At 72.7% G+C, this 56,878-nt stretch carries 55 protein-coding genes and 3 tRNA genes (2 of these 58 only partly in view); 36 read left to right on the top strand and 22 right to left on the bottom strand.

The window, feature by feature from the left end:
• From IF22_RS0123130 to IF22_RS0123115, 4 genes are all read left to right on the top strand, one after another.
• On the top strand, positions 1–74 hold the 3' end of the coding sequence (locus IF22_RS0123130) for a hypothetical protein (RefSeq protein ID WP_030335350.1). Its footprint begins 223 nt before the window's first position; only the last 74 of its 297 coding nucleotides appear in the window; the start codon falls outside the window, past its left edge; its stop codon occupies positions 72–74.
• A 34-nt stretch (positions 75–108) separates the two neighbouring features.
• The gene (gene arfB, locus IF22_RS0123125) at positions 109–534 is read left to right on the top strand and encodes an alternative ribosome rescue aminoacyl-tRNA hydrolase ArfB (protein WP_030335348.1); all 426 of its coding nucleotides are present in this window, start codon (positions 109–111) and stop codon (positions 532–534) included.
• Positions 535–653: 119 nt separating this feature from the next.
• Positions 654–1,652, top strand: a complete 999-nt coding sequence (locus tag IF22_RS0123120; RefSeq protein WP_030335346.1) for an aldo/keto reductase — start codon at positions 654–656, stop codon at positions 1,650–1,652.
• A gap of 73 nt (positions 1,653–1,725) precedes the next feature.
• Entirely contained in the window at positions 1,726–2,322 is a 597-nt protein-coding gene (locus tag IF22_RS0123115; RefSeq protein ID WP_030335344.1) for a TetR/AcrR family transcriptional regulator, read from the top strand.
• 16 nt (positions 2,323–2,338) lie between these two features.
• Here the strand turns inward: IF22_RS0123115 and IF22_RS0123110 are convergent, their stop codons facing one another.
• The gene (locus IF22_RS0123110) at positions 2,339–3,205 is read right to left on the bottom strand and encodes a hypothetical protein (protein ID WP_030335342.1); all 867 of its coding nucleotides are present in this window, start codon (positions 3,203–3,205) and stop codon (positions 2,339–2,341) included.
• Between the two features lie 34 nt (positions 3,206–3,239).
• Positions 3,240–4,724 (bottom strand): hypothetical protein, encoded by a 1,485-nt coding sequence (locus tag IF22_RS0123105; RefSeq protein WP_156057816.1) that lies wholly within the window; start codon positions 4,722–4,724, stop codon positions 3,240–3,242.
• 174 nt (positions 4,725–4,898) lie between these two features.
• Here IF22_RS0123105 and IF22_RS0123100 point away from each other — a divergent pair, with 174 nt between their 5' ends.
• The 4 genes from IF22_RS0123100 to IF22_RS0123085 all read left to right on the top strand — a co-directional run bounded on the left by IF22_RS0123100 (position 4,899) and on the right by IF22_RS0123085 (position 6,324).
• The gene (locus tag IF22_RS0123100; protein WP_081883971.1) at positions 4,899–5,702 is read left to right on the top strand and encodes a fumarylacetoacetate hydrolase family protein; all 804 of its coding nucleotides are present in this window, start codon (positions 4,899–4,901) and stop codon (positions 5,700–5,702) included.
• A gap of 108 nt (positions 5,703–5,810) precedes the next feature.
• Positions 5,811–5,882: transfer RNA gene (locus IF22_RS0123095), tRNA-Gln, on the top strand.
• A gap of 134 nt (positions 5,883–6,016) precedes the next feature.
• Positions 6,017–6,089, top strand: a tRNA-Glu gene (locus IF22_RS0123090).
• A 162-nt stretch (positions 6,090–6,251) separates the two neighbouring features.
• Positions 6,252–6,324: transfer RNA gene (locus IF22_RS0123085), tRNA-Glu, on the top strand.
• 226 nt (positions 6,325–6,550) lie between these two features.
• Here the strand turns inward: IF22_RS0123085 and IF22_RS0123080 are convergent.
• The gene (locus IF22_RS0123080; protein WP_007456408.1) at positions 6,551–7,237 is read right to left on the bottom strand and encodes an IclR family transcriptional regulator; all 687 of its coding nucleotides are present in this window, start codon (positions 7,235–7,237) and stop codon (positions 6,551–6,553) included.
• Positions 7,238–7,286: 49 nt separating this feature from the next.
• On the opposite strand from IF22_RS0123080, the gene leuC reads away from it, so the two are divergent.
• The 4 genes from leuC (at position 7,287) to IF22_RS0123060 (ending at position 12,300) form a co-directional block, all read left to right on the top strand.
• Entirely contained in the window at positions 7,287–8,732 is a 1,446-nt protein-coding gene (gene leuC / locus IF22_RS0123075; RefSeq protein ID WP_030335336.1) for a 3-isopropylmalate dehydratase large subunit, read from the top strand.
• Between the two features lie 14 nt (positions 8,733–8,746).
• Positions 8,747–9,334 (top strand): 3-isopropylmalate dehydratase small subunit, encoded by a 588-nt coding sequence (leuD, locus tag IF22_RS0123070; RefSeq protein WP_030335334.1) that lies wholly within the window; start codon positions 8,747–8,749, stop codon positions 9,332–9,334.
• Between the two features lie 172 nt (positions 9,335–9,506).
• Positions 9,507–10,175, top strand: a complete 669-nt coding sequence (locus IF22_RS0123065; RefSeq protein WP_030335333.1) for an HU family DNA-binding protein — start codon at positions 9,507–9,509, stop codon at positions 10,173–10,175.
• A gap of 181 nt (positions 10,176–10,356) precedes the next feature.
• A complete protein-coding gene (locus IF22_RS0123060; protein ID WP_030335331.1) occupies positions 10,357–12,300 on the top strand; it encodes an endonuclease/exonuclease/phosphatase family protein in 1,944 nt (647 codons plus the stop codon).
• A 29-nt stretch (positions 12,301–12,329) separates the two neighbouring features.
• Here the strand turns inward: IF22_RS0123060 and IF22_RS0123055 are convergent, their stop codons facing one another.
• The 5 genes from IF22_RS0123055 to cofC are packed head-to-tail and all read right to left on the bottom strand — an operon-like array spanning position 12,330 to position 18,036.
• Complete coding sequence (locus IF22_RS0123055) at positions 12,330–13,208, bottom strand: NUDIX hydrolase (RefSeq protein WP_030335329.1); 879 nt, start codon at positions 13,206–13,208, stop codon at positions 12,330–12,332.
• Positions 13,196–14,716 (bottom strand): CYTH and CHAD domain-containing protein, encoded by a 1,521-nt coding sequence (locus tag IF22_RS0123050; RefSeq protein WP_030335327.1) that lies wholly within the window; start codon positions 14,714–14,716, stop codon positions 13,196–13,198. Before IF22_RS0123050 ends, IF22_RS0123055 begins: the two co-directional genes overlap by 13 nt.
• 24 nt (positions 14,717–14,740) lie before the next feature.
• The gene (locus tag IF22_RS0123045; RefSeq protein WP_030335325.1) at positions 14,741–17,089 is read right to left on the bottom strand and encodes an RNA degradosome polyphosphate kinase; all 2,349 of its coding nucleotides are present in this window, start codon (positions 17,087–17,089) and stop codon (positions 14,741–14,743) included.
• A gap of 54 nt (positions 17,090–17,143) precedes the next feature.
• Positions 17,144–17,341, bottom strand: coding sequence for a cold-shock protein (locus IF22_RS0123040; protein WP_030335323.1), 198 nt, complete (start codon positions 17,339–17,341; stop codon positions 17,144–17,146).
• Between the two features lie 50 nt (positions 17,342–17,391).
• Positions 17,392–18,036: a 2-phospho-L-lactate guanylyltransferase gene (cofC, locus tag IF22_RS0123035; protein WP_030335322.1), complete on the bottom strand. Its 645-nt coding sequence runs from the start codon at positions 18,034–18,036 to the stop codon at positions 17,392–17,394.
• A 128-nt stretch (positions 18,037–18,164) separates the two neighbouring features.
• Between cofC and IF22_RS0123030 the strand changes: the two genes are divergently transcribed.
• The 5 genes from IF22_RS0123030 to IF22_RS0123010 all read left to right on the top strand — a co-directional run bounded on the left by IF22_RS0123030 (position 18,165) and on the right by IF22_RS0123010 (position 23,187).
• Positions 18,165–18,902 (top strand): lysophospholipid acyltransferase family protein, encoded by a 738-nt coding sequence (locus tag IF22_RS0123030; RefSeq protein ID WP_030335321.1) that lies wholly within the window; start codon positions 18,165–18,167, stop codon positions 18,900–18,902.
• Complete coding sequence (locus tag IF22_RS0123025) at positions 18,899–19,906, top strand: NAD(P)H-dependent glycerol-3-phosphate dehydrogenase (protein WP_030335320.1); 1,008 nt, start codon at positions 18,899–18,901, stop codon at positions 19,904–19,906. Before IF22_RS0123030 ends, IF22_RS0123025 begins: the two co-directional genes overlap by 4 nt.
• Positions 19,907–19,914: 8 nt before the next feature.
• Complete coding sequence (locus IF22_RS0123020) at positions 19,915–21,033, top strand: cystathionine gamma-lyase (protein ID WP_030335318.1); 1,119 nt, start codon at positions 19,915–19,917, stop codon at positions 21,031–21,033.
• Positions 21,034–21,177: 144 nt separating this feature from the next.
• Positions 21,178–21,963, top strand: coding sequence for a putative protein N(5)-glutamine methyltransferase (locus tag IF22_RS0123015; RefSeq protein WP_030335316.1), 786 nt, complete (start codon positions 21,178–21,180; stop codon positions 21,961–21,963).
• A 174-nt stretch (positions 21,964–22,137) separates the two neighbouring features.
• Positions 22,138–23,187, top strand: coding sequence for an ROK family protein (locus IF22_RS0123010; RefSeq protein WP_030335314.1), 1,050 nt, complete (start codon positions 22,138–22,140; stop codon positions 23,185–23,187).
• A 44-nt stretch (positions 23,188–23,231) separates the two neighbouring features.
• Here IF22_RS0123010 and IF22_RS0123005 read toward each other — a convergent pair whose 3' ends face one another.
• On the bottom strand, positions 23,232–23,432 hold the full coding sequence (locus IF22_RS0123005) for a DUF397 domain-containing protein (RefSeq protein ID WP_030335312.1): 201 nt from the start codon (positions 23,430–23,432) through the stop codon (positions 23,232–23,234).
• A 5-nt stretch (positions 23,433–23,437) separates the two neighbouring features.
• Positions 23,438–24,283: a helix-turn-helix domain-containing protein gene (locus tag IF22_RS0123000; RefSeq protein WP_030335311.1), complete on the bottom strand. Its 846-nt coding sequence runs from the start codon at positions 24,281–24,283 to the stop codon at positions 23,438–23,440.
• 278 nt (positions 24,284–24,561) lie between these two features.
• Between IF22_RS0123000 and IF22_RS0122995 the strand changes: the two genes are divergently transcribed.
• Positions 24,562–24,780 carry a hypothetical protein gene (locus tag IF22_RS0122995; RefSeq protein ID WP_030335309.1) on the top strand — a complete coding sequence of 73 codons (219 nt, stop codon included), beginning with the start codon at positions 24,562–24,564 and terminating at the stop codon, positions 24,778–24,780.
• Positions 24,781–24,977: 197 nt separating this feature from the next.
• Positions 24,978–26,078, top strand: a complete 1,101-nt coding sequence (locus IF22_RS0122990; RefSeq protein ID WP_030335307.1) for a D-alanine--D-alanine ligase family protein — start codon at positions 24,978–24,980, stop codon at positions 26,076–26,078.
• A 54-nt stretch (positions 26,079–26,132) separates the two neighbouring features.
• Here IF22_RS0122990 and IF22_RS0122985 read toward each other — a convergent pair whose 3' ends face one another.
• Complete coding sequence (locus IF22_RS0122985) at positions 26,133–26,795, bottom strand: DUF3515 family protein (protein ID WP_051708725.1); 663 nt, start codon at positions 26,793–26,795, stop codon at positions 26,133–26,135.
• A 30-nt stretch (positions 26,796–26,825) separates the two neighbouring features.
• On the bottom strand, positions 26,826–27,059 hold the full coding sequence (locus tag IF22_RS0122980) for an Lrp/AsnC ligand binding domain-containing protein (protein ID WP_030335303.1): 234 nt from the start codon (positions 27,057–27,059) through the stop codon (positions 26,826–26,828).
• Positions 27,060–27,155: 96 nt separating this feature from the next.
• Between IF22_RS0122980 and IF22_RS0122975 the strand changes: the two genes are divergently transcribed.
• Both IF22_RS0122975 and IF22_RS0122970 read left to right on the top strand, forming a co-directional pair.
• Positions 27,156–28,145, top strand: coding sequence for a thiamine-phosphate kinase (locus IF22_RS0122975; protein ID WP_051708724.1), 990 nt, complete (start codon positions 27,156–27,158; stop codon positions 28,143–28,145).
• 29 nt (positions 28,146–28,174) lie between these two features.
• Positions 28,175–28,636: a GNAT family N-acetyltransferase gene (locus tag IF22_RS0122970; RefSeq protein WP_030335299.1), complete on the top strand. Its 462-nt coding sequence runs from the start codon at positions 28,175–28,177 to the stop codon at positions 28,634–28,636.
• 129 nt (positions 28,637–28,765) lie between these two features.
• On the opposite strand, the gene rpmB is transcribed toward IF22_RS0122970, so the two are convergent.
• Positions 28,766–28,957 (bottom strand): 50S ribosomal protein L28, encoded by a 192-nt coding sequence (rpmB, locus tag IF22_RS0122965; RefSeq protein ID WP_007456456.1) that lies wholly within the window; start codon positions 28,955–28,957, stop codon positions 28,766–28,768.
• Between the two features lie 287 nt (positions 28,958–29,244).
• On the opposite strand from rpmB, the gene IF22_RS0122960 reads away from it, so the two are divergent.
• The gene (locus IF22_RS0122960; protein WP_030335297.1) at positions 29,245–30,858 is read left to right on the top strand and encodes a DAK2 domain-containing protein; all 1,614 of its coding nucleotides are present in this window, start codon (positions 29,245–29,247) and stop codon (positions 30,856–30,858) included.
• A complete protein-coding gene (gene recG, locus IF22_RS0122955; protein ID WP_030335295.1) occupies positions 30,855–33,053 on the top strand; it encodes an ATP-dependent DNA helicase RecG in 2,199 nt (732 codons plus the stop codon). The genes IF22_RS0122960 and recG overlap by 4 nt, the downstream gene beginning before the upstream one ends.
• 163 nt (positions 33,054–33,216) lie before the next feature.
• Here the strand turns inward: recG and IF22_RS0122950 are convergent, their stop codons facing one another.
• Positions 33,217–34,182, bottom strand: coding sequence for an LPXTG cell wall anchor domain-containing protein (locus IF22_RS0122950; protein ID WP_030335292.1), 966 nt, complete (start codon positions 34,180–34,182; stop codon positions 33,217–33,219).
• Positions 34,183–34,577: 395 nt separating this feature from the next.
• On the opposite strand from IF22_RS0122950, the gene rsmD reads away from it, so the two are divergent.
• The 9 genes from rsmD (at position 34,578) to IF22_RS0122905 (ending at position 42,550) form a co-directional block, all read left to right on the top strand.
• Entirely contained in the window at positions 34,578–35,141 is a 564-nt protein-coding gene (gene rsmD, locus IF22_RS0122945) for a 16S rRNA (guanine(966)-N(2))-methyltransferase RsmD (RefSeq protein ID WP_030335291.1), read from the top strand.
• The gene (gene coaD / locus IF22_RS0122940) at positions 35,138–35,620 is read left to right on the top strand and encodes a pantetheine-phosphate adenylyltransferase (protein WP_030335289.1); all 483 of its coding nucleotides are present in this window, start codon (positions 35,138–35,140) and stop codon (positions 35,618–35,620) included. Before rsmD ends, coaD begins: the two co-directional genes overlap by 4 nt.
• A 275-nt stretch (positions 35,621–35,895) precedes the next feature.
• Entirely contained in the window at positions 35,896–36,393 is a 498-nt protein-coding gene (locus IF22_RS0122935; protein WP_030335287.1) for an SPFH domain-containing protein, read from the top strand.
• Positions 36,394–36,502: 109 nt separating this feature from the next.
• A complete protein-coding gene (locus tag IF22_RS0122930) occupies positions 36,503–37,066 on the top strand; it encodes a YceD family protein (RefSeq protein WP_030335285.1) in 564 nt (187 codons plus the stop codon).
• Between the two features lie 5 nt (positions 37,067–37,071).
• Positions 37,072–37,245, top strand: a complete 174-nt coding sequence (rpmF, locus tag IF22_RS0122925; protein WP_030335284.1) for a 50S ribosomal protein L32 — start codon at positions 37,072–37,074, stop codon at positions 37,243–37,245.
• 114 nt (positions 37,246–37,359) lie between these two features.
• Positions 37,360–38,343 (top strand): fatty acid synthesis plsX protein, encoded by a 984-nt coding sequence (locus IF22_RS0122920; RefSeq protein WP_030335282.1) that lies wholly within the window; start codon positions 37,360–37,362, stop codon positions 38,341–38,343.
• Positions 38,340–39,260: a ribonuclease III gene (gene rnc / locus IF22_RS33330; protein WP_030335280.1), complete on the top strand. Its 921-nt coding sequence runs from the start codon at positions 38,340–38,342 to the stop codon at positions 39,258–39,260. Before IF22_RS0122920 ends, rnc begins: the two co-directional genes overlap by 4 nt.
• A complete protein-coding gene (gene mutM, locus IF22_RS0122910) occupies positions 39,253–40,110 on the top strand; it encodes a bifunctional DNA-formamidopyrimidine glycosylase/DNA-(apurinic or apyrimidinic site) lyase (protein ID WP_030335278.1) in 858 nt (285 codons plus the stop codon). Before rnc ends, mutM begins: the two co-directional genes overlap by 8 nt.
• Positions 40,111–40,330: 220 nt before the next feature.
• On the top strand, positions 40,331–42,550 hold the full coding sequence (locus IF22_RS0122905; RefSeq protein ID WP_030335276.1) for an MMPL family transporter: 2,220 nt from the start codon (positions 40,331–40,333) through the stop codon (positions 42,548–42,550).
• A gap of 144 nt (positions 42,551–42,694) precedes the next feature.
• Here the strand turns inward: IF22_RS0122905 and IF22_RS0122900 are convergent, their stop codons facing one another.
• Positions 42,695–43,537, bottom strand: coding sequence for an endo alpha-1,4 polygalactosaminidase (locus IF22_RS0122900; RefSeq protein ID WP_030335274.1), 843 nt, complete (start codon positions 43,535–43,537; stop codon positions 42,695–42,697).
• Positions 43,538–43,654: 117 nt separating this feature from the next.
• Complete coding sequence (locus IF22_RS0122895; RefSeq protein WP_030335272.1) at positions 43,655–44,815, bottom strand: CAP domain-containing protein; 1,161 nt, start codon at positions 44,813–44,815, stop codon at positions 43,655–43,657.
• Between the two features lie 371 nt (positions 44,816–45,186).
• Between IF22_RS0122895 and IF22_RS0122890 the strand changes: the two genes are divergently transcribed.
• The 3 genes from IF22_RS0122890 to IF22_RS0122880 all read left to right on the top strand — a co-directional run bounded on the left by IF22_RS0122890 (position 45,187) and on the right by IF22_RS0122880 (position 49,962).
• Entirely contained in the window at positions 45,187–45,381 is a 195-nt protein-coding gene (locus IF22_RS0122890; protein WP_007456482.1) for a hypothetical protein, read from the top strand.
• 346 nt (positions 45,382–45,727) lie between these two features.
• Positions 45,728–49,342, top strand: a complete 3,615-nt coding sequence (gene smc, locus IF22_RS0122885; protein WP_030335269.1) for a chromosome segregation protein SMC — start codon at positions 45,728–45,730, stop codon at positions 49,340–49,342.
• On the top strand, positions 49,342–49,962 hold the full coding sequence (locus IF22_RS0122880; RefSeq protein WP_030335267.1) for an HAD family hydrolase: 621 nt from the start codon (positions 49,342–49,344) through the stop codon (positions 49,960–49,962). The genes smc and IF22_RS0122880 overlap by 1 nt, the downstream gene beginning before the upstream one ends.
• A 72-nt stretch (positions 49,963–50,034) precedes the next feature.
• On the opposite strand, the gene IF22_RS0122875 is transcribed toward IF22_RS0122880, so the two are convergent.
• Positions 50,035–50,985: an SMP-30/gluconolactonase/LRE family protein gene (locus tag IF22_RS0122875; protein WP_030335265.1), complete on the bottom strand. Its 951-nt coding sequence runs from the start codon at positions 50,983–50,985 to the stop codon at positions 50,035–50,037.
• A 76-nt stretch (positions 50,986–51,061) separates the two neighbouring features.
• On the opposite strand from IF22_RS0122875, the gene IF22_RS0122870 reads away from it, so the two are divergent.
• On the top strand, positions 51,062–52,036 hold the full coding sequence (locus tag IF22_RS0122870; protein ID WP_030335264.1) for an ArsR/SmtB family transcription factor: 975 nt from the start codon (positions 51,062–51,064) through the stop codon (positions 52,034–52,036).
• Positions 52,037–52,047: 11 nt separating this feature from the next.
• On the opposite strand, the gene IF22_RS0122865 is transcribed toward IF22_RS0122870, so the two are convergent.
• The 5 genes from IF22_RS0122865 to IF22_RS0122845 all read right to left on the bottom strand — a co-directional run.
• Complete coding sequence (locus tag IF22_RS0122865; protein WP_030335262.1) at positions 52,048–52,569, bottom strand: DinB family protein; 522 nt, start codon at positions 52,567–52,569, stop codon at positions 52,048–52,050.
• Positions 52,570–52,612: 43 nt separating this feature from the next.
• A complete protein-coding gene (locus IF22_RS0122860) occupies positions 52,613–53,107 on the bottom strand; it encodes a universal stress protein (protein WP_030335260.1) in 495 nt (164 codons plus the stop codon).
• Between the two features lie 9 nt (positions 53,108–53,116).
• Positions 53,117–54,694: an MDR family MFS transporter gene (locus tag IF22_RS0122855; protein ID WP_483414222.1), complete on the bottom strand. Its 1,578-nt coding sequence runs from the start codon at positions 54,692–54,694 to the stop codon at positions 53,117–53,119.
• Between the two features lie 187 nt (positions 54,695–54,881).
• Entirely contained in the window at positions 54,882–55,322 is a 441-nt protein-coding gene (locus IF22_RS0122850) for a MarR family winged helix-turn-helix transcriptional regulator (protein ID WP_245233712.1), read from the bottom strand.
• A 10-nt stretch (positions 55,323–55,332) separates the two neighbouring features.
• A protein-coding gene (locus IF22_RS0122845) for an alkaline phosphatase D family protein (RefSeq protein ID WP_030335254.1) crosses the window boundary here: on the bottom strand, positions 55,333–56,878 show its 3' portion. The gene runs 182 nt beyond the window's last position; only the last 1,546 of its 1,728 coding nucleotides appear in the window; its start codon lies beyond the right edge, outside the window; it ends in the stop codon at positions 55,333–55,335.

Below are 56,878 nucleotides of genomic sequence, written 5' to 3'. Positions count from 1 at the left end.
TCGGTTCCGACGAGGAGACCGCCGGGACGGCGCCCAGCCAGTCCCCGACCCAGAGCGAGCCTCCGCACCGATAGCCCCCGGCAGGCCGTGGCGGGTTAGCCTCGGGGCGTGGACGACGGACTGCGGGTGACCGACCGGTGGGTCGTCCCCGCCGCAGAGCTGCGGGAGCGGTTCTCCCGCTCGTCTGGGCCGGGCGGGCAGGGCGTGAACACCGCTGACTCCCGCGTCGAGCTCAGCTACGACCTGGCCAACTCGCCCACCGTGCCCGACTGGCTGCGGTCGCGGGCGCTGGCCCGGCTGGCCAACCGCCTCGTCGACGGGGTGCTGACGATCGCCGCCAGCGAGCACCGGGCCCAGCTGGCCAACCGGGAGGCGGCCCGGGCACGGATGACCGCCCTGCTGCGGGAGGCCGCCGCACCCCCACCACCGGCGCGTCGAGCGACCCGCCCGTCCCGTGGGGCGAAGGAGCGCCGGCTGGCCGAGAAGAAGCGCCAGTCCCAGCGCAAGCGTGACCGCCGAACAGACGGCGAGTAGCAAACCATCAGAAAAGTCCTCCGTCGTCGGGGTTCCTGCGAATCTCGGGTGACAGAATCTGAAATCTGTCATCCGAAAGGTGTACGCTCAACGCCTCACCCAGGTGAGAGGAACACCCCATGAACACCCGCACCCTCGGCACCACCGGCCCCACCGTCTCCGCGCTCGGGCTCGGACTGATGGGCATGTCGGACCTCTACGGCGCCACCGACGAGGCCGAGAGCATCGCCACCATCCACGCCGCACTGGACGCCGGCATCACCCTGCTGGACACCGGCGACTTCTACGGCATGGGGCACAACGAGCTGCTGCTGCGCGACGCGTTGCGCGGCCGCAACCGCGACAACGCCCTGATCAGCGTGAAGTTCGGCGCTCTGCGCGACATCGAGGGCGGTTGGAACGGCGTCGACGTCCGCCCCGCCGCGATCAAGAACTTCCTGGCGTACACCCTGCGCCGTCTCGGCACCGACCACGTGGACATCTACCGCCCAGCCCGGCTTTCCCCGGACGTCCCGGTGGAGGACGTGGTCGGCACCCTCGCCGAGCTGGTCAAGGCCGGCCACATCCGCCACATCGGTCTGTCCGAGGTGAGCGCGGAAACCCTGCGCCGGGCGCACGCCGTGCACCCGATCACCGACCTGCAGATCGAATACTCGCTGATCTCTCGCAACCCGGAGACCGACATCCTGCCGACGGCCCGCGAGCTCGGCGTCGGGATCACCGCCTACGGGGTGCTGTCCCGCGGGCTCATCAGCGGCCACTGGACGGCCCAGCGGGAGACCGCCGGCACCGACTTCCGCAGCCACCTGCCCCGGTTCTCCGGCGACAACCTCGGCCGCAACCTGGCCCTGGTGGAGGCGCTGCGCGCCATCGCCGAGACCCGGGGCGTCACCGTGGCGCAGATCGCCATCGCCTGGGTGCTCGCCCGGGGCGAGAACATCGTGCCCCTGATCGGCGCCCGCCGCCGCGACCGCCTCACCGAGGCACTGGGAGCCGCGGCGATCACGCTCACCGGGGCGGACCTGGCCGCCATCGAGGCCGCCGTCCCGGCCGACGCGGTCGCCGGCGCCCGCTACGACGAGGCGCAGATGGCCCACCTGGACAGCGAGCGGGCGTGACCACCCGGCCGTGGCGCGTCCGCCGACCGGGGGTCGCGCCACGGCCGGTCGCGCCGTCAGGAAGGCTTGAGCGATGAGCGACGCCACCGCCCTGACGGCCGACCGCATCCTCGACACCGCCGAGGAGGTGCTGCGCCGCTACGGGCCGGCCAAGGCCACTGTGCTGGACGTCGCCCGCGCGCTGGGCGTGAGCCACGGCAGCGTCTACCGGCACTTCGCCAGCAAGGCGGCGCTGCGCGACGCGGTCGCCGAACGGTGGCTGGCCCGGGTGTCCACCCCGCTGATCGAGGTGGCCACCGGGCCCGGCCCGGCCCCACGACGGCTGCGCCGCTGGCTGGCGGAGCTGAGCGGCACCAAACGCCGGATGGCGCGGGAGGACCCCGAGCTGTTCGACAACTTCCACCAGCTCGCCACCCTCTCCGAGGGCGCGGTCGCCACCCACCTGGAGGTCCTCGCCGGTCAACTCAGCCTGATCGTCGCGGACGGGGTCACCGCCGGTGAATTCGCCGTGCCCGACCCGGCGGTGGCCGGCCGGGCCCTGTTGCAGGCCACCGCCCGGTTCCACCACCCAGCCCACCGGGCCGACTGGAACGATCCCGGCCTCGACGACGACATGGAAGCCGTCGTGGCGCTGCTCATCGACGGCCTGCGTACCCGCCCGGCAACCTGAGCGGGCCGACGCCGGGTCAGGCCGGGACGGCGGTGAGCAGCCGGTCGCGTAGCACCGCGGCCCGCTCGGCGAACGCGCGCTGCGCCGCCGCGTACTCCGCCCGACCGTCCGCGGTCTCCACCCGCACCGGCGGGTAGCCGAGCGCCGCCAGGTCGTACGGGCTGGCCCGCATGTCCAGCGTGCGGATGTCCCGAGCCAGGTCGAACGCGTCGGCCACCAACTCCGAGGGCACCAACGGCGACAACTTGTACGCCCACTTGTACAGATCCATGTTGGCGTGCAGGCAGCCCGGCTGCTCGTGCGCGTGCTGCGTCTCCCGGGTCGGGGAGAGCACATTCAACGGGCGGGCCGGCGGTGTGAAGAACCGGAACGCGTCGAAGTGGCTGCACCGCACCCCGCGCTCCTCGACGACCGCGGCGGTGCGCTCCGCGCTCAACCGCAGCGGCCAGGCGTTGTGCCGCAACTCCTCCCGGGTCTGCCGGTAGACCATCGCCCACTCGTGCATCCCGAAGCAGCCGAAGTGCGGCGCCCGCCCACGCGTCGCCGTCAACAGGGAACGGATCCAGGTGATCGACTCGCCGCGCCGCGCGCGTACCCCGTCGGTGTCGAGGGTGACCCCGGCGGTGCTGGCGCGGTAGTCGCGGCCGAACTCCGCCGGGTCGGCGTCGCGCAACTCGACCCCGGGCCCCGGATGCCAGCGCCGCAGCTGGGCCGGGCGGTGCGAGTAGTAGGTGAACAGGAAGTCGGCCACCGGATGCCGCTCACCGCGTCGTCGCCGGGCCAGGTGCGGGGTCAGCCAGACGTCCACCCGCTGCTCGTAGGCCCGCCGGCGGGCCTGCCACTGCGCCGCGTCGAGCACGGTGCGGGCGAGGGCGGCGGTCACGCACCCAGGGTACGACCGCCGCCCGGAACACCGGTCAGGGCATGTGCACCCGGACCCCGGCGGAGAACACCCCGCTGCGCAGCTCCAGCTGCTCCGGCGGGTCCCGCCCGTCGACGGTGAAGACCAGCGGCAGCACCATCCGGGTACCCGCCGCCATCGGGTTGGCGAAGACGTCCCGACCCAGGTTCGCCATCCGGGTGGCCGACTCGTCGGTGCTCACCCAACGCCCGCCCGGCAGGTACGCCCGTTGCAGCTCGCTGTGCCACAGCTGGTGGTCGGCGGTGACGTTGCGCACACCCACTGTCGCCTCGCAGCGTCGGCCGTTCACCAGCGCGGGAGGGCCACCGTCGGCCTTCCCGGCGGTGCCGGGAGCGCCGCAGGTCATCCGGTACACGGTGAACTCGAACGCCGACTCGCGCAGCGGCACACCCAGCGACCCGGTGACCCCGGTGCCCATCCACGCGCCGCTGGTCGGCTGCTTCTGGGTGTCGATCGCCGCGACCTGCCGGGTCGCCGTCCAACCCGCGGTGCCGACGACGCCGGCCAGCACCACGACCGCTGCGCCCACCAACATCCAGACCGGCGGGGTACGCCGACGCCGCACCGGACTCGGGGCTGCCGGTCGCGGGTAGATCGTCCCGCGACCATCCCCAGCTCCACCGCCGGTGGCGAGCGCGGCAGCCGTCACCCGCCGCCCGCGCCGCCGCCGTCGCCACACCCAGAACACCGCGGCGCTGACCAGCAGCAGAACCGCCAGGCCGGCGAGGAGTACCGGGTAGCGGCGCCAGGCCGGTGCCTCGGTCACCTCGGCCGCCGGTGCCGCCGCGGCCTGCCAGGTGGCAGTGGCGCAGTCGTACGGTCGGCTGCCGTCACTGGTGAACGCGCAGGTCGGCGCGGTCAGCGGCTGACCCGGTGCGGTCGCCGCGAGCGCGGTGCCCAACGTGGTGGTGCTGTGCGCGGGCAGCCGCAGCCGCCACGTCACCTCGGTGGCCGACCCGTTGGCCGGGGTGGACCGGCCGCCGCCGCTGATCGCAGTCGTCGTCGAGCCGGGCGGCAACTCCTGACGCACAGTGGTGTCCAGCGTCGAGCCGCTCACGTTGCGCACCTGGATCCGGTACCTCGGCGCCGGGCTGCTCTCCGTCGCGACCGCCACCGTGACCGGTTGCGGGGGCGCGGACGCCGGCGCCCGGGTGGGTGGTGCCATCGCCGGTGGCGCCGAGGGCGGCGTGGGTTCGGTCACCCGGGCGGCCATCGCCACCGGCGGCCGAGTGACCGCTGGGCCGACCGTCGCCGGTGGTGGTGGCGGGACGTCCGTGGGACGTGGCGCGCCAGCCGGTGGTCCTGGCGTGGCCGCCGGCGGTCGTGGCGCGCTGGCCGTCGGTTGTGGCGTGGCCGCCGGTGGTCGTGGCGCGGCCGCCGCCTCCGGAGCCGCCGCCGGCAGGGCCGGCACGGCGGCGAGGATGCCGAGGCAGTGCACGAACACTGCGAGGGCTCTGTGGTGTCGTGTCGATGCAGGCATACGAACGAACCTCCGGAGCCGACGGTAGGGGCGCGTCGCTTCCGTGCGGGTACGAATTCGGGAAGCCCGCCCCGGTCACCTCCTGCTCCGATAGGCTGCCGCGCGCTGACGGGTTGCGCACACCCGAGCGCCGGTCGTGGCCGGTTGGGGTGCCGACGGGGCTAGATTGGCGGGGTGCGTATCGCTCGTTTCGCCCATGCCAAGGGAATGTCGTTCGGTGCCGTCGAAGGCGAACCGGGGGCCGGGCCGCAGGGCCTGACCATCGCCGAGATCGAGGGCCACCCGTTCGGCAAACTCTCCTTCAGTGGGGCCCGGTGGGCCCTTTCCGACGTTCGGCTGCTGTCGCCGATCCTGCCCAGCAAGGTCGTGTGCGTCGGTCGTAACTACGCCGACCACGCCGCCGAGCTCGGCAACGACGTGCCCAAGGAGCCACTGCTCTTCCTCAAGCCGTCCACCTCGGTGATCGGCCCCCGGGACGCCATCCGACTGCCGATCTTCTCCAAGCAGGTCGAGCACGAGGCGGAGCTCGCGGTCGTGATCGGGGCCCCCGGGGCGCGCCGCGCCGACCGGGCCGCCGCCGAACGCGCCATCTTCGGCTACACCTGTGCCAACGACGTCACCGCCCGGGACCTTCAGCGCTCCGACGGGCAGTGGACCCGGGCCAAGGGCTTCGACTCGTTCTGCCCGATCGGCCCGTGGATCACCACCGGGCTGGACGTCTCCGATCTGGAGATCCGGTGTGAGGTGGGTCGCAACCCGGAGGAGATGGAGGTACGCCAGCTCGGCCGGACGAAGGACATGGTCTTCGACGTTCCCGGCCTGGTGTCGTACATCTCGCACGTGATGACTCTGCTGCCCGGCGACGTGGTTCTCACCGGCACTCCGGCCGGGGTTAGCCCGCTTGTCGAGGGGGATACGGTCACCGTGCGGATCGAGGGCATCGGCGAGCTCACCAACCCGGTGGTTCCCGTCGCCTGATCCGTCTGATGCCCCTGTTTCCGCAGCTCACGGGTGGTTCGGGGGGATCGGATTTGGCCTGTCGGCACCGGGAGGGTAAAGTTCACTCCCGGCGCCGCAAGGGGCCAATGGGGTATGGGGTAATTGGCAGCCCGACTGATTCTGGTTCAGTTAGTCTAGGTTCGAGTCCTGGTACCCCAGCGCTGCTGGAATTCGCGAGAATTTCCAGACGCTGGATTCTGACGGAGTTCGACTCCGCCCCTTCGGGGGCGGAGGGTGGCCTTCGGTAGAGTGCAGCTCCTCCACCGCCGAGGTGGGGGAGCGAAAGTTGTTCTGGCCCCGTCGTCTAGCGGCCCAGGACGCCGCCCTCTCAAGGCGGTAGCGCCGGTTCGAATCCGGTCGGGGCTACATCGTGCACAGCCCGTCTCACCTGGTGAGGCGGGCTGTTTCGTTGTCCGGGGCGGCTGTTTCGCCGACCCGGGCAGGCCCGGACCCCGCGCTCGAACCCTCGGACGGTGCCGCTAGACTACAGTCGCACCGCCCGCGAGGGTGGTGAACGGAAGAAGTTCTGGCCCCGTCGTCTAGTGGCCCAGGACGCCGCCCTCTCAAGGCGGTAGCGCCGGTTCGAATCCGGTCGGGGCTACAACCAAAGGCTCATCTCGCTGTGCGAGATGAGCCTTTCCCGTACCCCTCCGGCCCCTTCCAGCCCCGCCCTCGGTGATCAAGAGGTTTGCGTCAGCGCTCTTGGCGTGTCGTGACGCAAACCTCTTGATCACCGGAGGAGGCGGGGGCCTCCGGTGGAGGCAGCAACATTGGGGATGTTGCGCGGGGTGCGGGTGCGGGTGTGGGTGTGAGGGCTCGGGGTGGGGTTAGAGGCCGGATAGGCGTTGGCCGGCTCTCACCACGGCCATGGCGTGGCGTTCGCCGGGGCGGCGGCCGAGGCGTTCGATCGGGCCGGAGATGCTCACCGAGGCGATCACTCTCCCGGTGCGGTCGCGGATCGGGGCCGAGACGCTCGCCACACCCGCCTCCCGCTCGGCGACGCTCTGCGCCCAGCCGCGACGGCGTACCTCGGCGAGGGTGCGGCCGGTGAACTTGCTGCGCGGCAGCAGCGGCATCACCGCCTCCGGCGGCTCCCAGGCGAGCAGGATCTGGGCCGCTGAGCCGGCCGTCATCGGCAGCACCGAGCCGACCGGGACAGTGTCCCGTAGGCCGCTGGCGCGCTCGGCCGCCGCCACGCAGATCCGCTCGTCGGCGCGGCGCAGGTAGAGCTGCGCGCTCTCACCGGTGGCGTCGCGCAGCGCGGCCAGCAACGGCTCGGCGGCGGTCAGCAGAACGTCCGGTGCGGCGTTGGCCAGCTCGCCCAGCCGGGGGCCGGGCCGCCATCTGCCCTGGGTGTCGCGCACCAGCATCCGGTGGATCTCCAAGGCCTGGGCCAGCCGATGTGCGGTGGCTCGGGGCAGCTTGGTGCGTTCAACGAGTTCGGCCAGGCTGGCGCCGTCCACGCAGGCGGCCAGGATGACCACCGCCTTGTCGAGAACGCCGACACCGCTCATACTGTGTCCCACAAGCCGAAACTTACCTCCCAGAATTTAGGATGTCCAGATGGTGGGAGTCACTCCTGAGCCGAGGACCCTGGCCGAGAAGGTCTGGGACGCGCACGTCGTACGGTCCGCCGCCGGTGAGCCGGACCTGCTCTTCATCGACCTGCACCTGCTGCACGAGGTGACCAGCCCGCAGGCGTTCGACGGGCTGCGGCTCGCCGGGCGCCGGGTGCGTCGTACCGACCTGACCCTCGCGACCGAGGACCACAACACCCCGACCGGGTACGCCGACCCGGCGTTCCGCCTCCGCCGTGGTGACCTGCTCACCATCGCGGACCCGACGTCGCGTACGCAGATCGAGACGTTGCGCCGCAACTGCGCCGAGTTCGGGGTGCGGCTGCACCCGCTCGGCGACGACAACCAGGGCATCGTGCACGTGATCGGCCCGCAGCTCGGTCTCACCCAGCCGGGTCTGACGATCGTCTGTGGCGACTCGCACACCGCCACCCACGGCGCCTTCGGCGCGCTCGCCTTCGGCATCGGCACCAGCGAGGTGGAGCACGTCCTGGCCACCCAGACGCTGCCGCAGAGCCGGCCGAAGACGATGGCCGTGAACGTCACCGGTCGCCTCGCGCCCGGCGTGACCGCCAAGGACCTGGTGCTCGCGCTGATCACGCAGGTGGGCACGGGTGGGGGTCGCGGGCACATCGTCGAGTACCGCGGCGAGGCGATCCGCGCCCTCTCCATGGAGGGGCGGATGACCATCGCCAACATGTCCATCGAGTGGGGCGCCAAGGCCGGCATGATCGCGCCCGACGAGACCACCTTCGCGTACCTCAAGGGTCGCCCGAACGCGCCGCAGGGCGCGGACTGGGACGCGGCGGTGGCGTGGTGGCGGACGCTGCCCACCGACGAGGGGGCGCGCTTCGACGCCGAGGTGACCCTGGACGCCAGCCAGATCACCCCGTTCGTCACCTGGGGCACCAACCCCGGGCAGGGCGCGCCGCTGAGCGCCCCGGTGCCGGACCCGGAGGAGTTCACCACCGACTCGGAGCGCGCCGCCGCCCGCCGCGCTCTGGAGTACATGGACCTGCGCCCCGGCACCCCGCTGCGGGAACTGCCCATCGACGTGGTCTTCGTGGGGTCCTGCACCAACGGTCGCCTGGAGGACCTGCGGGCCGCCGCCGACGTGCTGCGGGGTCACCGGGTCGCCGACGGCGTCCGGATGCTCGTGGTGCCGGGCTCCGCCGCCGTGCGCGAGGCAGCCGAGGCCGAGGGGCTGGACAAGGTCTTCGCCGACGCCGGAGCCGAGTGGCGGTTCGCCGGCTGCTCCATGTGTCTCGGCATGAACCCCGACACGCTGAAGCCGGGCGAGCGTTCCGCCTCCACCTCGAACCGCAACTTCGAGGGCCGTCAGGGCCGGGGTGGGCGTACCCACCTGGTCTCCCCGCCGGTGGCCGCCGCCACCGCCGTGGTCGGCCGGCTGGCCGCCCCCGCCGACCTGTAGAAGGGACCGACGAGATGGACAAGTTCACCACCCACACCGGCACCGCCGTGCCGCTGCGCCGGTCCAACGTGGACACCGATCAGATCATCCCCGCCGTGTACCTCAAGCGGGTGACCCGGACCGGATTCGCCGACGGGCTGTTCAGTGCCTGGCGGGAAGATCCGACATTCGTGCTCAACGATGAAAACTATTCCGGGGCGTCGATCCTCATCGCCGGCCCGGAGTTCGGCACCGGGTCCTCCCGGGAGCACGCCGTCTGGGCGCTACGGGACTGGGGCTTCCGCGCCGTGGTGGCCCCGCGCTTCGGTGACATCTTCCGCGGCAACGCCCTCAAGGAAGGTCTGTTGCCGGTCGAGTTGGAATTGAAAGCCGTCGAAGAGTTGTGGGACCTGGTCGAGGAGGATCCGAGCACCCCGGTGACCGTCGACCTGACCGCCCGCCAGCTCCGGGCGGGGGATGCGAGCTGGTCGTTCCCGCTGGACGACTTCAGCCGTTGGCGCCTGCTGGAAGGCCTCGACGACATTGGACTCACCCTCCGGCACGCCGCCGACATCGACTCCTACGAGGCGCGCCGACTGCCGTTCCTGCCCTCCGTGGCATAGCCGTTAGGTCGCTCGCACAGCGGATTTCACCCCCATCGGTCCAACCGGTGGGGGTGAATCCGTTACGACACAAGGGCTTTTTTCTACCGAATGTTTGTGTCCCGGCAGCACAGGGCATACCGTGCGCGCAGAATGGCTCGCGACGAGTCAGTTGCACAATCGGGAGGAAGTCGTGAACAAGGCCGAGCTCATCGAGGCGCTCGCCGTTCGCCTGGGGGACCGGAAGATGGCGACGGCCGCGCTCGACGCGGTCCTCACCGAGGTCCAGGCGGCGGTCACCAAGGGCGAGAAGGTGGCGATCACCGGATTCGGAGCATTTGAAAAGCGTGTGCGTGGCGCACGAACAGCGCGCAACCCGCGTACCGGCGAGGCGGTGAAGGTCAAGAAGACATCAGTCCCGACCTTCCGCCCCGGCGCCGGGTTCAAGGAGATGGTGGCCAGCGGCAAGGTGCCGAAGGCCACGGTGGCGACGAAGAAGGCCGCCACCAGCACCACCACGGCCAAGGCGGCCGGCGCGAAGGCGACCGGCGCGAAGGCCACGGGCACCAAGGCCACCACGGCCAAGGCGGCCAGCAAGAAGACCGCCCCGGCCAAGGCCAGCAAGACCGCCACGGCGACCAAGACGGCCGCCAGCAAGAAGACCGCCCCGGCCAAGGCGAGCAAGAGCACCACGGCGACCAAGACGGCCGCCAGCAAGAAGACGACCGCGGCGAAGAAGACCGCCGCGGCGACCCGGTCGACCGCGGCGAAGAAGACCACCGCGTCGGCGAGCAAGAGCACGGCGGCCAAGAAGGCGCCGGCGAAGAAGGCTCCGGCCAAGAAGGCGGCCAGCAAGCGCTGACCGACCCGCTCCGCAAGGGCGTCCACCAGTGGGTGGGCGCCCTTTCGGCGTGCCAGGGGCCAACTTCGCGCGTACGGGACCGGCTTCGCGCGTACGGGGACCGTTGACCCGGTTGCCTCGCTCGCGCAGAATCGCCGTGCCGGCCCCCTCCGCCGGCCCGTCGACGGGAAGTGGGGCGCCGGTGCGCTACCGCCAGCTCACCACCGGAACGCTCGCGCTGGGCGTGCTCCTCCTCATCGACGTGCTGCGGGTCTGGCTGCCCGGCATCATCACCATCTTCGGTCAGGCGGCGTCCACCCCCGCCGAGCTGATGGGGGCGTTCGCCCTCGGCTGGTTCGTGCTCGCGCTGGGCGCACCCGCGATGGTCCGCCGAGTCGGCGCCCGCCCGGTCACTGTCGTCGCCGCCGTCGCGCTCGCCGTCGCCCGGCTCACCCTCACCGCCGCCCCCGGTGGGCGTACCCAGCTCTGGGTGGCCACCGCCGGGTTGCTCGCCGGCCTGGTCTGGCTGGTCGCCGTCGCCGCCGACACCGTTCGACCGGTCCCGGGCCTGGCGTTGGGGTTCGCTGTCAACGCGGCGGTGCACGCGGTGCTCGACACCGTCGACCTGGTCTGGCGGGGCGACTGGGTGGCCTGGCTGCTCAGCGTCGTCGCGGTGACGGTGTTCCTGGTCGGCACGGCGCAACCGGGCCAGCGCGGCGGCGCCGATGCCGCCCGTACCGGCACCGTTGACGGCCCTGACGGTCCCGCTGACGCCCGTGGGGGCCCCGGTGGTGGCCGGGCCTGGCTGGTGGCCGGGCCCGCGCTGCTACTGGCCGCGATGGTGGCGCTCTCCCCGGCGCTGGCCCGGACCGGGATGTCGTACCTGGTCGGGGACGGGGTGGCCCGTTCGCCGTTGTTCGGCCTGGCACCGGTGCCGGTGGCGGTCGCCGGGTTCCTGGGCGCCGCGTTGACCCGCCCGCCACGAGGGTGGGGCCGGGCGTACGGTCCGGCGACGCTGCTCACCGGCGCGGTGCTGTTCGCCCTCGACCGGGGTGACCTGCTCCTGCCGGCCATCCTCCTCGCCGCGGTCGGTCTCGGTGCGTGCCTCGCCCTGACCGACGACAGCACCGACGACACCACCGACGCCGCGGACGCCAGCGCCTCCCGCCGGGGGTACGCGGTAGCCGCCGGCATGCTCGTCTTCGCGCTCGGGGCGGTCGGCTACTACTCGGCCTACGACCTGGGCTACCCCAACGCGGCGGTGCCAGTGGTGGTGGCCGTGCTGATCGCCGCCGTGGCGTTCACCGCCCGTCCCGTCGCCCACCGGCTTCCCGGCCCGTTCCCGCCGTTACGGGCCACCGCCGCTGTCACCTCGCTGGCACTGCTGGCACCCGTGCTCGCCGACGAGGTGCCGGTGGCCAGCAACCGGGACGGCCCGCCGCAACGGTTGACGGTGGTGGCGTACAACATCCGGATGGGTTTCGGGCTCGACGGCCGGTTCGACCTGACCGGCCTCGCCGAGGTCGTCGACCGGCAACGGCCCGATGTGGTGCTGCTCAGCGAGGTGGACCGGGCGTGGCTGCTCAACGGCGGGCACGACACCCTGGACCTGCTGGCCGACCGGCTCGGGATGCCGTACGTCTTCGGGCCGGCCGCCGACCCGGTCTGGGGTGACGCGGTGCTCAGCCGTTGGCCGGTGCGCGATCCGCGCAGCCTGCCGCTGGCCGCCGTCGGCGCGCCCACCGGAGCGCAGGCCCTCGCGGTCACGTTGGACCTCGGCGACAGTGTCCGTACCGCGGTGGTCAGCACCCACCTGCAACCGCCGCCGGACACCGGACCGGTGGTCCAGGCCCGCGCGGTCGCCGACTTCGCCATCCGGTACGCGGCCGGTCGGCCCTTGGTGGTGGGAGGCGACCTGAACACCGAGCCGGGCGACGAGGCGTTCACGGAGTTCACCAGGGCGGGCCTGGTCGACGCGTTGGCCACCGCCCGACCGTTGGCGACCAGCCCGGCGGACGACCCGCGCCAGCAGATCGACCACATCTTCGTCTCGCCCCAGCTGACCCCCGCTGATCCGGTCGCGCCGCGCAGCACGGCCAGCGACCACCTGCCGGTCGCGGTGACGGTGACCCTGCCGCCCCGCTGACCGGGGCCAAGCCCGGGCGAACGCAGGCCCTACAGGCGGTCGGTGGCCAGCAGCCGGTCGCCGGCGAAGGCGAGCAGCCAGCCGCCGCCCTTCGGCGTGGCGAAGTCCTCATCGGTACGGCCGGTCAGCCGCTCCAGGGCACCGGGCAGGACCTTGCCCTGACTGCACACCACCGCCTGCCCACCGGTGCCCGCCAACTCCAGCAGCCGGGCGGCGGTGGCCAGGATCCGCTCGTCGCTCTGCTGGCCGGGTTGCGGCTCGTCCAGGTCGCCGCAGACCTCGATCGGCAGGTCGAGCAACGCGGCGGCCGGGTCGAGGGTCTGCACGCACCGTCGCGGCGACGCCGACACCAGCCGGGCCGGTCGGATCAGGGCGATCAGCTCGGCCAGTGCGGCCGCCTGGGCCCACCCCTCGGCGTCCAGGGGGCGTCCGACGTCCGGGCCGGACCAGGTGGCCCGCTTACCGGCGTGCGCGTGCCGGACCACAGCGATCGTCGCCGTCACCGACGGCAGCGCGGCGAACGCCGCCAACACCTCGGCGTCGTGCGGGTAGCTGACCAACCGGATCGCGTCGTCGACAGCGAGCCAGCGGATGTCGTCCACCTCGGTGTCCGGTTGGAAACCGCCGCTGGCCACCGCGAGCATCGACCAGTAGTCGACCAGCTTGGGCTGCCCCTCGCTGCGGTAGCGCACCGAGGGCAGCCGCACCTGCGGCACACCCCGCACGTCGGACTCCTCGGCCACCTCACGGACCGCCGCGGCCAGCGCGTGCTCGCCGGGTTCGAGTTTGCCCTTCGGCAGTGTCCAGTCGCCGTAGCGGGGGCGGTGCACCACGCAGACGCGTACGCCGTCGTCGGTCGGCCGCCAGGCCACCCCGCCGGCGGCCCGGATGCCGGTCACGGCAGCCAACTGGTCCGCCGTCGCCGGGTGGCCCGGTGCCAGGCAGCCGGCAGGCGATCCCGCGCCCGGCGCACCGAGGCGCGTTCCCGTTCGGCCAGCCGCCCAGCGGTGACCGTCAGCTCGTGGTCGTCCGGCCGCGCGGCGGCGATCTCCAGCCAGGTGTCCGCCGCCACCGCCGCGTCCTGGTGCTCGCCGAGCACGTCCTGAACCCGGGCGAGGGCGCGGGACAACCGGCGCGCGCCCTTGCCGACCGTCGGGGCCACCGCGTTGACCGCGTACCGGGCCTGCTTGCCCTCCTTGCGGACGGCGTGCCAGCGGTCGTCCGGCGACTGCGCGTCCAGCCCGTCGACGCCGTCCGGCCCGGTCAACCGCCGCCACTGGCGCGCCACCAGCGCGGGCAGCGCCTCGGTGGCGGGCGCGGCCGCCCGGCGGGTGAGTCGGGGCGCGCGGGCGGCCAGCACCAGGGAGTCCACCAGGGCCAGGTAACGCGCGGAGCGCAGCATCTCGTCGATGGCGGTGAACGCCCGCCGCTGCCGTTCGGCGAGCACCTCGTCGAGCCGGTCCACAGCACCCGGGTCGAGCGGGCTCAGCGGATCGGCGTCGGCGGTACGACGCAGCCGCGCGCGAAGCACCTCGGCGTCGCGGGCCGCCCCGAGCACCCCGGCCAACCAGCGCAGCTCGGCGCGCAGCGGGCGCGACCAGGTCTTGCGCAGCAACGGTTTGAAGGTGCGCAGATCACTGCGCAGGCGTCGACAGGCCACCCGCATCTGATGCACGGCGGTGTCGTCACCGGCGGCCGAGGCGCGCAGCCGGACCAGCGGGTCGTGCGCCAACAGCCGGCGGACCTCCTTGCGGACCGACTCGGTCACCACCTCACCGGCGCTCGGCTCGGCGGTCAGCCCGGCCGCCGCGACCAGGTCCGGCTCGGCCCGCGCTGCCGCGCCCAGCGCCCGTACGTGCTTCGGTGTGAACGACCCGCCCCGGGCGCCAGCCTGGCGCAGCACCTCACCGACCCGGTCGAGCAGCTCCCGGTCGCCGGCCTTGCGCTCCACCTCCACCTCGCGGAACGTGTCGGTGGTGGTGGAGGCGTCGTCGAGCACCGTCACCCGGTCGTCCACCACCTCGGCGAGCACCGTGCCGGCCCGGTCACACACCTCGTACGCGTGCCGCACCGTGCGGACCACCGCCACCGGGGCCAGTGGCGCCCCCCGGTGCAGGACGGTGACCAACTCCACCAGCTCCGGTGGCGGCTGCCGCTTCGGCCCGGGCCGGGAGATCTCGTGCCGGACGCCCGGCGTCCCGGTTGGTAGCTTCACCGTCCAGGGCAGCTCGTCGCCCCGCCGGTGGCGCAGCGACGCACCGGCCCGGGCCAGCCGCAGGTCGACGGTGTCGAGGTAGCGGGCGACAAGCGTCACCGGTGGCAGTGCCCGGACCCGACCTCCGGCCGGGGCGGCACCGGCCAGGTCCGGCAGCACGTAGGTGTCGTCCACCTCGTACTTCTGCTCCTCCTCGACCATCAGCTCAGCCTATGCGCTGCGCGGTCAGCTGGCCGTGCCACCGACGCGGCGCAGCAACAGTTCCTGCAGATGCTCCCGGGCGGTGTCGTCACCGCCGGTACGCCGGGTCCAGGTGCCGTCCCCGGCCAGCTCGAACGCGTCCACTTCGGGGCTCATCGCGGCGGTGAGCACCTGGTCCAGTTCGGCGCGGGCGATCGGGTCGCTCACCTGCACCAGCGCCTCCACCCGACGGTCCAGGTTGCGGTGCATGAGGTCGGCCGAGCCCATCCAGAACTCGGCCTCACCGTTGTTGCCGAACCGGAAGACCCGGGAGTGTTCCAGGAACCGGCCGAGGATCGAGCGGACCCGGATGTTCTCCGACAACCCCGGCACCCCGGGGCGCAGCGTGCACATGCCCCGGATGAGCAGGTCGACGTGGACGCCGGCCTGGGAGGCGCGGTACAGCGCGTCGGTCACCCCCTCGTCGACCAGCGAGTTGACCTTGAACTGGACCAGGCCGGGCATGCCCAGGCGGACGTGCGAGATCTCCCGTTCGATCCGCTCGATCAGCCCGCTGCGGATGCCCTGCGGCGCGACCAGCAGCCGCCGGTACGCGGTCTGCCGGCTGTACCCGGTCAGCACGTTGAACAGGTCGGTGAGGTCGGCGCCGATCTCCGGGTCGGCGGTGAGCATGCCGAAGTCCTCGTACAGTCGGGCCGTCTTCGGGTGGTAGTTGCCGGTGCCGATGTGGCAGTAGCGGCGGATCTGGTTGCCCTCCTGCCGGACCACCAACGCGGTCTTGCAGTGCGTCTTCAGGCCGACCAGGCCGTACACCACGTGGCAGCCGGCGCGTTCCAGCGTGCGGGCCCAGCCGATGTTGGCCACCTCGTCGAAGCGGGCCTTCACCTCCACCAGCACCACCACCTGCTTGCCGGCGGCGGCCGCGTCGACGAGCGCGTCGACGATCGGGGAGTCGCCGCTGGTGCGGTAGAGGGTCTGCTTGATGGCCAGCACGTTCGGGTCGGCGGCGGCCTGCTCGATGAAGCGCTGCACGCTGGTGGCGAACGAGTGGTACGGGTGGTGCACCAGGATGTCGCCGTCGCGCAGGGTGGAGAAGACGCTGCGCGGCACCTCGCCCTCGGCGAGGCGGGGATGGGTGGCCGGCACGAACGGCGGGTCCTTCAGGTCCGGCCGGTCCGCCTCGCCGTAGACCTGCCACAGCGCGGAGAGGTCCAGCAGGCCGGGCACCCGCAGCACGTCCTGGTCGTCCATGTCCAGCTCGCGGACGAGCAGCTCCAACATGTGGTCGGAGATGGACGCGGCGACCTCCAGCCGGACCGGTGGACCGAACCGCCGCCGGGCCAGCTCCCGCTCCAGGGCCTGGAGCAGATCCTCGTCGCGGTCCTCGTCGACCTCCACCTCGGCGTTGCGGGTGACCCGGAACAGGTGGCACTCGACCACCTGCATGCCGCTGAACAGCTGCCCCAGGTGCACCGAGATCAGGTCCTCCACGGGCAGCATCCGGACGCCCGGCTGGTCCCGGTCCACCCGGACGAAACGGGGCACGTTGTTGGGCACCTTGACCCGGGCGAACAACTCCGAACCGCCGTCCGGGTCACGAACCGCCACCGCCAGGTTCAGCGACCGCCCCGAGATGTACGGGAACGGGTGCGCCGGGTCCACCGCGAGCGGGGTCAGCACCGGGAAGATGTGCTCCCGGAAGTAGGTGCGCAGCCGTTCCCGCTCGGCGTCGCCCAACTCGCCCCAGCGCAGTATCCGGATGCTCTCGTCGGCAAGTTTGGGCAGCACGTCGTCGACGAAACAGGCGGCGTGCCGGGCGACCAGGGCGGCGGTCCGCTCGGCGATCAGCTCCAACTGCGTACGCAGCGGCAGCCGGTCCCCGCCGCGTACCGGCAGGCCGGCGGAGAGCCGCCGCTTCAGCCCGGCGATGCGCACCATGTAGAACTCGTCGAGGTTGCTGGCGAAGATGGCCAGGAACTTGGCCCGCTCCAGCAGCGGGGTGCGCTGGTCCTCGGCCAGGGTGAGCACCCGGGCGTTGAAGTCGAGCCAGGACAGCTCCCGGTTGAGGAACCGGTCCTCCGGCAGCGGCGGGGCCGGGGGCTCGTCGTCGTTCGCCAGCCGGGCGGCTGTCGATCCGACCGGTTGGACCGCACCGGCGGCCGGACCGTCCGCCTCGGTCTGCGGCACCGGGTCGATGACCTCGTCCAGGCCGGAGGAGGCGGCGCCGGGGTCGTCGGCGAGGGTGTCGGCGCGGGCGGCGCCGGCGCGTTCGGCGCGGGACGGACGGAAACGCCCATCGGCGCCGCGCGCGGTGGAGCCGTTGCGGAGGTTGGTGGCGGGCGGGCGGGCCGGTTGCTCGCGAGGGGTGCTCACCCGCTCATAATCACCCGATTACGGTAAACGCAAAATGAACTTGGGCCCGCCGGGTCAGATCATCGTCGGCAATGTCACCCGGACAACCTCGCCGTCGGGATCGGTGTCGATGCGAACCCGCTGCCCGAGGCGGAGAAGCCGCAGCCCGGAGGCGTCGAAGGCCCGCGCGGGGAAGCGCATCTCGGTGCCGTCGTCGAGCAGCAGCACACCGCTGCGCGTCGCCGCGTCGTAGCTGGCCACAGTGCCCTGCATGCTGGCACCGTACACCGGGGGGTCCGGCCGGTGGCGCGGCCCGGGCAGGGTCAGCCGGCGGAGCGGGCCGGGCGGCCGGCGGCCACCAGCGCGGCCGTGCGCGGCCCCAGCCCGAGCCGGTCGGCTTCGGCCAGGTCCGCGGCGGTGTCCACGTCCCGGCGCAGGCTGGGCCAGTCGCCGTCGAGCGGCAACGCCCCGCTCGCCGCGTGCGCGAGCGCCGAACCCACCCCGAAACGAGGGTCCAGCGGTTTCCCCGGCGGAGCGGTGAGCAGCACCGTTCCCTCGCCGGGTGTGTCCGGCAGGAACCGGCGGACCGTGGGTCGGCTGTTCCGCGCCGCGAGCAGCGCGCCGGTCAGTTCGGTCGGGCGCAGCGCCGGCACGTCCGCGGTGATCCCGGCCACCCAGCCGCGGGCCCCGGCCGCCCCGTGCCGCAACGCGGCGTTCAGGCCGGCGTTCGGCTCGTCCGGCAGCACCCGCGCGCCGGCCGCCCGTGCCGCCGCCGCCACCCGGGCGTCGTCGGTCACCACCAGGACCTCGGTGACCGCCGGGCAGGCCAGCACCGCGCGGAGCGTGTCGGCCGCGAGGGCCAGCGCCAACTCCTCGTGCGGTACGCCGGGCAGCGCGCCGCGCAGCCGACTCTTGGCCGCGGCCAGCGGCTTCACCGGCACCACCACTGCCCACCTCGGCTGACTCACGTCCGCAATCCTGCCAGCCGGACGACGGGACCCTCCCTGGCCGTACCGGGGGCGAGCAGGCATGATTTCCGCTGCGGGTGTCGCGGGCGAGATTTCGCGGCGGGGTTGCGGCGCGACGAGGAGGCACAGTGGCACGGCGGAGGCTGGGGTTCTGGCAACGGTTCGCCGTGGGGCTGGTGAAGCCGGTGATGATCGTCTGGACCCGGCGTACCTGGCGTGGTCAGGAGCATCTCCGCCGCGACGGCGGCATGATCATCGTGGCGAACCACATCTCCCACGCCGACCCGCTGGTCTCCGCGCACTTCATCTACGACTCCGGGCGCTGGCCGCAGTACCTGGGCAAGGCCAGCGTGTTCCGGGTGCCGGTGGTCGGCTGGATCCTGCACCGGTGCCGGCAGATCCCGGTCGAGCGGGGCACCGTGGACGCCGTCCGCTCGCTGGACGCCCTGGTCGCCGCGCTCAACGAGGGCGGCGCGGTGGTGATCTACCCTGAGGGCACCACCACACGACAGCCGGAGCTCTGGCCGATGAAGGCCAAGACCGGTGCGGCCCGGCTGGCCCTGGCCACCGGCGCCCCGGTCGTACCGGTGGTGATGTGGGGGCCGGAACGGATCTTCGACCCGCGGACGACCCGCGTCAGCCTGCGCCCCCGGATCCCGGTGACCGTTGCCGCCGGGGAACCGATCGACCTGAGCCGGTGGGCGGACGCCCAGCCGACCCGGGCCACCCTCGAGGAGATGACGGACACCATCATGTTGCGGCTGCGGGACATGCTCGCCGAGATCCGTGGCGGTACCCCGCCGCCACTGTGGGAGCGACCGGCCCGATCCTCCGTCGGCCGTGAGCAGCGGGACGACGCGGCATGAGCGGTCACGTCGCGGTGCTCGGTGCCGGTTCCTGGGGCACCGCCTTCGCCAAGATCCTCGCTGACGCGGGGCGGGACGTGACGGTGTGGGCCCGCCGCGCGCCGGTCGCCGAGAGCATCCGGGCCGAGCGCCGCAATCCGGAGTACCTGCCTGGCCTGCTGCTGCCCGCCCGCGTCACCGCCACCACCGACGCCGCCGAGGCGATCACCGGAGCCGAGGTGGTGGTGCTGGCGGTGCCGTCGCAGACGCTGCGCGGCAACCTCGCCGAATGGGCCGCGCACCTGCACCCGGACTCCACCCTGGTGTCGCTGATGAAGGGCATCGAGCTGGGCACCACCAAGCGGATGAGCGAGGTTATCGTGGAGACCGCCGGGGTCGCCGCGGACCGGGTGGTCGTCGTGTCCGGCCCGAACCTGGCCCCGGAGATCGCCGTCGAGCAGCCCGCCGCGACAGTGGTCGCCGGGACGAACAGCGCCCGTGCCACGCTCGTCCAGTCGTCGATCCGGACGCCGTACCTGCGCCCCTACACCAACGACGACGTGATCGGCTGTGAGCTGGGCGGGGCGGTCAAGAACGTGATCGCCCTGTCGTACGGCATCGCCACCGCGATGGGCTTCGGCGACAACACCCGGGCCATGCTGATGACCCGTGGGCTGGCCGAGACGGCCCGGCTGGGCGTGGCGCTCGGTGCGGACCCGATCACCTTCGCCGGTCTCGCGGGCATGGGCGACCTGGTCGCCTCCTGCTCGTCCCCGCTGGCCCGCAACCGCACCTTCGGCGAGCACCTGGGCCGGGGGGAGACGCTGGAACAGGCCCAGGCCGCCACCCGGCAGACCGCCGAGGGTGTGAAGAGCTGCCTGGCGATCCGCGACCTGGCCCGGGCGCACGGCGTGGAGATGCCGATCACCGAGCACGTCGAGCGGATCTGCCACGAGGGGATGGACCCGCGCCTCGCCGTGGAGACCCTGATGAGCCGCACCGCCAAACCCGAGTCGTACGAGTGAGGAACCCGATGAGCGAGTGGGGAGACGGCACCCGGTGCGTCCGCGCGGGACTGCCCGAGCCGGCACCGGGGGATTCGTTCCTGCCCGGACCGGTCTTCGCCGCGCCGTACCACCTCGACCCGTTCCAGGGTCAGGGCACGTCGCCGAACGGCTACGGCCGCCCGGACAACCCGACCCGGCGGCTGCTGGAGGCGGCGGTGGGCGAGTTGGAGGGTGGTGACTGCCGGGTCTTCGCGACCGGTCAGGCGGCCATCACCGGCCTGCTGCTCACCCTGCTGCGGCCGGGGGACACCGTGGTGCTGCCCAGCGACGGATATTTCCCGGTCCGGGCGTTCGCCACCGATGTGCTGGAGGCCATCGGCGTCCGGGTGCTGTTCGTGCCGACCGTCGGGCCGTACCCGTCGTTCGAGGGCGTCCGGCTGGTGCTGGTGGAGACGCCGGCCAACCCGGGCCTGGACGTGGTGGACGTGGCCGCCCTCGCCGAGCGGGCGCACGCCGCCGGCGCGCTGCTCGCGGTGGACAACACCACGGCCACCCCGCTCGGTCAGCGCCCGCTGGACCTCGGCGCCGACCTGGTGGTCGCCTCCGGTACGAAGGCGCTCACCGGCCACTCCGACCTGCTGCTGGGCTATCTGGCCAGCCGATCCGCCGAGCTGATCGACGCGGTGACGACCTGGCGGACCACCACCGGGGCGGTACCGGGCGCGTTCGACGCCTGGCTGGCCCACCGGTCACTGGCCACTCTCGACCTGCGGCTGGCGCGGCAGAGCGCGAACGCCGCAGCGGTCGCCGACCTGCTCGCCGGCCGCTCGGACGTGACTGGCCTGCGGTGGCCGGGGCGGCCGGACGACCCCGCGTACCCGGTGGCCTCGGCGCAGATGCACCGGATACCGGGGGTGCTCTCGTTCGACCTGGGCGACGCCGACCGGGTGGGCCGATTCATCGAGGCCGCCCGGCTGGTGGCGGCGGCGACCTCCTTCGGTGGCCTGCACACCACGGCGGACCGGCGGGCGCAGTGGGGCGACGACACCGCTCCCGGCTTCGTCCGGCTCTCCTGTGGCGCGGAGGACACCGCGGACCTGGTGGCCGACATCGCCGCCGCGTTGGACGCGGCCGGGCCGGTCTGAGCTAGGGTGTCGACGGCCGCACCGGCGGCCCCGACCGGAGGAGGTGAGTCCGATCCGCGCACAGACAGGACCGGCCCTTCCTTCCGTGTTCCTGCCGCGATAGCGGCCACGGGAGCGCCGGCGAGCGTTTCCCGGAGGAGTCCCATGGCACCACCGTTCCCCACCGACCGTCCTGCCCTCGTGCGCCGGCTGCGCACCGCCGGCTGCGTGTACGCCGAGGACGAGGCAGACCTGCTGCTGGCCGCGGCGGACACCCCGGCGGCGCTGGCCGACCTGACCGCCCGCCGGGTGGCCGGCGAACCGTTGGAGTATCTGCTCGGCTGGGCGGAGTTCTGCGGCCTGCGGATCGCCGTCGACGAGGGCGTCTTCGTCCCGCGTGCCCGCACCGCCCTGCTGGTCGAGGCGGCGGCCGAGGTGACCGGTCCGGCGCCGGCCGTGGTCGACCTCTGCTGCGGCTCCGGGGCCACCACTGTCGCGCTGGCGCACCGGCTCGCGCCGCGCTGGCTGGCCGCCGCCGACATCGACCCGACGGCCGTGGCCTGTGCCCGCCGCAACGTCGTCGGGCTGAACGCCGAGGTGTACGAGGGCGACCTGTTCGATCCGCTGCCCCGGCGGTGGCGGGGCCGGCTCGACCTGGTGGTCGCCAACGCCCCGTACGTGCCGACGGACGCGGTGGCGCTGATGCCGCCGGAGGCACGACTGCACGAGGCCCCGGTGGCGCTCGACGGCGGCCCGGACGGGCTCTCCGTGCTGCGTCGGGTGGGCAGCGACGCGGCCGACTGGCTGGCCCCCGGCGGCCACCTGGTGGTCGAGGTCGGTACGACCCAGGTGGACGCCCTCTGCGAGTCATTCCAGAAAGCCGGCCTGATCCCCACCGTCCACCAGGACGAGACCCGGGACGCCACCGCCCTAACGGCCCGCCGCCCCTGAGTCCCCACCCCCATACCCCGGCGATCTTGCAGTTTCGGTTGACGTTACGAGCCGAATGGACCTTATGTCGGGACAGTAAGTGCAAGATCGCGGGGAGGGCGGGGCGGGGCGTGGCGGGGGAGAGGGGTTGGCACTAGCCTCGGCTCACACTCATGACGGCGGGAGGCGGTTTCGGTGGGCAGCGCAGGGGTGCCGGTGGTCGTCGGGTTGGACAACGGCGGCACCAGCAACAACGCCACCGTGCTGACGGTGGACGGTCGCTTCCTGGTGGACGGGCTGTTGGAGATCCCCAGCGAGGTGGGGGCCGGGCCGGAGGCGGCGATCGAGGCGTTGGCCCGGGCGCTGGACGGCGCCCTGGCGCAGACCGGCGTGCCGCGTGACCTGGTCCGGGCGGTCGGGCTGGACACTCCGGGTCCGGCCAGCGCCGAGGGTGTCATCTCCTCGCGGGGCTCCACCAACTTCTCCCAACCGGCCTGGCGCGGCTTCGACGTGCGGGGTGCGTTGGAGCGACGGCTCGGCCTGCCGGTGATCTACCACAACGACGGCAACGCGGCAGCGCTCTACGCCCACCACGTCTACTTCGGTGCCGAGGCGATGAGCCGTTCGTCGGTGTCCGCGATCGTCGGCACCGGCCTGGGTGGCGGGGTGGTCGAGAGCGGTCGGGTGATCGCCGGTGCGGCAGGCATGGCGGGGGAACTGGGCCACGTGCACATCCCGCTGAGCGGGCTGCTCGGCCCGGGCCAGCCGGACCCCACCTGCGCCTGCGGCTTCACCGGTGATGTGGAGAGCGTCGCCTCGTTGACCGGCATCGAACGCAACCTGCTGCCGTACTGGCTGACCCGGTACCCCGACCATCCGCTCGTCGCCGAGCCGGTGGCCCGGGCGGCCAAGCTGGTGCGCGGTTACGGCGAACGGGGAGACGCCCTCGCGCGGGACCTGTTCACCCAGCAGGCGATGGCGTTGGGACGGCTGTTCACGGTGGCGGCGAACTTCACCGACCCGCACGCGTACTTCGTCGGCGGTGGCGTGGTCGAGGCGGCGCCGGAGTTCCGGGACTGGTTCCTGGCGACGGTCCGCGAGCACACGGTGCTCCGTGAGGAGCAGGCGGCGGTGGCCACTTTCGCGTTGGTGCCGGACCGGGACATGGCCGGCGCCCGGGGCGTCGCGATCGCCGCGCTGGAGGCGCTGCGCGCCGCTCCGGAGCCCCGCCCGCTGGTTGCCTGAAGCCGGCGCGGGCCCTCGACCCACGCCGGCTCAGGCACGTCTGGTCAGCGCTGGGGTGGCGCCTGGGCGAAGGCGGCCCAGGCCGCCGTGGGGAACAGCAGCGCCGGGCCGGCCGGGTCCTTGGAGTCGCGGACGGCCACCAGCCTCGGTATCGCGGCAACCTCCACGCAGGCGCCCTCGTCGCCGCTGCGGCTGCTCTTGCGCCAGGCCGCCGCGGCCAACGCCGCTGTGATCATCGGTGTCATCGGTCCTACCGTCCCTTCAGGACTGACAGGAGCATCTCGCGGCTGTCCGCCGGGCTGAGCGCCACGCTACGGAGATGCTCCATGATCTTGGTGCAGGTACGCGTCTCACCGGCGCGGTCGAGGATCATCTGACCTGCGACGGTTTCCACCGACGCGATGATCGGGTCCTCCGGGTCGGCGAACTCCAGGATGTGCAGGGAACCCCGGGTGCCCCGGTGGTAGCCGGCGGAGAGCGGGATCACCTGGACGGTGATGTTCGGCAACTCGGCCATCTTGACCAGGTGCCGTAGTTGCCCGTTCATCACCGACTGCTCACCGACCGGGCGCAGCAGCGCGCCCTCGTCGATGATCGCGTCGAGGATGGGCGGCTGGTCGGCGGTGAGCCGCTGTTGCCGGTCGAGCCGGATCTTGACCCGTTGCTCGACCAGGTCGTCGCCGAGGGTGTGCGGCCCGCCGCGCATCACGCCACGGATGTAGTCAGCGGTCTGCAACAGGCCGGGCACCACCGAGGGCTCGAAGTTGGCGATGGCTGTCGCCTCGGCCTCCAGCGCGATGAAGTCGATGGTGCGGGGGTCCAGCAGGTACGAGTACGACACCCACCAGCCCGGCTTGCGGGCGTCCTTGGCCAGCTGCACCGCCGCGGCCACCTCCTCGGCGCTCACCCCGTACGACGTGAGCAGGGCGCGCACGGTGGCCGGGCTGATCAGGGTCTGGGCGTTCTCGTACCGGGAGAGGGTGCTGCGGGTGCTGTTGATCTCATCCGCCGCGGTCTCCAGCGTCAGCCCGGCGGCTTCCCGGTGGTGGCGCAGGGCGATGCCGAGCCGGCGGGCGCGGGCGGTCTTCGGGGCCATGCATCGATGGTCGCACACATTTGCGGGAACGTCTGCATGAGACAACGTCGATGAGAGTTGCATTCACGGCTGTACACGTGTCAATCTGTTATGGCGTCCTCACCGCCGGTTGTCGTGGCGACGGTGGTGGTGAGCGACCGGAGGGGATGGGGCGCGCGGCGATCGGGTTTCTCCCCCGTACCCGATCGTCGCGTGCCGCCCCGCCATCCCGGCCTGCCGGAAGGAGACGACGTGCGAACCCGCCCGGAGCCCCCCGCCGTACCCTCGGTCGGCGCGCGATGACCCGTTTCCTCGTGGTGCTCACCGACGTGCGCCCGGTCGAGGGCGTCAACCGCAACGAGCGGGTCGCGCCGGAGCGGCGCCGGCAGGTCGTCGGGGCCAGCAGCCGGGAGGCCGCCGACCGCATCGCCGGCGCGTTCATGGCGCTGGGCATGGTGCGGGCCGGCCGGCAGCGGGTGAAGGTGATAGCGGTCGGTCGCCGGCACTCCCGGGACTGAGCGCAGACCCAGGTCAGCGGCCTGCGACAGCGCTACCTCCCGGTTACGCACCGTATATCCTCTGATGACCAGTTGCCGTGTCGTGCCGTGGCTCGCCGGGTATCGCCTCGCCCTTCCGCCACGCACAGTAAGGTCAACCGGGTGAGCGCCACCGGCGAGCACGACCAGCCGCAGTCGCGTACGAAGAGGTGACCGGAGTGACCACCCCAGGCAAGACCCGCGTGGCGATCGTCTTCGGCGGCCGCAGCCCGGAGCACGGCATCTCCTGTGTCAGCGCCGGCAGCGTGTTCGGCGCACTCGACCCGGACGAGTTCGAGGTGGTGCCGGTGGGCATCACCCGGGCCGGCCAGTGGGTGCTGACCAACGGCGATCCCGCCCAGCTCGCGATCAACGCCCGTCAGCTCCCCGAGATCACCGCCGACTCCGGCGACGACATCGTGCTGCGCGCCGACCCCACCGGCAACGGCCTGATGGTGCTCGACCCGACCGAGGGCCCCCGGGCGCTCGCCGACGTGGACGTGGTCTTCCCGGTGCTGCACGGCACGTACGGCGAGGACGGCACCATCCAGGGAATGCTGGAGATGGCCGGCATCCCCTACGTCGGGGCGAACGTGTTCGCCTCCGCCGCCGCTATGGACAAGGAGTTCACCAAGAAGCTCTGCGCCGTCGAGGGCATCCCGGTCGGCTCGTACGCCGTGCTGCGCAACGGGATGACCCTCAGCGAGCAGGACAAGGAGCGGCTCGGCCTGCCGGTCTTCGTCAAGCCGTCCCGGGCCGGGTCGTCGTTCGGCGTCAACAAGGTCACCGACTGGGCGCAGCTGGACGCGGCGGTCGCCGCCGCCCGGCAGTTCGACCCGAAGGTCATCATCGAAGCCGCGATCGTCGGCCGCGAGATCGAGTGCGGGGTGCTGGAGGGCGAGGCCGGTGGCGCGCCCGAGGCGTCAGTGCTGGCCGAGGTGCGGGTCGTCGCCGACCACGACTTCTACGACTTCGAGGCGAAGTACCTCGACGACTCCTGCGAGTACGACATTCCGGCCAATCTGCCGGACAAGGTGACCCGTCAGGTGCAGGAGTACGCGGTCCGCGCGTTCACCGCACTGGACTGCGCCGGTCTGGCCCGCGCCGACTTCTTCGTCACTCCCGAGCTGGACGTCTACCTCAACGAGATCAACACGATGCCCGGTTTCACCCCGACGTCGATGTTCCCGCGGATGTGGGCGGCCTCCGGCCTGGAGTACCCGAAGCTGGTCAACCGCCTGATCCGTACCGCCCAGCGGCGCGGCGTCGGCCTGCACTGAACCGTCCGACCCCGCCCGCGCGGCTCAGCCGGTGCGGGCGGGGTCGGTTCGTGCTCAGCGCTGGCAGCCGGACGGGATGGCCCCGCCGGAGGGCACACTCGCCACGATCGTGCTGGAGATCGCCGGCAACCACTGCAACGGCTGCTCGTACGCCCCCGGGACGCGCACCGTGATCAGCGTCTCCCGGTCGACAGTGGAGAGCACCGCGTCGTCGGCCTGTTCGGCAAGGTGCCAGCAGACCCCGTTGACCGTCCAGACCTCGTCGGTGCTGGCGAAGGTCGGCTCGGTGCCGCCGCAGGCCACGGTGAGCGCGGGGTCGCCGTACGCGGCGTTCTGCTCCGGGCCGGCGGTGACCGGCCGCTGGGCCAGGTCGCGGATGCTCGCCGGGAGCTGGGACAGCAGCGCCCGGCAGACCGTGGCCGGGCGGGCGGCCAGCGCCGGGGCGGCCATCTCCACCGGGGCGGTGGACTGCACCCGGGCGGTGGTCGCCGAGGGGCTCGGCGCGGCGGCCGGAGTGTCCGGGCTGAGCTTGTTGAAGGCCAACACGGCCACCAGCAGCGTGATCGGCAGGGCTATCACCGTGGCCAGCAGGGCAGCGCCCCGCATGGTCCGATCGCGGCCGGCCGGCGCGGCGGCGGCGGGATCGGTCGGCTCACCGTTACCGTCAGCCGGCCCGGACGTGCCGTCGGTCGCGTCGCGCGCACCGTCGTCGTCCACCGCGGAGGAGGATGATGTCAACTCGTCCACTTACAGCCGCACCACCGAACACGTGAGGGTGCGGGTGATGCCGGGCACCATCTGCACCTTGCTGACGATGAGTTTGCCGAGCTCGTCGACGGTGTTCGCCTCGGTGAGGACGACCACGTCGTACGGCCCGGTGACGGCGTCGACGCGAACCACGCCGGAGATGTCCGCGATGAGACCCGCCACGTCACGTGCGCGGCCGACCTCGGTCTGGATGAGGATGTACGCCTGTACCACGACTCGACCTCCGTCCGTCGCCGCCCGGGAGCGGCCCGAAGGGTGAAACTACCTTACGGACCAGGTCTGATCCCTATCGGTGGTCAAGGAGCAGCGGTGAGCGAGCACGGCGGAGCCGGGCAGCACGGGCGCGACGCCCGCGGTGGCGTCGGCGTGTCCGGGATCGGGGAGTTCGGGCTGATCGGGAAGATCACCGCCCGGCTGTCGTACGGGCCGACGACCCTGCTCGGCCCGGGCGACGACGCGGCGGTGGTGGCCGCGCCGGACGGCCGGGTGGCGGCGTCCACGGACGTGCTGGTCGACGGGCGGCACTTCCGGCGGGACTGGTCCTCGGCCCGCGACGTCGGGCACCGGGCGGCGGCGGCCAACCTGGCCGACATCGCGGCGATGGGTGCCACGCCGACCGCCCTGCTGGTCGCGCTCTGCATGCCGGCGGACCTGGACACCGGCTGGGCGGAGGAGCTGGCCGACGGGCTGGCGGCGGAGGCGGCGACGGTCGGCGCGAGCGTGGTCGGCGGCGACATGTCGGCCAGCCCCACCCTGACCGTCGCGGTCACCGCGCTGGGCGACCTGGCGGGCCACCCACCCGTGCTGCGCTCCGGCGCCCGACCCGGGGACGTGCTCGCCCTGGCCGGGCGCACCGGGTACGCGGCAGCCGGGTTGACAGTGCTGACCCGGGGGTTCCGCACCCCGAGGCTGCTGGTCGAGGCGTACCGGCGGCCACAGGTGCCCTACCAGGCCGGCCCGCAGGCCGCCCGGTCCGGCGCCACCTCCATGATCGACATCTCGGACGGGCTCCTCGCCGACCTCGGGCACATCGCGGCGGCCAGCGGGGTGGCCATCGACGTACGCCGGGACGGGTTCGAGGTGCCCCGGCAGATGGCCGACGCGGCGCAGGCACTCGGCGTCGACCCGTACACCTGGATCCTCGCCGGTGGCGACGACCACGCGCTGGCCGCTACCTTCCCCCCGGCGGTGCCGCTGCCGCCGGGCTGGCGGCCGATCGGCCTGGTCACGGACGGTGCCGGCGTGACCGTCGACGGGGTCGGCTACGACGGCCCGGCCGGCTGGGACCACTTCCGCTGAAACCCGGGCGCCGCCGTACGCTGGACACCGTGAGTGAGATCGAGATCCGGGTGGTGCGGTTCGACGCACCGGTGGCACAGCACCTGATCCAGGCCGCCCTGGCCGACCTCGGTGCCCGCTACGGCGGCACCGGCGACGACACCCCGGTGGACGCGGCCGAGTTCGAGCCGCCCGATGGCGCGTTCCTCGTCGCCTACCTCGCCGGTGAGCCGGTCGGCTGCGGTGGCTGGCGTAGCCACGGCGAGGACACCGCGGAGCTGAAGCGGATGTACACGGTGCCGGCGACGCGGGGGCGGGGGGTGGCCCGCGCGGTGTTGGCGGCCGTCGAGCGCTCCGCCCGCGAGCACTACCGCAAGCGGGTGGTCCTGGAGTGCGGCGACAAGCAGCCCGAGGCGATCGCCATGTACGGCTCCGCCGGGTACGAGCGGATCCCGAACTTCGGCTTCTACAAGGACGCGGAGGGCTGCATCTCCTTCGGCCGCACCCTCTGACCCGCGGGCCGGGCCTCGGCGTGCCTGGCCGGGCCGGCGCGGTGCGCGGTGGCTGCCGCGCACACGACTCAGCCGGCGGACCCTCGGGGTCCGCCGGCTGAGCCGAACGAGAAGGTGGGTGCTACCGCGTCAGGCGCGGGTGACCTTGCCGGCCTTGATGCACGAGGTGCAGACCTGCAACTTCTTGGTGTTGCCGCCACCGGCCGGGGTACGCACCGACTGGATGTTCGGGTTCCAGCGGCGGTTGGTCCGCCGGTGCGAGTGGGACACGTTGTGGCCGAAGCCCGGTCCCTTGCCACAGACGTCGCACACGCTAGCCACGGGATACTCCTGGGATTGATACGTTCATGAGGTCGCCGGCAGGTGCTGCCCGGGCAACCTGGTCAGGTTACCCGATGACTCGCCGACCCGGCCAACCGGCCCGGTCCGGCGCTCGCCCGTGCCCCGGCTCACGCCTGGTCGTGGGCCCGTCCGCCCGACGGTGGGCCGGCCCGGCGGCAAGGCTACCGGAGCGGTCCGTCCCCGCCGTGGCCAGTGCCGACCCGGGGCACGGCGGACACGCCGGACGAGTCCGACGGGTGTCGGTGTGCGCCAGTAGGCTTCTGCCCGTGCTGGACACCCTCGACGCCGCCGCGGTCCGCCGCTGGTGTGCGGGCGGGTTGGCCGCACTGAAGCGTCACCAGGGCGAGATCGACCAGCTCAACGTCTATCCGGTGCCCGACGGCGACACCGGCACCAACCTGGTGCTCACCCTCACCTCGGCACAGCAGGCCCTCGCCATGGATCTGGACACCCTGCCCGACAGCGGGCCGACCGCGCACGGGCACGCGCTGCGGCTGATGGCCCAGGGCGCGCTGCTGGGCGCGCGGGGCAACTCCGGGGTCATCCTCTCGCAGATCCTGCGGGGTTTCGCCGACCAGGTCGCCGGGATGCCGGCGGTGCGCGGCCGGGAGTTGGCCGCCGCGTTGCGCTCCGGCACCGCCGCCGCGTACACGGCGGTCTCCCGGCCGGTCGAGGGCACACTGCTCACCGTTGTCGCGGCCGCCGCCGCGGCGGCCGAGGGCGCGGACAGCGACGACCTGCCGGCGGTGGCCGGCGTCGCGGCCCGGGCGGCGGCCGAGGCGCTCGCCCGGACCCCGGAGCAGCTGCCGGCGCTGGCCCGCGCGGGCGTTGTCGACGCCGGGGGCCGAGGGCTCTGCGTGCTGCTCGACGCCCTGGTCGAGGTGCTGACCGGGGAGAGCACGGCCCGGCCCGCGCCACCGCCGCGCGCCGCCCGCCCGGCGGCCACCGTCGCCCGCGAGACCGGTTCCGACGAGTACGCGTACGAGGTGCAGTTCCTGCTCGATGCCCGAGCCGAGGCGGTCGCCGGGTTGCGCCGGGCCCTGGACGCGTTGGGGGATTCGCTCGTCGTCGTCGGCGACGGGCGTGAGCCGGAGGGCACCTGGAACGTCCACGTGCACGTCAACGACGTGGGCGCGGCGGTCGAGGCCGGGGTCGCTGCCGGCCGCCCGTACCGGATCTCGGTGACCCGTTTCGCCGACCAGCCGGAGCCGCCCGCCGGCCCGGCGGTGACCGGCCGGGCCGCGGTGGTGGTGGCCACCGGTGGCGGCATCGCCGAGCTGTTCGCCGCTGAGGGGGCCACAGTGGTGCCGGGCAACCCGTCCACCGGTGAGTTGCTCGACGCCGTGCGCAGCACCGGCGCGGCCCGGGTGGTGGTGCTGCCCAACGACGCCAACACCGAGGCGGTGGCGAGCGCGGCGGCCCGCGAGGCCCACCGCTTCGGCATCAAGGTGAGCGTGGTGCCGACCCGCTCGCCCGTGCAGGCGTTGGCCGCCCTCGCGGTCCGCGACGGCGACCGCCGCTTCGAGGACGACGTGATCGCGATGGCCGAGGCGGCGGGCGCCTGCCGCTACGCCGAGGTCTGCCACGCCAGCCGGGAGGCGCTGACAGTGGCCGGCCCGTGCCGTCCCGGTGACGTGCTGGCGCTGGTGGAGGGGGAGGTGCACCTGATCGGCACCGACCTCACCGACACCTGCGCGGCGGTGGTCGACCGGATGCTCGGCGGTGGTGGCGAGATGGTCACCCTGCTGGCCGGGGCGGACGCGCCGGCCGGGCTCACCGATGCCGTCCGCGCGCACGTCGCGCGACGCTGGCCGTTCGTCGAGGTGCACGCGTACCCGGGCGGCCAGCCGTTTTATCCGCTCCTGGTAGGGATCGAATGAGCGAACCAGCCACTGTGGACACTCCGCTGAAGAAGCTGGTCGGGGAGAAGACAGCCAAGGCGCTGGCCGCACACCTCGACCTGCACACCGCGGGTGACCTGGTCTACCACTTCCCGCGTCGCTACGACGAGCGTGGTGAGCACACCGACATCCGCTCGCTGGACGTCGGTGAGCAGGTCACCGTGCTGGCTCAGGTGCAGCGCACCGCGGTGCGCCCGATGCGTCAGCGGCGGGGCAACCTGCTGGAGGTGACCGTCGGCGACGGCTCCGGCGGGGTGCTGACGTTGACCTTCTTCGGCAACCAGGCGTGGCGCGAGCGGGAGCTGCGCCCCGGCCGGTGGGGGCTGTTCGCCGGCAAGGTCACCGAGTTCCGGGGCAAACGGCAGCTCAACGGCCCGGAGTACGTCCTGCTCGGCGAGGGTGGCGACGGCGAGGCGGCGGCCAACGACGACATCGAGGAGTTCGCCGGGGCGCTCATCCCCGTCTACCCGGCCGCCGCTGCCGTGCCGACCTGGGTGATCGCGCGCTGCGTGCGCGTCGTGCTGGACACGTTCACCCCGCCGGACGACCCACTGCCGAGCGCTGTGCGGGCCGGTCGCAAGCTGGTCGGGTTGGGCGCCGCGTTGAGCGAGATCCACCGGCCGTCCAGCAAGGAGGCGCTGCACCAGGCGCGGCGGCGACTCAAGTGGGACGAGGCCTTCGCCGTCCAGGTGACCCTGGTGCAGCGCAAGCACCGGGCGGCCGACTGGCCGGCCCGGCCCCGCCCGGCACGCCCGGGCGGGCTGCTGGAAGCCTTCGACGCCCGACTCCCGTACGAGCTGACGGCGGGCCAGCGCGAGGTGGGCGTGGAGATCGCGGCGGACCTGGCCGCCGGGCACCCCATGCACCGCCTGTTGCAGGGCGAGGTGGGCTCGGGCAAGACGGTGGTGGCGCTGCGGGCGATGCTCCAGGTGGTCGACGCGGGCGGACAGGCCGCGCTTCTGGCGCCCACCGAGGTGCTGGCCGCCCAGCACCACCGCGGCATGCTCGACCTGCTCGGGCCGCTCGGTCGGGCCGGCGAGTTGGGCGCCGCCGAGCACGCCACCCGGGTCGAGCTGGTCACCGGCTCGCTGGGCGCGGCGGCCCGCCGCCGGGCGCTCGGCGAGGTGGCCAGCGGCGCGACCGGCATCGTGCTCGGCACCCACGCCCTGCTCTACGAGGGGGTCGACTTCGCCGACCTGGGCCTGGTGGTCGTCGACGAGCAGCACCGCTTCGGCGTGGAGCAGCGCGACGCGCTGCGGGCCAAGGCCGACCAGCCGCCGCACGTGCTGGTGATGACGGCGACCCCGATCCCGCGCACCGTGGCGATGACGGTCTACGGCGACCTGGAGGTCTCCACGCTTTCCCAGCTGCCCCGGGGGCGGTCGCCGATCGCCTCGCACGTGGTGCCGGCCGCCGAGAAACCGGCCTATCTGGACCGGGCCTGGCGGCGGCTGCGCGAGGAGGTGACCGCCGGGCACCAGGCGTACGTGGTGTGTCCGCGCATCGGGGACGGCCCTGGCGCCGAGGAGGAACCGCCACCCGAGGACGACAACGGCCGGCGGGCGCCGCTGGCGGTGACCGAGGTGGCCCCGCTGCTGGCCGAGGGTCCACTGCACGGCCTGCGGATCGGGGTGCTGCACGGTCGGCTGCCGGCCGACGAGAAGGACGCGGTGATGCGGTCCTTCGCGGCCGGCGACCTGGACGTGCTGGTGGCGACCACAGTGATCGAGGTCGGCGTGGACGTGCCGAACGCGACGGTGATGATCGTGCTGGACGCCGACCGGTTCGGTGTCTCCCAGTTGCACCAGTTGCGGGGCCGGGTCGGCCGGGGTGCCGCCGCCGGGCTCTGCCTGCTGGTCAGCGAGGCGCCGGAGGGCTCGTCGGCGCGGGAGCGGCTGGACGCGGTGGCGTCCACGAGCGACGGTTTCAAGCTCGCCGAGCTTGATCTGGAGCAGCGCCGCGAGGGCGACGTGTTGGGTGCCACCCAGTCCGGGCACCGCTCGCACCTGCGGTTGCTGTCGCTGCGACGCGACGCCGACCTGATCCGCGAGGCCCGCGCCGAGGCGATCACCCTGATCGAGGACGACCCGGAGCTGACCCGCAATCCGGCGCTGGCCGCCTCGGTGGCCGCACTTGTCGACGAGGACCGCGCGGAGTACCTGGAAAAGGGCTGATCACGCGCCGCCGTGATCCACTCCAGTTTCATGAAGCCGGGGTATCCCGTCGACAGGGATACCCCGGTTTCCATGATGTCGAGTCGATCAGGCAGGCCACTACATGGCTGAGGGCGCGCCGACCGGGTGGTCGACGCGCCCTCAGGTGTCAGAGCGGGTTGTCTCAGGCGGTGAAGCGAACCCGACGACGGCGGGCCACCACGAACAGGGCGGCACCGGCGGCGAGCAGCACCACGGCGCCGGCGATGATGCCGCCGGTCGCGGCACCGGTCAGCGGCAGAGCCGGCTCGTCCTTGTCGCCGCCACCCTGACCCGGGGTGCAGTCGGCCGGCTTCTCCCACGCGATCGGCGCGGTGTCGTCCAGGCCCTCGGCGGCCGGCGTCACGACGAGACCCTCGGTCGCGTCGAAGGAGACGGAACCGGTCTCGCCCGGCTTCACGACGAGCGTCTTCACCTCGCCCTTGTTCGGGGTCAGGGTGAGCGTGACGGTCTCACCGTCGGCGGGGTTCTCGATCGTGAAGGTGAGCTTGTCGCAGGTCGACTCGACCGAGCCGACCGGCTCCGCCGGAGCCGGGGTGGCCGGCGGGGTCGGGGTCGGGCTCTGGGCCGGCGGCTGGCTCGGCGACGGAGAGGCGGTGGTGGGGGTCGGCGTGGGGGTCGCCGGTGCGCTGGGGGTCGGGGTGCTCGCCGGCGGCGTGGTCTCTGCCGCGCAGGTGCCCTTCGGCTCGGCGGCGACGGTCCGCGACTCGGTCACGATCCGGTCGGTACGCACCCATCGCGCCTCGACGGTCAGCTCGACCGTCGGCCGCTTCGTGTCGAAGGTGTGCGCCTGGGTGCCGGTGAGGAAACCTTGGCCCTTCGCCGGCAGGGTGGCGTCCTTCGCCAGGTCGCCGGTGAAGTCACCCGGGACGGTCGACTCGAGCTTGGTGATGGTCGCGTCGATGTTCTCGCTGTTGCCGACCGTCCAGGTCACCTTGACCTGACCGTCGGAGGTCAGGCAGTAGGTGCCGGAGGGCTCGGGGTGGTGGGCGCTCGCGGGGCTCGCGAGGGTGCCGACGCCGGCGAGGCCGATCAGCGCACCCGCGGCGATGGCCGCGACGCGCCGGAACGGAGACTTGGGAGGGTTCACGCCTGCTCCTGGTGAGGGGGGTACGGATCGCGTGGCGGGAGGCCGGGAGACGTGGTGACCGGGGAGTCACCTGCTCACCGGGGCGTCGCGACGCGGTGGTGTTCCCGCGGCGAAAGCGGGGACAGGGGGAGACTGTACTGATGGGTGGTTAATGAGGGGAGTTCAGATCATTGCCATCCGGCAATGTAGTCGATTCGTGATCTTTGATGAACCGAAGGTGTCCGTCCGATCACTGGGGACCGTCCTCGCGCCGCTGCTGCACTGTGGATTCCGGGCTTGCGTGGCTGCTCAGTCGCGCCGCGTCGTCGCCGGCTGGCCGGCTCCCCGGATCCGCGCCGTGCTGACCGGGCCCGCGTCGCATCGCGTAGCGTCGCGGGCATGAGCAGGAGGAAACGGTGACCCGGATCGTGGCCGGGACGCTCGGTGGCCGGCGGATTGCCGCGCCCCCCGGCGCCGGCACCCGACCCACCTCGGACCGGGTCCGGGAGGCGCTGTTCAGCGCCGTCCAGGCCGACGTCGATCTCGACGGCGCCCGCTTCGCCGACCTGTACGCCGGCTCCGGCGCGGTCGGGCTGGAGGCGCTCTCCCGGGGCGCCCGGCACGTGCTGCTCGTCGAGTCCGACCCGCGGGCGGCCCGGGTGATCCGGGAGAACGTCGCGGCCCTGCGCGCCGGCCCGGCGGCCCGTCTGGTCACCGGCAAGGTGGCGACGGTGCTGGCCGCCGGGCCGGACGGGGAGCCGTACGACGTGGTCTTCGCCGACCCGCCGTACGCGGTGCCGGACGAGGAGATCACCGCGATGTTGGCCGCGCTCGTCGACGGCGGCTGGCTGGCGCCCGACGCGTTGGTGGTGGTCGAGCGGTCCCGCCGCACCAGGGAGTTCGACTGGGTGGAGGGGATCACCGCCGAGCGCAGCCGCCGTTACGGCGAGACCACCCTTTGGTACGGTCGCCGATCATGAGACGTGCGGTGTGTCCCGGTTCGTTCGACCCGGTCACCAACGGACACCTCGACATCATCGGGCGGGCCAGTCGGCTCTTCGATGAGGTCATCGTCGGTGTGCTGGTGAATCAGTCGAAGAGTGGCCTGTTCACCGTCGAGGAGCGCATCGAGATGCTCCGCGAGGTGACCTCGTCGTACGGCAACGTGCGGGTCGAGTCGTTCCGCGGGCTGCTGGTGGACTTCTGCCGGGCCCAGCAGGCGAGCGTGCTGATCAAGGGTCTGCGGGCGGTCAGCGACTTCGACTACGAGTTGCAGATGGCCCAGATGAACATCGGTCTGGCTGGCGTGGAGACGCTCTTCATGCCGACCAATCCGCTCTACTCGTTCCTGTCGTCGAGCCTGGTCAAGGACGTGGCCAAGTGGGGTGGCGACATCTCCGCCCACGTCCCCGACCCGGTCCGCGAAGCGCTCCAGGCCCGTCTGGGCCCCCGCCGCTGAGCCGATCCCGCACCACGCGGCCCTGTCCGACCCCCTCACTTCCCGCGATCTTGCACTTATGGTTCCCGGATCGCTCCTTCTGAGGCGATTTGACGCAACAGGAAGTGCAAGATCGACGCCGAGGGTGGGGACGCGGCGGGTGACTATGTCGCGACTCGCCGGGATGGGGTGAGTGGGGCGGCGGTGGGGCGGGCACGACATGATTGGTGGCGCGGGGAACGGCCGTAGCCCGCATCATGGAGGTCGGCCGACGAACGACAGGAGTGAGGTAGCCGGTGGACCCGCTCGATCGCATCGACGAACTGATCGCCATCCTGGAGCAGGCCCGCTCCGTCCCGATGTCGCGCAACAACTGCATGGTCGACCGGGGTGAGATGATCGCTGCCCTCGACGAGATGCGCGCCGATCTCCCCGCCGACCTGCGTCGTGCCGCCGCCCTCCTGGAGGAGCGCGACAAGATCATGGAAGCCGGCAAGCGCGAGGCGGACCGGATCATCAGCGAGGGTGAGGCAGAACACGCCCGCCTGGTCTCGGTGAACGAGATCACTGTGTCCGCCGAGCACGAGGGTGCCCGGATCATCGGTGAGGCCCGCGCCGAGGCGCAGCGCCTGCGGGAGGAGGTCGACGACTACGTCGACACCGCGTTGGCCAACTTCGAGCAGTTCCTCACCCGGGCGCTGGCCTCGATAGAGCGCGGCCGGGACAAGATGCACGCGCTGCGGGAGATCGGCACCTTCGCTGGGGATGAGGCGGAACGCCCGCTACCCTTCTGAGCGGCACCTCACCAGCCGACTTCTCAGGCGGGCGTCGCCCCCGGTTCGACGGTCCGGCGGTCGTCCAGGTAACCTTTTTTGTCGGCCTCTCACCGGCCGGAGTCTAACTATGCCCAAGCACTCGCCATCGACACTCAACCCCAGGTCGCCGCTGGTCCTCGACACGAGGGACCTGCCGCGTCGCCCTGGCGCGTTGCGTGAGGTCCAGCGGGTCGTGCCGGCACCGGCGGACCTCGGTGTGGAGTTGATCGGCGTGCCGGAGGGCGCGGACCTCGACCTCGATCTGAGGTTGCAGTCGGTGTCCGAGGGCGTGCTCGTCTCCGGGACCATCACCGGTCCCGTCCGGGGCGAGTGCGGCCGTTGTCTGCGCGAGATCAACGACTCGATGGCCGTGACGATCCAGGAGCTGTACGCGTACGAGGACAGCACCACGGACGCCACGACCGACGAGGACGAGGTGGGCCGGATGCAGGGCGATCTGATCGACCTGGAGCCGGCGCTGCGGGACGCGTTGGTGCTCACGCTGCCGACCAACCCGCTCTGCCGGGAGGACTGCCCAGGACTGTGCCCCGAATGTGGGGCGCACTGGGACGATCTGCCGGCCGACCACAGTCACCAGCAGATCGACCCGCGTTGGGCGGGCCTGTCGCAACTGACCGTTACAGAGGAGTAAGAACCGTGGCCGTCCCGAAGCGCAAGATGTCGCGCAGCAACACCCGGTCCCGCCGGGCGAACTGGAAGGCGACCGTGGTCGCGACCGTTGCGTGCCCGCAGTGCAAGTCCCCGAAGCTGCCGCACGCCGCCTGCTCCGTCTGCGGCACCTACAACGGCCGCCAGGTTCTCGAGGTCTGACCTGGACGCCGAGTGACGCCCCCGACCCCAGGTCGGGCGGCGCGCGCATCCTGGCATTCGCCCGGTGCTCCGGCTCCCTCCGACGCCGGCCGGCCTAACCCGGCCGGCGTTCCGGTGGAGCCGGGCGCCGCGCGGATCGCCGTTGACCTCCTCGGCGGGGACGACGCTCCCGCCGTCGTGGTTGACGGCGCTCTGCGGGCCATGCGCGCCGACCCTGACCTGCATCTGCTTCTCGTCGGTCCGACCGAGGTCGCCGACGAGCTGATTGCCGCCCTCGATCCGGCGCAACGCGCCCGGATCACCGTGCGGCCCGTCCGCGATGTCGTCGGCATGGCCGACCATCCCAGCGCCGCCCGCGCCGAGAGCACCGTCCGGGCCGCGGTCACCGCCGTCCGGGACGGGACCGCCGACGCCCTGGTCTCCGCCGGCGCCACCGGTGCCACAGTCACCGCAGCCGTGCTCGGCCTCGGCCGGTCACCGGAGATCCGCCAACCTGCGCTTGCGGCCACCCTGCCCGCCGTGGCGGGGCCGGTCGTGTTGCTCGATGTCGGCGGCTCCCTGGAACCCCGCCCGGCCACCCTCGCCCGGCACGCCGTGCTCGGCGCCGCCTACGCGGCGGTGGCCCACTCGATCGCCGCGCCCCGGGTCGGGCTGCTCTCGGTCGGCACCGAGGCCGGCAAGGGCGACCGGGTTCGCCGCGCCACCGACCCGCTGCTCGCCGTCGAACCGCTGCCCGGTGGGGCGCGCTACGTCGGTCTGGTCGAGGGGTTCGACGTGGCCCTCGGCGCGCGCGCCGATGTCGTCGTCACCGACGGGTTCACCGGTAACGTGCTGCTCAAGGCCATTGAGGGCGCGTACGCGATGGCCGGCGGCCCACCCGCGCAGGGCGGCGCCCCCCGCGCGGCGGCCCTGTTGGGTGTCGTCGGGACGGTGGTCGTCTGCCACGGGTCCGCCCGCGCCGACGACGTCGCCTCCGGCATAGCTCTCGCCGCCCACCTGTGGCGGCGGCGCGCCACCGATCTGGTCTCCGCGTTGCTCGACGGCAACGCCGCGACGAATCGCACCGATCGCTCCACCGACACCGAGGTACGCACATGAGCAACGACAAGCGGCGGCGGGCGTCCGTCGGTCACCTGGAAGCCGCCTTCGGCGTGAGCCTGGAACCCGAGCTGCTCCAGCGCGCGTTGACCCACCGGTCGTACGCGTACGAGAACGGCGGGCTGCCCACCAACGAGCGGCTGGAGTTCCTCGGCGACTCGGTGCTCGGCGTGGTGATCACCACGGCGCTCTTCCACAACCACCCGGATCTGCCCGAGGGGCAACTCGCCAAGCTGCGGGCCAGCGTGGTCAACATGCGGGCGCTCGCCGACGTGGCCCGCGGTCTGGGCCCGGAAGGGCTCGGCGCGTACCTGCTGCTCGGCAAGGGTGAGGAGACGACCGGTGGCCGGGACAAGGCGAGCATCCTCGCCGACACGCTGGAGGCGCTGCTCGGCGCGATCTACCTGCAGTACGGCCTGGACACCACGGGGATCGTCATCCACCGGCTCTTCGACCCGCTGATGGCCGAGTCGGCCGGTCGCGGCGCCGCCCTGGACTGGAAGACCAGTCTCCAGGAGTTGACGGCGGCGCTCGGGCTGGGCGTGCCGGAGTACCGCATCGAGGGCACCGGCCCGGATCACCTCAAGACGTTCACCGCCTGGGTGGTGGTGGCCGGCAACCGGTACGGCGGCGCGGAGGGGCGCAGCAAGAAGGAGGCCGAGCAGCGGGCCGCCGAGGCCGCCTGGCGCACGCTCGCCGAGCAGAACGACCAGAACGGCGACGACGGCCAGGATGGTCGGGCCGGCGACCGCCAGAACCAGCCGACCGACCGGGACGACGCGGCCGACCGGGGTGAGCCGTTCGGGCCGCTGGAGCGTGCCGAGCGGGCCGCTTCGGCCGAGCAGGCCGACCACCTGGCGCAGGCGCTGCCGGCCGGGGGCGCCGACGGCCACGAGACGGGGCCGGCGCGTGCCTGAGCTGCCCGAGGTGGAGACCGTCCGGCAGGGGGTGGCCCAGTGGGTCGTCGGCCGGCGGATCGCCTCGGTCGAGGTCCGTCATCCGCGTGCGGTCCGCCGGCACGCTCCCGGCGACGTGCACTTCGCCGACGTGCTCGCCGGCCGGACGGTGCTGGACGCCCGCCGTCGCGGTAAGTACCTGTGGCTGCCACTGGACAGCGGTGACGCGATCGTCGGGCACCTCGGCATGTCGGGTCAGCTGCTGCTCCAGCCACCCGGCACAGTGGACGAGACCCACCTGCGGGTCCGGTTCCGGTTCAGCGACGACGGCCCGGAGCTGCGCTTCGTCGACCAGCGCACGTTCGGTGGGCTCTCGGTGAGCGAGGGCGGCGCCGAGTTGCCCGACGAGATCGCACACATCGCCCGCGACCCGATGGACCCGGAGTTCTCCGACGCGGCGTTCGTCGCGGCGCTGCGCCGCCGGCACACCGAGGTGAAGCGGGCCCTGCTCGACCAGACCCTGATCTCCGGGGTGGGCAACATCTACGCCGACGAGGCGCTCTGGCGCGCCCGGCTGCACGGCACCCGACCCACCGACGCGCTGACCGCTCCGGCCGCGCAGCGCCTGCTCGGTCACGTCCGCGACGTGCTGGCCGAGGCGATCAAGGAGGGCGGCACCAGCTTCGATGCCCTCTACGTCAACGTCAACGGCGAGAGTGGCTACTTCGACAGGGCGCTCAACGCCTACGGCCGCGAGGGCGAGCCGTGCCGCCGGTGCGGCGCGCCGATCCGCCGGGAAGCGTTCATGAACCGGTCGTCGTACAGCTGCCCGCGCTGTCAGCCACGGCCCCGGGGGTCCCTTCGGGGATGACCCGGAGCCCGCTCGGGGCGCCGCCGGCGGGTCGCGGCGGGTCGCTCCGGGCTGGACCCCGGGGTACGCCCGGATCGCGGGCTGACGCCCGCGGAACGCACCCCCGCTCCCGGTCCGATGGTTCCAGGGTGGGCCGGGGTCGATCCCCGATGTGACCGCCTCGTCGCGCACCTAGCGTCAGCACAGTTGACCGGGGGCTGACGTGACAGGGGGATCCGAGATGGGCAGAAGACCGGTGACGGTGCGGCTGGCGCGGTGGAGCGCCGAGCACCCGTGGCGGGCGATCGCACTGTGGGCCGTGTTCGTGGCGGTGTGCTTCGTCGGCGGCAACGCCGCCGGACTCAACGAGGCCACCAACAGCGACCAGGCGATCGGCGAGGCGGGACGGGCCAGCCTGATCGTGGACGCCGGTGACTTCGCCGACCCGGCCGTGGACAACGTCCTGATCACCTCCACCGGTGGTGCACTGGACCAGGCGGCGGCGAAGGCGGCGGCCGACGACGCGGCGGCCCGGCTGCGTACCGTCGCCGGGGTTGCCGGGGTGGGCCAGCCGGTCACCGCGCGGGACGGCTCGGCGCTGTTGCTGCCGATCACCATGTCGGGCGACCCGGAGACCGCCTCGGAGCGGGTGCAGCCGCTGCGGGACGCCACCGCAGCCGTGCAGGCGGCGCACCCCGAACTGCGCGTCGAGCAGGTCGGCGGGCCGTCGATCGGTCAGGCCCTCGACGACACCCTGGGCAAGGACTTCAAGCGCGCCGAGCTGCTCAGTCTGCCGGTCACCCTGGCGATCCTGATCATCGCGTTCGGCGCGCTGATCGCGGCGAGCGTGCCGGTGCTGCTGGCGCTCTCCTCGGTGGCCGCCGCGATGGGTCTGTCCACCCTCGCCTCGCACCTGGTGCCGGCCACCGACACCACGGCACCGGTGATCCTGCTGATCGGCATGGCGGTCGGTGTCGACTACTCGCTGTTCTACATCCGTCGGGAGCGGGAGGAACGCGCCAAGGGCCGGTCCGGGCTGGACGCGGTGGAGATCGCCGCGGAGACCTCCGGGCACGCCGTGGTGGTCTCCGGCTTCGCGGTGATCATCTCGATGGCCGGGCTGCTGCTCGCCGGCGACGTGGTCTTCTCGTCCCTCGCCATCGGCTCGATCCTCGTGGTGGCCGTCGCGGTGACCGGTTCGCTGACCGTCCTGCCCGCGCTGCTGGCCCGACTCGGCCGCTGGGTGGACCGGCCCCGGGTGCCGCTGCTCTGGCGACTCACCGCGCCGCGCACCGGCCGGCACGGTGAACCCCGCGCGCCCCGGCTGTGGCCCGCGGTGCTCCGGCCCGCGCTGCGCGCGCCGGTCGCGACGCTTGTCATCTCGGTCGGGCTGCTGCTCGCGCTGGCCGCGCCGGCGCTCGGAATGAAACTGAAGTTCCCCGGCATGGAGGACCTGCCCCGCACGACCCCGGCCATGCAGGCGTACGACCGGCTCACCGCGGCCTTCCCGAGCGCCGGGACCAATCACGTGGTGGCTGTCCGGGCGCCCGCCGACCAGGCCGACCGGGTACACGCCGCCCTCACCGACCTGTCCGCCCGGGCGGCCGGCGATCCGCTGTTCGCCCCGGCCGAGGCGGACGGCCCGAAGATCGAGGTGTCGGCCGACCGACGGGTCACGGTGCTGGACGTGCCGACCCCGTACGCCAGTCGCGACGACCGGTCCGTGCAGTCGCTGGAGAAGCTGCGCGGCGACCTGGTCCCGGCCGAGCTGCGGGGCATCCCCGGCATCGAGTACGCGGTGGGCGGGGGCGTGGCCGACAGCGAGGACTACGCACAGCACGTGCGGGACAAGTTGCCGCTGGTCATGGGCTTCGTGCTGGTGCTGACCTTCCTGGTCATGGCGTTCACCTTCCGGTCGGTGGTCATCGCGGCCAGCTCGATCGCGCTGAACCTGCTCTCCGCCGGTGCCGCGTACGGCCTGCTGGTGCTGGTCTTCCAGGGCGAGTGGGCGCAGGGGCTGCTGGGCTTCACGTCGATGGGCGCGATCGTGTCCTGGCTGCCGCTGTTCCTCTTCGTGGTGCTGTTCGGCCTCTCGATGGACTACCACGTCTTCGTGGTCAGTCGGATTCGCGAGGGCGTCCGTTCCGGCCTGGCCAACCGTGACGCCGTGTCGTACGGGATCACCTCGTCGGCCGGGGTGGTGACCAGCGCGGCGATCGTGATGGTCGGAGTGTTCTCGATCTTCGCCACGCTGAGCACCATCGACATGAAGCAGCTCGGCATCGGTCTGGCGGCGGCGATCCTGCTGGACGCCACCATCATCCGGGGCGTGGTGCTGCCGGCATTGATGACCATGCTCGGCGACGCCAACTGGTGGGCCCCGCGCTTCCTGCGACCCACCCCGGCACCCGCACCCACAGACCCCCCAGCCCCAACCCCAGAACTCCTCCCCATCCCCTAACCCCCGCCCCGTCCCCGCGCGCCCCCTCAATCCGCCGATCTTGCACTTTCGGTGGCGACAAAGCCGAATGAACCTGGCATGTCGACCACCGAAAGTGCAAGATCGCGGGATGCAAGATCGCGGGGTGCGGGGTGCGGACCGGGATCAGGGCAGGGGGCAGGGGTCGCGGGAGGCGTCGAGGGTGCGGTCCTTGCGGATCGACGCGAAGCCGTAGCCGACAGTGGTGACACAGAAGTCGTCGGTGGAGCCGGTGTACTCCACGTGGAAGACCGGCTTGCCGGCGTCGCTGAACGGCAGCAGTTTGGCGCACTGGGCCAGCCGGACGCACTCCTCGTTGACCGCGAAGTCGAAGTCCGGGGCGAGCGCGGCGAGCTGCGGCACGTCGTTGGCCAGCCCGGGGGAGAGGCTCAGCGAGCGGGCCAGCTCGGCCAGCCGGCGGTTGAACAGCAGTTGGTCGTCGAAGTCGAGCGGAAAGCCGGTGCGGGCCGCGTACCCGTCGGCGTCGAAGAGCGCCACCGCGCCGAAGCCCTTGCCCCGGCAGAGTCGGAAACGGTCGGCCAGCACCGGCTTGAGCGCGTCCCAACTCCGGACGTCCAGCCACCGGCTGTCGGGTCGACGCCCGGCCGCGCCCCGGACGATCTCCGGGAACCGGTTGGCGTCCGGGTCGTCGGAGCCGACCGACCCCACGTTCACCTGGCAGATCAACCGGCGGTCCCGAGAGCGCAGCTCGGCGGTCTGCGCGGCGGTGGTGGTCACCGGGTCGAGCAGGAAGACGTCGGCGTCCACCGCCGGATCGAGCGGGCCGCTGAGCTGCCACTGCCACTGCCAGTGCCGGGCCTGTTCCGTCGGCCAGGCGGTGGGCGCGCCGGGTGGGGTCAGCGCGGGACGGCACCCGTACGCCGGCAGCACCAGCACGAGCACGACGCTGGCCGACAGGGCGCGGCGCAGTGGGCGTACGGCGACGCGTCGCCGTGGCCGGATCCGCATCGGCAGCTCCCGGGTCCCGGACGGCCGGTCGCCGCCCGCACCGGTACGCGGCCCCCACGCTCCGGCCCGACGTACCTCACCGGGTCAAACGAGCGCGGGGGCGGGAACGACGCGCGATCAGCGCGGCGCCGCGAAGACCTGCGTCCAGTACGGTCCGTTGCTGCTGGCGATGCCGACGCCGATCTCGGTGAACGCGCAGTTCAGGATGTTTGCCCGGTGGCCGGAGCTGTTCATCCAGGCGTCCATGACCGCGGCCGGGGTCTTCTGGTTCCAGGCCACGTTCTCGCCGTACGTGCGCCAGGTGTAGCCGACCCGGTCCAGCCGGGTGCCGGCGTTGCTGCCGTCGCTGCCGGTGTGCGACATGTTCTGGTGGTCGGCCTGATCCTGGCTGTGCCGCTGGGCGGCAGTCATCAGCTTGTCGTCGATGCTGAGCGCCTTGCAGCCGGCCTTGGCTCGTTCGGCGTTGACCAGGTCCACCACCTCGCGGGCCTGGGCGCTGACCGAGCCGCTGGAGCCGCCGGTGTTGGTGGAGCCGCCGGTGCTGCTCGGCGCGCTGGTGCGCGCGACGCTGCGCCGTGACGCCGCGGTGCTCCGCGGCGATGTCGGCGTGGGCTTGACGACCTTGCTCGGCGTCGGGCTCGGCGACGTCGGGCTGGGTGTGGCGGACGGGGAGGGCGCGGCGAGGGTGTCCAGCACCGGCTCCTCGGTCGGTACGGCCGACGCGGCGTAGGAGTCGTCGACGGCCGTCGGTTGCGCGGCCCCGTCGTCACCGCCGGGAAGCGCGAGCGCGCCGACGCCGAAGCTCACCACGAGGGTGGCGGCCGCGGCGGCGCCCCCGATCATCAGCGGCTTGCGCCAGCGGCGTGGGGAGCGGTGCCGTCCCTCTGCGGTCCGCCCGGTCTCGGCGGCGGCGCGCCAGCCGTTGCTGGTCTCCGGGTCGCTGTCGGGCTGCCAGCCGCCGGGCGCCTCATTCTCGGCGTGCCAGCCGCCGGTGTCCTGCGGCCCCGGGCGGTTGTCGCCCCAGCGGCTGTTCGCACCGTCCGGCTGGTGGGCCGGCCATGGCGCCGTGTGCGCCTCCGCGGGCGTCGCCGGCTCCGGCTGTCGGCCGCTGGTGGGCTGCTCCCGGTGCCACTCGTCGCCCGGCTGACCGGGCTCGTCACCGAACAGATAGGCCGAGCGGGGCTCCGGGCGGTCGTGCAGCCAGGCCGGCTCGTCGGTCGGCCCTCCGGTGCGCCGGGGGGCGCCGTTCGGGTCCATCGGATCGGTCCAGCCGTACACGCCTATGCCTCCAGGGGTCGGTTGCGGGCCGGGGTGACGCTACGGCGCGCCTACGACCTGCGGCAACGTGGCTAAGAAAGAGTTAAGGCGAAGTCGGACGCCAGGGTGCGGACTTCGGCGGATCCGGGCGTACAGTAAAGGCGTCCGGACAGAGAGTGTCCGTGCCTTGCGGCAGCCCCCCGACAAGTGGACAGGTCGACGTGGAGATGATCTACGGCCTGCGAGAACTTGACGAAGGAGGGGTTTGCGGCTCAATATATAGGTGTCGCCAGTCGCGCCCGGTCATGCCCAGATACAGCCTGGAATGACAGCCGCGTACAAATGGGCGCGCGTTGGCCGGCCTTTCCGGCAGCGCATATCAAGGAGTCAGCATGGCGAAGGCCCTCTACGGCCACGTAGGTGCAGCGCCCGACCGGCGTCTGCTCGACGAGGTCACCCGACTGCGTGCCAGGGTCCAGGCACTGGAGTTCGAGATCACGCGTCTGCGTGCCGACAATGATCGGCTCGCGGCGGCTGCGGCGGAGGCGGACGATCTGCTCCGTCTGGCCGAGCCGGCGCTGACCTGATCTTCAGGTCCTCAAAACTGAATCGCACTACCGCAAAAATGCGCGCCGACACCTCTGTGCCGGCGCGCAACACTGTCCGGCACCTTTTCGACACCGACCATTCATGATCTTGCGATGGGTCGGGGAAGCGCACCTCGCAGTTACCGAAAAGCGCGTCGATGGATAAGCGATCATGAAAGGTGCTTGCCTTTCTTTGCGGGCGACAGAACGGCAGCGCCCCCCACGGTCGACGCGACGCGGGGCGGGTCGCGTGCCGGCCCGCTCCCACCGCCGGGTTAGTCTGCGAGTTCACCCAGGTCCCCACAGCCGGCGACGGTACGGCGGCCACCGGACGAGGATCGAGTAGGTGTATCTCAAGAGCCTGACGGTGAAGGGGTTCAAGTCCTTCGCCTCCGCCACGACGTTGAAGCTGGAACCCGGGATCACCTGTGTGGTGGGCCCGAACGGCTCGGGCAAGTCCAACGTCGTCGACGCCATCGCCTGGGTGCTCGGCGAGCAGGGCGCCAAGGCGCTGCGTGGCGGCAAGATGGAGGACGTCATCTTCGCCGGCACCGCCGGTCGGGCGCCGCTGGGCCGCGCCGAGGTCACCCTGACCATCGACAACACCGACGGCGCGCTGCCGATCGAGTACACCGAGGTCTCCATCACCCGCCGGATGTTCCGCTCCGGCGAGAGCGAGTACGAGATCAACGGCAACTCCTGCCGGCTGCTCGACATCCAGGAACTGCTCTCCGACTCCGGCATCGGCCGGGAGATGCACATCATCGTCGGGCAGGGCCGCCTCGACGGCATGCTGCACGCCAAGCCGGAGGACCGCCGCGCGTTCATCGAGGAGGCGGCCGGCGTCCTCAAGCACCGCAAGCGCAAGGAAAAGGCGCTGCGCAAGCTCGACGCGATGCAGACCAACCTCAACCGCCTCACCGACCTCACCGCCGAGCTGCGTCGTCAGCTCAAGCCGCTGGGCCGGCAGGCCGAGGTGGCCCGACGCGCCGCCGCCATCCAGGCCAACCTGCGCGACGCCCGGTTGCGCCTGCTCGCCGACGACCTGGCCACCCTGCGGACCACCCTGGATCGGGAGATCGCCGACGAGACCGCGCTGCGCGAGCGGCGTGAGCAGATCGAGGGCGAGCACGCCGAGGTGCAGGGCCGGCTCGGTGAGCTGGAGGCCGCCCTCGCAGAGGACGCGCCGCTGCTCGCCGCCGCCCAGGACACCTGGTACAAGCTGTCCGCCCTGCAGGAACGCTTCCGCTCGATCGAGCAACTGGCCCGGGAGCGGCTGCGGCACCTGAGCGCCACCGGCGACGACGAACGACCCGGCCGCGACCCGGACCAGCTGGAGGCCGAGGCGGAACGCGTCCGGGAGCAGGAGGAGGAGCTGCGCGGCGCGCTCACCGACGACCAGATCCGACTGGCCGAGGCGGTCGAGCACCGCCAGGAGCTGGAACGGCAGCTCGCCGCCGCCGAACGGGAGCTGGTCGCCGCCGCCAAGGCCATCGCCGACCGGCGGGAGGGCATGGCGAGGCTCACCGGCCAGGTCAACTCCGCCCGGGCTCGGACCACCAGCGCCGGCGAGGAGATCGAACGCCTCGCCATCGCGCACGCCGACGCGCTGGGCCGCGCCGAGCAGGCGCAGGCCGACCTGGACGCGGTCGCCGCCCAGTCCACCGAGGCCGACCGGGACAACGCGGACCTGGATGCCCGGCACGCCGAGGCGGTCGCCGTGCAGGAGCGGGCACAGGCCAGCGTCCGATCACTGACCGACGCCGAGCGGGCGGCGGAGAAGGACGCCGCCACCTGGAAGGCCAGGGAGGAGGCGCTCGCCCTGGGACTGCGGCGCAAGGACGGTGCGGGGGCCCTGCTCGCCCGCGCCGGGGACGTGCCCGGCCTGCTCGGCAGCCTCGCCGGGCTGCTCACCGTCGCCCCGGGCCACGAGGCCGCGCTGGCCGCCGCGCTCGGCGGCCTCGCCGACGCGGTCGCCGTCAGTGGGGTGGACGAGGCCGTCGAGGCGATGCGGCTGCTGAAGATCTCCGACGCCGGCCGGGCCGGCCTGCTGGTCGGCAGCCCGGCGGGGCCCGGCATGACCGGCTCCGCGGACGCGCTGCGCCCGAAGCTGCCGGACGGTGCCCGGTGGGCGCCCGACCTGGTGGAGTGCGGCGACGAGCTGCGGCCGGCGGTGCACCGGGCCCTGCGCGACGTGGCGCTCGTCGATGATCTCGCCGCCGCGGCGGAGCTGGTCGCCACCAACCCCGAGCTGCGGGCGGTCACCCCGGACGGTGACGTGGTCGGGGCGTACGCGGCCGCGGGTGGGTCGGCCAAGGCCCCCAGCTACATCGAGGTGCAGGCCGCCGTGGAGGAGGCTCGCGCCAATCGGCTCACCGCCGAACGCGCCGCCTCGGAGCTGCGTGACCAGTTGGTCGAGGCGCGCGCCGAGGTGGCCGCCGCCAAGGAGGCAGTGCAGCACGCCGCCGCCGAGAAGCGCGAGGCGGAGAGCCACCGCAACGCCGCCGCCCGCCGCCTGGCCGAGCTGGGCGCGGCAGCCCGGTCCGCGAAGGCCGAGACGGACCGGCTCGGGGACTCCCGCTCCCGCGCCGAGGCCGCCCGGCAACGGGACCTCACCGCCCTCGCCGAACTGGAGGAGCGGCTGCGGCTGGCCGAGGAGACCCCGGTCGACGCCGAGCCCTCCACCGAGGAACGCGACCAACTGGCGGCCATGGTGCCGCAGGCCCGGCAGAACGAGATGGAGGTCCGGCTCGCCGTCCGTACCGCCGAGGAGCGGGTCTCCTCGATCGCCGGCCGAGCCGACTCCCTCGCCCGGCAGGCCACCGCGGAACGGGCCGCCCGGGAACGCGCGGCGGCCCGGCGGGCCGCCCGTGCCCGGGGCGCGAGCATCGCCCGGTCCGTCGCCGGTGGCGCCCGGGAGGCGCTGACCCGGCTGACCACCTCGATCGCGACGGCCGAGGAGCACCGCGACGCGGTCGCCCTGGAACGGGCCGCGCGCGAGGCGGAGCTTCAGGAGGTACGCGGCGCCGCCAAGCGGCTCGGCGCGGAGCTGGAGCGGCTGACCAGCCAGGTGCACCGCGACGAGGTGGCCCGGGCGGAGCAGCGGCTGCGAATCGAGCAGTTGGAGGCGAAGGCCGCCGAGGACTTCGGGCTGGACGTGGAGACGCTCGTCGCCGAGTACGGCCCCACCCAGCCCGTGCCGCCGACCCAGGTCGACGTCGCGGCGGCCGAACGGGACGGTCTGCCGGTGCCCGAGCCGGTGCGCTACGAGCGGCCGGTGCAGGAGAAGCGGGCCGCGAAGGCGGAACGCGAACTCGCCCTGCTGGGCAAGGTCAACCCGCTCGCGCTGGAGGAGTTCGCCGCGCTGGAGGAGCGTTTCAAGTTCCTCTCCGAGCAGTTGGAGGACCTCAAGGCCACCCGCCGGGACCTGCTCACCGTGGTCAAGGACGTGGACGAGCGGATCCTGGAGGTGTTCGCCAGCGCCTTCGAGGACACCGCCCGCGAGTTCGAGCAGGTGTTCACAGTGCTCTTCCCCGGCGGCGAGGGACGGCTGATCCTCACCGAACCGGACGACCTGCTCACCACCGGCGTCGAGGTGGAGGCCCGCCCGCCGGGCAAGAAGATCAAGCGTTTGTCGCTGCTCTCCGGTGGCGAGCGGTCGCTGACCGCGGTGGCCATGCTGGTGGCGATCTTCCGCGCCCGACCCAGCCCGTTCTACATCATGGACGAGGTGGAGGCGGCCCTGGACGACGTCAACCTGGGCCGGCTGATCACACTGCTGGCACAGTTGCGGGAGAAGAGTCAGCTGATCGTCATCACGCACCAGAAGCGGACGATGGAGATCGCCGACGCGCTCTACGGCGTAACCATGCGCAGCGGGGTCACCCAGGTGATCAGCCAACGGCTCAACCGGGCCGACGAGGACGACCAGCGGCACGGCCGCGGCGAGGAGAACGGGTAGTGGCTCGGGAACGCGCGACGGCGCTCCTGCTGGACTTCGACGGCGTACTGCGTCGGTGGGACCCGGCGGTGGCCGCCGTTGTGGAGCGGGAGTACGGCCTCTCCGAGGGGGTGCTCGGCGAAATCGCCATGCAGTGGGGGCGGCTCCAGCCGGTGCTCACCGGCCAGGTCAATCACGCCGAGTGGATGAGCAGTGTGGCGGACGCCCTGACCGAATCGGTGGGCAGCCCGGAACGGGCCCGCGCTGCGGTGGAGCAGTGGCAGAGCTACCGGGGAGAGGTCGACCAGGAGGTGCTGGCGTTCGTCCGGGAGGTCCGCGCGGCGGGCGTCCGGGTCGGGCTGGGCACCAACGCCACCGACCTGCTCGACGCCGACCTGGCCGCGCTCGGCCTGGTCGGCGAGCTGGACGTGGTGGTCAACTCCTCGGTGGTCGGCGTGCACAAGCCCGCCCCGGAATACTTCCAGGCCGCCTGCGTGGCCCTGGCCACCCCGCCGGCCCGGGTCCTGTTCGTCGACGACGAGGACTGGGCCGTGCGGGGTGCCCGGTCCGCCGGGCTGTCGGCGCACCGCTGGGGCGGCCACGCCGACCTCCGTTACCTGCGCGCCGCCCTGGCGTACTGAGCGAGGCGACAGCGGCGCGTTCGTCGGCATCGCGGTGACCCGGCCCGCCAACGCTCGGGGCGTCGGGCCGGGTCAGCGCAGCCCGGGGACCTGGGTGACGGTGAAGGGCGGCGCCGGGGCGGACGCGTTGAGCTGGCTGTTCACCCAGAGCAGCCGGCCGGCGTCGCGGACGATCGTGGTCGGCGACTGCGCCAGGCCGGCCGGACGGGACTGCCGTACCACCCGAGCGGTTCTCCGGTCGGCGTCCACGATCGCCAGGTTCACCGCGAAATCCCAGCCGCCGGCGCCGTCGGGAAAGTTCACCACCCCGTAGAGCCGGTCGCCCTCCACCAGCAGCCCGTCGGCGCCCAGCTGGCCGTCGATCACCTCGACGGCCCTGGCCGTCCGCCCGACCAGGTCGACCCGCCACAGCCGCTCGGTGCCGGGCTGACCGTTGCCCTGGTCGCCGACGAGCGCGATCCGCCCGCCGTCGGTGACGACGATGCCGTTGAGGAATCCCGGCGCGACCGGGAAGTCAGCGGGGGCGAGCCACCGTACGAGGTTCCCGACCGTCGGGCCGTCCAGCGCCGCCCGCCACAGCGTGCCGGTGGCCGAGTCGGTGACGTAGACCGCGTCGGCGGTCAGCGCCAGGTCGTTGAGGGCGGCGCCCGGCCCCGTCCGGCGGGCCAGCAGCTCACCGTCCGGGGCGTACACGAAGAGCGCGCCGGTGTCCCAGCCGGCGACGAAGATCCGACCCCGCCGGTCGACGTGCAACCCGGCCGCCCGGGTACGCCCGTCCGCCCCCGGCGGCAGGAACTGTCGCAGCTCCCGGTCGCGGACGTGACCACGGTAGACGGCACCGGTGCCGAGACTGGTGACGTAGAGGGTGCCGTCCCGGGTCACCGCGATCCCCTCGGGCAGCACCCCGGACGCCCGGGAGACCACGTACGTGTCGGGGCGCGGGCGTTCGGCGAGCGCCGGGGCGGGTACGGCGACGGTCAGCACGGCCAGGCCGGCGGTGGCCGATGCGAGCAGCTTTTTCATGGCCCGAGGGTCACCGCACCGCCGGGTCGTCTCCAGCCCCTTTCGCACCCGCCCGAAAGGTGGCAGCGTCGATGCCGTGGTGACTCTGCACCTGAGCGCGGCGGACCTCAGCCGTACCGTGTTGCGTGCCGAGCCGTCGGTGTTGTTGGAGCTGGGGGCTGCCGGGCAACGGGTGTTCCAGACCACCGTGCCGGAACACCTGGTCGCGTGGCGGGCCCGTACCCGTGCCGCACTGCGCCCGGTCATGTGGCCCTACCTGGAGCTGTGCCGTCGCGAGAGGTGGTTCCCGGACTTCCTCACCCCGCCCCGCTTCGGCGGGGAGCTGGGCCCCGCGTTGGCGGAGGTCGCGGCGACCCCGGCGGCGACCCTCACCGCGGAGCTACGACCGCGGATCGAGGCCGGCGAGCTGCCACCCCGGGTCGGTCCGCTCGCCGACGGGAAACCAGCCGCGGTACGCCGCCTACTCGATGCGATGGAGGCTTTCCACGCCGTCGCGGTGGGCGCGTACTGGGAGACGATCGTCGCGGCGGTGCACGCCGACCGGACGGTACGCGGTCGAGCCATCGTGGACGCAGGGCTCGACCGCGTGCTCCGTGGCCTCAGCCCTTACCTGCACTTCACGCCGACGGGGGACACGTACGAGCTGTCGTACCGGTGCGCCTTCGGCGGGGACGTCGGTCTGTCGCCGGGCGGCCGGGGCGTCACCCTGGTGCCCTCGTACTTCGTGCCGCAGCCCGCTGTGCTCGACGACCCGGCCGGCCCACTGGTGCTGACCTACCCGATCCGGCCGGCCCGGCGGGAACTGGCCACCGGCCAGCCCCTCGCCCACCTGCTCGGCCGGAGCCGGGCCGCCGTGCTGCAAGTGGTCGCCGACGGCCTCAGCACCTCACAGGTGGCCCGAGCGGTGGGCATCTCGATCGCCTCCGCCAGCGAGCACACCAGCACCCTGCGCCGGGCCGGACTGATCGCCACCCACCGGGCCGGTTCGTCAGTGGTGCACACGCTGACCCCGCTGGGCGAGCACATGCTGCGGGCCGGGCGGCCGGACTGACGGCTACCCGGTCACTCGCCGGTGACGCCGTCGATGCGTTCGCGGATCAGATCGGCGTGCCCGTTGTGCCGGGCGTACTCCTCGATCATGTGCACGTACACCCAGCGCAGGTTGAACGTGCGCTTCTTCGGGCCGACCTCGGTGAACGTCTCGTCGAGCGAGTGGCCGGCGGCGGCCTCGCGGGCCAGCGCCACCTCGCGGTGGAAGATGGCGAAGTCGGCCTCGGCGTTGGCGGCGCTGACGTCGTGGTCGGCGTCCGGTGTCTCCGGGGTGAAGTACGGGTAGTCGACCTGCGCGCCGGCGAAGTTCTCCCGGAACCACCAGGCCTCGACCTCGGCCAGGTGCCGGACCAGGCCGAGCAGTGTCAGCCCGGACGGCTCCACGCTCGGTGTGCGCAACTGCTCCTCGGTGAGGCCGGCGCACTTGAGCAGCAGGGTCTGCCGGTGGTAGTCGAGCCAGCCGTCGAGCATGGTGCGCTCGTCGCCGACGTACGGTTCGGGGGTCCGGGTGATCTCCGGTGCGATCCAGGTCATGCCGCGCATCCTGCCCGGCCCCTCCGACAGCCGCGACCCGTTATCAGGGCACCACGACGACGGGCCAGCGGCCGGCCCGGACCAGCCGGGTGGCGACCGAGCCGACCAGCCGGTGCCCGGCCTGCTCGGAGGCCCCGACCACCACCATGTCGGCCTGGAACTCGTCGGCCGCGGCGCGCAGCTCGCCGTACGCGTCGCCGCGCCGCACCACCAGGGTCACCGGAATGCTCCACTGCTCGGCCCCGCGCCGGCACTCCCGACGCAGCTCGTCAGCCAGCTCGTCGTGGGTGCGCTGGACCGCGCCGGCATCCATCCCGGGCACCAGCGCGGTCAACCCGCTCGGCGAGCTGACGAAGACCACCACCAGCGCGGCGCCCTGTCGACGGGCGAGCCCCGCGGCGTAGAAGCCGGCCCGCTCGGAGGTGCGGGTGCCGTCGACGCCCACCATGATCACCCGTGGCCCGTCCGTGCCGCGCTCGAAAGGCAGCGGCCGGGCCCGGGGACCGTACTCCTCGCGGTCCGGTGCTCCCACGCCCATGGTTCTACCTCACCTCTGCTCGCCGGTACGGATCACGGGTGCGCCAGCGCCGGCGGCGAGTGTCGATTCCCGCTCGACCTCGCCGGAAACCGGGTTGCCGTTGTGCTGGCGCAGCGGCACCTCCTTGATGAAGGCCACCGCGATCAGCGCGATCAGCGCGAACGGGGCGGCGGTCAGGAAGATGTCGCCGGCGCCGTGGCCGTACGCGCTCTCCACCACCGCCCGCAGCGGGCCGGGCAGGGTGTGCACGTCGGGCAGGGTGCCGCCGCCGCCCGAGCTGGATGCCGGGATGCCGAGCTGGGCCAGCCCGTCGGCGGTGTAGTCCTTGACCTTGTGGGCGAGCACCGCGCCGAGGGCGGACACACCGATCGCGCCGCCGAGGCTGCGGAAGAACGCCACCACCGAGCTGGCCGCGCCGAGTTCGTGCGGGCCGACGGTGTTCTGCACGGCGAGGACCAGGTTCTGCATGGTCATGCCGAGGCCGACGCCGATCACCAGCATGTAGACGCTGAGCAGTGTGAAGTTGGTGTCGGCGCGGAGGGTGCCCATCAGCGCGAAGCCGATGGTGAGCAGCGCCGAGCCGATCACCAGGTACCGCTTCCAACGGCCGGTCCTGGTGATGACCCGCCCGATGACAGTGGAGGAGACCAGCAGGCCGAGGATCATCGGCAGGGTCATCAGACCGGACATGGTCGGGCTCTGACCGCGGCTGATCTGGAAGTACTGACCCAGGAAGATCGACGCGCCGAACATGCCCACACCGACCGCGATGCTGGCGACGACGGCGAGGGTGATGGTGCGGTTGCGGAACAGCCTCGGCGGGATCATGGGCTCGGCGGCCCGGGTCTCGACCCGGATCGCCAGGGCGCCGAGGATCAGCGCGCCGACGACCATGGCGGCGGTCTGCCAGGAAGCCCAGGCGAACTGGTCGCCGGCGAGCGAGACCCAGATCAGCAGCAGCGACACGGCTGCGGTGATCAGGGTGGCGCCCCACCAGTCGATCTCGGCCTTCCGCTTGACGACCGGCAGGTGCAGGGTCTTCTGGAGCACGATCAGCGCGACGATGGCGAACGGCACGCCGACGTAGAAGCACCAGCGCCAGCCGAGCCAGGAGGTGTCCACGATCACGCCGCCGATCAGCGGTCCGCCGATGGTGCCGACGGCCATCACCGCGCCGAGGTAGCCGCTGTAGCGGCCCCGCTCGCGGGGCGCGATCATCGTGGCCATGATCACCTGGGCCAGCGCGGTGAGGCCACCGGCGCCGATGCCCTGGAGCACCCGGCACGCGATCAGCTCTCCGGTGCCCTGGGCGAGGCCGGCCAGCACCGAGCCCAGCACGTAGATCCCCAGGGCCAGTTGAACGAGGGTCTTCTTGCTGGTCAGATCGGCCAGCTTGCCCCAGATGGGGGTCGTCGCGGTGGTCGCGAGCAGGGCCGAGGTCACCACCCAGGTGTACGCGGACTGGCCGCCGTGCAGTTCGGTGATGATCCGTGGCAGCGCGTTCGAGATGACCGTGGATGAGAGGATCGCGACGAACAGGCCCAGAAGGAGGCCGGAGAGTGCTTCCAGGATCTGCCGGTGGGTCATGGTCACGGCGGTTGCCTGGGGAGGCACTGTCGCCTGGCTCATCGTTTGTTGCCTCCGAGCGGAGTCGGGGTGGAACGGCGGAGGGCGGGGCGCGCGGCCGCCTGAGAGTTGCCTGAAGCAACCGTATGCCTTAGTTGCCTGAAGCAACAACTTGTCCGACCGGCACCCTATTCCCGGTCACCGGGCGCTACTGCCAGGAGTCGTTGAACCGGCCGAGCAGCCGGGCGAAATCCTCGATGTCGCGCTCCGACCAGCCGTCCAGGGCACGCACGAACTCGCCCAGCCGGGCCGCGCGGGCCACGTCGAACCGGCGCTGCCCCTGCTCGGTCAGGCTGATCTGCGCGGCCCGCCGGTCACTCGGATCGGGGTCGCGGTGGACCAGACCGAGCACCTCCAACGCGTTGATCTGCCGGCTCAGCGTCCCCTTGCCCACGCCCAGCCGCGCCGCCAACTCGGTCAACCGGATCGACCCGCTCCGCCGCAACCAGAGCAGCAACCCGTAGGTGTTCGGCTCCAGATTCGGGTGCACCTCCCGGGCGATCTCCCAGGAGACCGCCCGGCCACGGCGCAGCAGAGCGGTCAACTCGTGCTCAACCGCCCGGATCGGCTCCGGCAGGTGCTCATCCACGGCGTAGAGACTACGGCGCGCCCGCGCCGCTGCTCCCGGAGAGTCGACGCCGCATCACCGGGCGTAGGTGCCCGTCACTCGTGGTGCCCTCGATCACCACGTCGGCGTCGCGCCCCCGATGGGTCAGGGTGGCGACCGCGTTACCGAAGTACGGGCCGGCCAGCTTGCGCCAGCGCACCCCCGGCCGGCGTACGCCCGCCGAACGCGCCAACGCCCGGGTCGCCCCGGCCGGACCGGGTGACCAGCCCAGCCGCATCAGCGGACGGATGCCCGCCGGCACCTGGTTGTGGATCGGCGAACAGGTGAGCTGGTGCACCGGAGTCACCACCGCCGGATCGGCGAACCGGGCCCGCGCCACGTACGAGTGGTGCACGTCACCGGAGAGCACGCTGATCGACGCCGGTGGGGCGTACGCCGGACCGGCCCCGACCCGCGCCCCGGACTGTCGAGGCGTGCCGGTGCCGATGCGCGCGAACGTCTCCGCCAGCGCCTCGAAGGAACGCCGGAACGCCGCCCAGTGCTCCAGGTCCAGAGCGCGGCGCAGCTTCTCCGCCCCGCGCGCCACCCACGGTCGGCGCGAGTCCGCCAGTTTCTCGTTCCACGCCTCGATGTGGTGAATGCCCTGCGGCAGCAGCCAGGGCAGCGAGGCACCCACCACCAGGTGGTCGTAGACCCCGTGCGCCTGGTCGAGGAACCAGGCCCACTCGCCGGGCGGCAGCATCGCCCGGTTGTTGGACTCGAGCACCCGGCTGCACCTGTTGTCCAGCATCACCAGCCGGGTCCGGCCCAGATCCAGCGCGTAGCTCCACTGGTACTGCACCGCGCGCCAACGCTCGGTGTCGTGCGCCAGGTCGGACTCCTGGTCGACCCGGTGGCCGAACTCGCGCAGCACGCTGGTGGCGTCCTCGGCGGCGACGACCTTCGCGAAGACCGGATCGGCGACGATCTCGTCGGGGGAGAGGTTGCCAAGGTGCTGGTAGACCCAGTACGAGGCGAGCCCGCTGCCGATCCGCTCCTGCCACCACGGCTGCTCGCGCACCTCGGCACGCCACGCCGCCGAGGTGTTCCAGTCGTCGATGATCTCGTGATCGTCAAAGATCATCACGCTCGGCACGGTGGAGAGCAGCCAGCGGATCTCCGGATCACGCCAGGACTCCAGGTAGAGCTTGGTGTACTCGTCGAAGCTCACCACCTGGTCGGCCGGAGCGCCCTTCGGCCGCCGCCGCCGTCGACGCAGCAGCCGACGCACGGTCGGCGAGGTGACGTCGGCGTAGACCTGGTCACCGAGCAGCACCAGCAGGTCGGGCAGCGGGTTCGACTCCGGGTCGGCCATCAACCGCCGGGCGTACGCGTCCAGCGCGTCCGGCGGCAGCTTGCGGGTGGTGGCGTGCTGGGTGGTCTCCCGGCACGAGCCGAAGATCATGTTGACCGGCTGGTCCCGGTCGTCGGCGGCCCGGGTGCGGATCACGCTCGGCGGGAACCCGCTGCTCGGCACCGGCCAGACCATTTCGTCGTCGACCAGGACCTCGTAGGTGGTCTCGCTGTCCGGAGTGAGC

Source organism: Micromonospora parva (genome assembly GCF_000718515.1).
Classification (GTDB): domain Bacteria; phylum Actinomycetota; class Actinomycetes; order Mycobacteriales; family Micromonosporaceae; genus Micromonospora; species Micromonospora parva.
The sequence above is the reverse complement of the archived record's forward strand: the minus strand, read 5'-3'. Positions and strand labels throughout refer to the sequence as shown.

Excerpts from the sequence above, each read along its gene's own strand:
- IF22_RS0123120 (WP_030335346.1), top strand. The coding sequence starts at position 654 with ATGAACACCCGCACCCTCGGCACCACCGGCCCCACCGTCTCCGCGCTC.
- IF22_RS0123115 (WP_030335344.1), top strand. The coding sequence starts at position 1,726 with ATGAGCGACGCCACCGCCCTGACGGCCGACCGCATCCTCGACACCGCC.
- IF22_RS0123105 (WP_156057816.1), bottom strand. The coding sequence starts at position 4,724 with ATGCCTGCATCGACACGACACCACAGAGCCCTCGCAGTGTTCGTGCAC.
- IF22_RS0123080 (WP_007456408.1), bottom strand. The coding sequence starts at position 7,237 with ATGAGCGGTGTCGGCGTTCTCGACAAGGCGGTGGTCATCCTGGCCGCC.
- leuC (WP_030335336.1), top strand. The coding sequence starts at position 7,287 with ATGGTGGGAGTCACTCCTGAGCCGAGGACCCTGGCCGAGAAGGTCTGG.
- leuD (WP_030335334.1), top strand. The coding sequence starts at position 8,747 with ATGGACAAGTTCACCACCCACACCGGCACCGCCGTGCCGCTGCGCCGG.
- IF22_RS0123050 (WP_030335327.1), bottom strand. The coding sequence starts at position 14,716 with ATGGTCGAGGAGGAGCAGAAGTACGAGGTGGACGACACCTACGTGCTG.
- IF22_RS0123040 (WP_030335323.1), bottom strand. The coding sequence starts at position 17,341 with ATGCAGGGCACTGTGGCCAGCTACGACGCGGCGACGCGCAGCGGTGTG.
- IF22_RS0123025 (WP_030335320.1), top strand. The coding sequence starts at position 18,899 with ATGAGCGGTCACGTCGCGGTGCTCGGTGCCGGTTCCTGGGGCACCGCC.
- IF22_RS0123020 (WP_030335318.1), top strand. The coding sequence starts at position 19,915 with ATGAGCGAGTGGGGAGACGGCACCCGGTGCGTCCGCGCGGGACTGCCC.
- IF22_RS0123015 (WP_030335316.1), top strand. The coding sequence starts at position 21,178 with ATGGCACCACCGTTCCCCACCGACCGTCCTGCCCTCGTGCGCCGGCTG.
- IF22_RS0123005 (WP_030335312.1), bottom strand. The coding sequence starts at position 23,432 with ATGACACCGATGATCACAGCGGCGTTGGCCGCGGCGGCCTGGCGCAAG.
- IF22_RS0123000 (WP_030335311.1), bottom strand. The coding sequence starts at position 24,283 with ATGGCCCCGAAGACCGCCCGCGCCCGCCGGCTCGGCATCGCCCTGCGC.
- IF22_RS0122995 (WP_030335309.1), top strand. The coding sequence starts at position 24,562 with ATGACCCGTTTCCTCGTGGTGCTCACCGACGTGCGCCCGGTCGAGGGC.
- recG (WP_030335295.1), top strand. The coding sequence starts at position 30,855 with ATGAGCGAACCAGCCACTGTGGACACTCCGCTGAAGAAGCTGGTCGGG.
- coaD (WP_030335289.1), top strand. The coding sequence starts at position 35,138 with ATGAGACGTGCGGTGTGTCCCGGTTCGTTCGACCCGGTCACCAACGGA.
- IF22_RS0122930 (WP_030335285.1), top strand. The coding sequence starts at position 36,503 with ATGCCCAAGCACTCGCCATCGACACTCAACCCCAGGTCGCCGCTGGTC.
- rnc (WP_030335280.1), top strand. The coding sequence starts at position 38,340 with ATGAGCAACGACAAGCGGCGGCGGGCGTCCGTCGGTCACCTGGAAGCC.
- IF22_RS0122905 (WP_030335276.1), top strand. The coding sequence starts at position 40,331 with ATGGGCAGAAGACCGGTGACGGTGCGGCTGGCGCGGTGGAGCGCCGAG.
- IF22_RS0122900 (WP_030335274.1), bottom strand. The coding sequence starts at position 43,537 with ATGCGGATCCGGCCACGGCGACGCGTCGCCGTACGCCCACTGCGCCGC.
- IF22_RS0122890 (WP_007456482.1), top strand. The coding sequence starts at position 45,187 with ATGGCGAAGGCCCTCTACGGCCACGTAGGTGCAGCGCCCGACCGGCGT.
- IF22_RS0122875 (WP_030335265.1), bottom strand. The coding sequence starts at position 50,985 with ATGAAAAAGCTGCTCGCATCGGCCACCGCCGGCCTGGCCGTGCTGACC.
- IF22_RS0122865 (WP_030335262.1), bottom strand. The coding sequence starts at position 52,569 with ATGACCTGGATCGCACCGGAGATCACCCGGACCCCCGAACCGTACGTC.
- IF22_RS0122860 (WP_030335260.1), bottom strand. The coding sequence starts at position 53,107 with ATGGGCGTGGGAGCACCGGACCGCGAGGAGTACGGTCCCCGGGCCCGG.
- IF22_RS0122855 (WP_483414222.1), bottom strand. The coding sequence starts at position 54,694 with ATGACCCACCGGCAGATCCTGGAAGCACTCTCCGGCCTCCTTCTGGGC.